At 60.5% G+C, this 57,671-nt stretch carries 52 protein-coding genes and 1 pseudogene (1 of these 53 only partly in view); 34 read left to right on the top strand and 19 right to left on the bottom strand.

Annotated elements, in window-relative coordinates:
- The first annotated feature begins 12 nt into the window (after positions 1-12).
- The 3 genes from iolD (at position 13) to iolB (ending at position 3,719) form a co-directional block, all read left to right on the top strand.
- On the top strand, positions 13-1,863 hold the full coding sequence (iolD, locus tag NXC24_RS06115; RefSeq protein WP_104822494.1) for a 3D-(3,5/4)-trihydroxycyclohexane-1,2-dione acylhydrolase (decyclizing): 1,851 nt from the start codon (positions 13-15) through the stop codon (positions 1,861-1,863).
- A 67-nt stretch (positions 1,864-1,930) separates the two neighbouring features.
- A complete protein-coding gene (iolE, locus tag NXC24_RS06110) occupies positions 1,931-2,848 on the top strand; it encodes a myo-inosose-2 dehydratase (protein ID WP_104822493.1) in 918 nt (305 codons plus the stop codon).
- A gap of 73 nt (positions 2,849-2,921) precedes the next feature.
- On the top strand, positions 2,922-3,719 hold the full coding sequence (gene iolB / locus NXC24_RS06105) for a 5-deoxy-glucuronate isomerase (protein ID WP_104822492.1): 798 nt from the start codon (positions 2,922-2,924) through the stop codon (positions 3,717-3,719).
- Positions 3,720-3,760: 41 nt separating this feature from the next.
- On the opposite strand, the gene NXC24_RS06100 is transcribed toward iolB, so the two are convergent.
- From NXC24_RS06100 to NXC24_RS06090, 3 genes are all read right to left on the bottom strand, one after another.
- On the bottom strand, positions 3,761-5,128 hold the full coding sequence (locus NXC24_RS06100) for an MATE family efflux transporter (RefSeq protein WP_104822491.1): 1,368 nt from the start codon (positions 5,126-5,128) through the stop codon (positions 3,761-3,763).
- Positions 5,129-5,196: 68 nt separating this feature from the next.
- Entirely contained in the window at positions 5,197-5,634 is a 438-nt protein-coding gene (locus tag NXC24_RS06095; RefSeq protein ID WP_104822490.1) for a glyoxalase superfamily protein, read from the bottom strand.
- Positions 5,635-5,874: 240 nt separating this feature from the next.
- Complete coding sequence (locus tag NXC24_RS06090) at positions 5,875-6,321, bottom strand: host attachment family protein (RefSeq protein ID WP_104822489.1); 447 nt, start codon at positions 6,319-6,321, stop codon at positions 5,875-5,877.
- Between the two features lie 228 nt (positions 6,322-6,549).
- Between NXC24_RS06090 and NXC24_RS06085 the strand changes: the two genes are divergently transcribed.
- Together NXC24_RS06085 and NXC24_RS06080 are read left to right on the top strand one after the other, a co-directional pair.
- Entirely contained in the window at positions 6,550-6,948 is a 399-nt protein-coding gene (locus NXC24_RS06085) for a pilus assembly protein PilZ (RefSeq protein ID WP_104822488.1), read from the top strand.
- 91 nt (positions 6,949-7,039) lie between these two features.
- On the top strand, positions 7,040-8,152 hold the full coding sequence (locus tag NXC24_RS06080; RefSeq protein WP_104822487.1) for a pyridoxal phosphate-dependent aminotransferase: 1,113 nt from the start codon (positions 7,040-7,042) through the stop codon (positions 8,150-8,152).
- A 133-nt stretch (positions 8,153-8,285) separates the two neighbouring features.
- Here NXC24_RS06080 and NXC24_RS06075 read toward each other — a convergent pair whose 3' ends face one another.
- Complete coding sequence (locus tag NXC24_RS06075; protein WP_104822486.1) at positions 8,286-8,549, bottom strand: sel1 repeat family protein; 264 nt, start codon at positions 8,547-8,549, stop codon at positions 8,286-8,288.
- 459 nt (positions 8,550-9,008) lie between these two features.
- On the opposite strand from NXC24_RS06075, the gene NXC24_RS06070 reads away from it, so the two are divergent.
- The 4 genes from NXC24_RS06070 to NXC24_RS06060 all read left to right on the top strand — a co-directional run bounded on the left by NXC24_RS06070 (position 9,009) and on the right by NXC24_RS06060 (position 11,699).
- Complete coding sequence (locus tag NXC24_RS06070) at positions 9,009-9,347, top strand: DUF2147 domain-containing protein (protein ID WP_104822485.1); 339 nt, start codon at positions 9,009-9,011, stop codon at positions 9,345-9,347.
- 182 nt (positions 9,348-9,529) lie between these two features.
- Positions 9,530-9,706, top strand: a complete 177-nt coding sequence (locus NXC24_RS35435; RefSeq protein ID WP_181316024.1) for a hypothetical protein — start codon at positions 9,530-9,532, stop codon at positions 9,704-9,706.
- A gap of 118 nt (positions 9,707-9,824) precedes the next feature.
- Complete coding sequence (locus tag NXC24_RS06065) at positions 9,825-11,330, top strand: AMP nucleosidase (protein WP_104822484.1); 1,506 nt, start codon at positions 9,825-9,827, stop codon at positions 11,328-11,330.
- Positions 11,331-11,381: 51 nt separating this feature from the next.
- Entirely contained in the window at positions 11,382-11,699 is a 318-nt protein-coding gene (locus NXC24_RS06060; RefSeq protein WP_245463970.1) for a hypothetical protein, read from the top strand.
- A 15-nt stretch (positions 11,700-11,714) separates the two neighbouring features.
- On the opposite strand, the gene NXC24_RS06055 is transcribed toward NXC24_RS06060, so the two are convergent.
- On the bottom strand, positions 11,715-12,422 hold the full coding sequence (locus NXC24_RS06055) for a YafY family protein (RefSeq protein ID WP_104822482.1): 708 nt from the start codon (positions 12,420-12,422) through the stop codon (positions 11,715-11,717).
- A 74-nt stretch (positions 12,423-12,496) separates the two neighbouring features.
- Between NXC24_RS06055 and NXC24_RS06050 the strand changes: the two genes are divergently transcribed.
- Positions 12,497-12,895, top strand: coding sequence for a VOC family protein (locus NXC24_RS06050; RefSeq protein ID WP_104822481.1), 399 nt, complete (start codon positions 12,497-12,499; stop codon positions 12,893-12,895).
- A gap of 78 nt (positions 12,896-12,973) precedes the next feature.
- Here the strand turns inward: NXC24_RS06050 and NXC24_RS06045 are convergent, their stop codons facing one another.
- Complete coding sequence (locus NXC24_RS06045; RefSeq protein WP_104825036.1) at positions 12,974-13,204, bottom strand: hypothetical protein; 231 nt, start codon at positions 13,202-13,204, stop codon at positions 12,974-12,976.
- 155 nt (positions 13,205-13,359) lie between these two features.
- Here NXC24_RS06045 and NXC24_RS06040 point away from each other — a divergent pair, with 155 nt between their 5' ends.
- The 4 genes from NXC24_RS06040 to NXC24_RS06025 are packed head-to-tail and all read left to right on the top strand — an operon-like array spanning position 13,360 to position 15,747.
- Positions 13,360-13,719: a YciI family protein gene (locus tag NXC24_RS06040; protein ID WP_104822480.1), complete on the top strand. Its 360-nt coding sequence runs from the start codon at positions 13,360-13,362 to the stop codon at positions 13,717-13,719.
- A gap of 10 nt (positions 13,720-13,729) precedes the next feature.
- The gene (locus NXC24_RS06035; protein ID WP_104822479.1) at positions 13,730-14,092 is read left to right on the top strand and encodes a YciI family protein; all 363 of its coding nucleotides are present in this window, start codon (positions 13,730-13,732) and stop codon (positions 14,090-14,092) included.
- Positions 14,093-14,115: 23 nt separating this feature from the next.
- On the top strand, positions 14,116-14,478 hold the full coding sequence (locus NXC24_RS06030) for a YciI family protein (protein WP_104825035.1): 363 nt from the start codon (positions 14,116-14,118) through the stop codon (positions 14,476-14,478).
- Positions 14,479-14,505: 27 nt separating this feature from the next.
- Positions 14,506-15,747: an RNA polymerase sigma factor gene (locus NXC24_RS06025; RefSeq protein WP_104825034.1), complete on the top strand. Its 1,242-nt coding sequence runs from the start codon at positions 14,506-14,508 to the stop codon at positions 15,745-15,747.
- A 2-nt stretch (positions 15,748-15,749) separates the two neighbouring features.
- On the opposite strand, the gene NXC24_RS06020 is transcribed toward NXC24_RS06025, so the two are convergent.
- On the bottom strand, positions 15,750-16,712 hold the full coding sequence (locus tag NXC24_RS06020) for a lysylphosphatidylglycerol synthase domain-containing protein (RefSeq protein WP_104822478.1): 963 nt from the start codon (positions 16,710-16,712) through the stop codon (positions 15,750-15,752).
- Between the two features lie 94 nt (positions 16,713-16,806).
- On the opposite strand from NXC24_RS06020, the gene NXC24_RS06015 reads away from it, so the two are divergent.
- The 3 genes from NXC24_RS06015 (at position 16,807) to NXC24_RS06005 (ending at position 20,000) form a co-directional block, all read left to right on the top strand.
- Entirely contained in the window at positions 16,807-17,826 is a 1,020-nt protein-coding gene (locus NXC24_RS06015) for a glycosyltransferase family 2 protein (RefSeq protein WP_104822477.1), read from the top strand.
- The gene (locus NXC24_RS06010) at positions 17,819-19,315 is read left to right on the top strand and encodes a glycosyltransferase family 39 protein (RefSeq protein ID WP_104822476.1); all 1,497 of its coding nucleotides are present in this window, start codon (positions 17,819-17,821) and stop codon (positions 19,313-19,315) included. Before NXC24_RS06015 ends, NXC24_RS06010 begins: the two co-directional genes overlap by 8 nt.
- A gap of 64 nt (positions 19,316-19,379) precedes the next feature.
- Positions 19,380-20,000, top strand: a complete 621-nt coding sequence (locus tag NXC24_RS06005; protein ID WP_104822475.1) for an NUDIX hydrolase — start codon at positions 19,380-19,382, stop codon at positions 19,998-20,000.
- A 101-nt stretch (positions 20,001-20,101) separates the two neighbouring features.
- Here NXC24_RS06005 and NXC24_RS06000 read toward each other — a convergent pair whose 3' ends face one another.
- The gene (locus tag NXC24_RS06000) at positions 20,102-21,469 is read right to left on the bottom strand and encodes an aspartate aminotransferase family protein (protein WP_104822474.1); all 1,368 of its coding nucleotides are present in this window, start codon (positions 21,467-21,469) and stop codon (positions 20,102-20,104) included.
- 82 nt (positions 21,470-21,551) lie between these two features.
- On the opposite strand from NXC24_RS06000, the gene NXC24_RS05995 reads away from it, so the two are divergent.
- A complete protein-coding gene (locus NXC24_RS05995) occupies positions 21,552-22,892 on the top strand; it encodes a glutamine synthetase family protein (RefSeq protein WP_104822473.1) in 1,341 nt (446 codons plus the stop codon).
- Positions 22,893-22,898: 6 nt separating this feature from the next.
- Here NXC24_RS05995 and NXC24_RS05990 read toward each other — a convergent pair whose 3' ends face one another.
- A complete protein-coding gene (locus NXC24_RS05990; protein ID WP_104822472.1) occupies positions 22,899-23,846 on the bottom strand; it encodes a diacylglycerol kinase family protein in 948 nt (315 codons plus the stop codon).
- Between the two features lie 364 nt (positions 23,847-24,210).
- Here NXC24_RS05990 and NXC24_RS05985 point away from each other — a divergent pair, with 364 nt between their 5' ends.
- The 3 genes from NXC24_RS05985 to mgtE all read left to right on the top strand — a co-directional run bounded on the left by NXC24_RS05985 (position 24,211) and on the right by mgtE (position 27,190).
- On the top strand, positions 24,211-25,419 hold the full coding sequence (locus NXC24_RS05985) for an MFS transporter (protein ID WP_245463969.1): 1,209 nt from the start codon (positions 24,211-24,213) through the stop codon (positions 25,417-25,419).
- Between the two features lie 10 nt (positions 25,420-25,429).
- Positions 25,430-25,618 (top strand): hypothetical protein, encoded by a 189-nt coding sequence (locus NXC24_RS35035; protein ID WP_158704428.1) that lies wholly within the window; start codon positions 25,430-25,432, stop codon positions 25,616-25,618.
- 198 nt (positions 25,619-25,816) lie between these two features.
- Positions 25,817-27,190 carry a magnesium transporter gene (gene mgtE, locus NXC24_RS05980; protein WP_104822470.1) on the top strand — a complete coding sequence of 458 codons (1,374 nt, stop codon included), beginning with the start codon at positions 25,817-25,819 and terminating at the stop codon, positions 27,188-27,190.
- A 50-nt stretch (positions 27,191-27,240) separates the two neighbouring features.
- Here the strand turns inward: mgtE and NXC24_RS05975 are convergent, their stop codons facing one another.
- Positions 27,241-27,714: an Lrp/AsnC family transcriptional regulator gene (locus tag NXC24_RS05975; protein ID WP_104822469.1), complete on the bottom strand. Its 474-nt coding sequence runs from the start codon at positions 27,712-27,714 to the stop codon at positions 27,241-27,243.
- Between the two features lie 145 nt (positions 27,715-27,859).
- Between NXC24_RS05975 and NXC24_RS05970 the strand changes: the two genes are divergently transcribed.
- From NXC24_RS05970 to NXC24_RS05960, 3 genes are all read left to right on the top strand, one after another.
- On the top strand, positions 27,860-28,762 hold the full coding sequence (locus NXC24_RS05970; RefSeq protein ID WP_104822468.1) for a DMT family transporter: 903 nt from the start codon (positions 27,860-27,862) through the stop codon (positions 28,760-28,762).
- Positions 28,763-28,864: 102 nt separating this feature from the next.
- Positions 28,865-29,062: a type II toxin-antitoxin system VapB family antitoxin gene (locus NXC24_RS05965; RefSeq protein WP_104822467.1), complete on the top strand. Its 198-nt coding sequence runs from the start codon at positions 28,865-28,867 to the stop codon at positions 29,060-29,062.
- Positions 29,059-29,424 (top strand): PIN domain-containing protein, encoded by a 366-nt coding sequence (locus tag NXC24_RS05960; protein WP_104822466.1) that lies wholly within the window; start codon positions 29,059-29,061, stop codon positions 29,422-29,424. Before NXC24_RS05965 ends, NXC24_RS05960 begins: the two co-directional genes overlap by 4 nt.
- A gap of 15 nt (positions 29,425-29,439) precedes the next feature.
- Here the strand turns inward: NXC24_RS05960 and NXC24_RS05955 are convergent, their stop codons facing one another.
- Together NXC24_RS05955 and NXC24_RS05950 are read right to left on the bottom strand one after the other, a co-directional pair.
- Entirely contained in the window at positions 29,440-29,973 is a 534-nt protein-coding gene (locus NXC24_RS05955; protein ID WP_311319438.1) for a GNAT family N-acetyltransferase, read from the bottom strand.
- Entirely contained in the window at positions 29,973-31,637 is a 1,665-nt protein-coding gene (locus NXC24_RS05950; RefSeq protein WP_104822465.1) for an electron transfer flavoprotein-ubiquinone oxidoreductase, read from the bottom strand. Before NXC24_RS05950 ends, NXC24_RS05955 begins: the two co-directional genes overlap by 1 nt.
- Positions 31,638-31,922: 285 nt before the next feature.
- On the opposite strand from NXC24_RS05950, the pseudogene NXC24_RS05945 reads away from it, so the two are divergent.
- The 6 genes and pseudogenes from NXC24_RS05945 to NXC24_RS05920 all read left to right on the top strand — a co-directional run bounded on the left by NXC24_RS05945 (position 31,923) and on the right by NXC24_RS05920 (position 40,314).
- A pseudogene (locus NXC24_RS05945) lies at positions 31,923-32,712 on the top strand (SDR family oxidoreductase).
- Between the two features lie 431 nt (positions 32,713-33,143).
- Positions 33,144-34,388, top strand: a complete 1,245-nt coding sequence (locus NXC24_RS05940; protein ID WP_104822464.1) for an efflux RND transporter periplasmic adaptor subunit — start codon at positions 33,144-33,146, stop codon at positions 34,386-34,388.
- Positions 34,385-37,504, top strand: a complete 3,120-nt coding sequence (locus tag NXC24_RS05935; RefSeq protein WP_104822463.1) for an efflux RND transporter permease subunit — start codon at positions 34,385-34,387, stop codon at positions 37,502-37,504. Before NXC24_RS05940 ends, NXC24_RS05935 begins: the two co-directional genes overlap by 4 nt.
- Positions 37,505-37,744: 240 nt before the next feature.
- A complete protein-coding gene (locus NXC24_RS05930) occupies positions 37,745-39,034 on the top strand; it encodes an Hsp70 family protein (RefSeq protein ID WP_104822462.1) in 1,290 nt (429 codons plus the stop codon).
- 55 nt (positions 39,035-39,089) lie between these two features.
- Positions 39,090-39,980: a uracil-DNA glycosylase gene (locus NXC24_RS05925; protein WP_104822461.1), complete on the top strand. Its 891-nt coding sequence runs from the start codon at positions 39,090-39,092 to the stop codon at positions 39,978-39,980.
- 142 nt (positions 39,981-40,122) lie between these two features.
- Positions 40,123-40,314, top strand: coding sequence for a hypothetical protein (locus tag NXC24_RS05920; protein WP_104822460.1), 192 nt, complete (start codon positions 40,123-40,125; stop codon positions 40,312-40,314).
- Positions 40,315-40,710: 396 nt separating this feature from the next.
- Here NXC24_RS05920 and NXC24_RS05915 read toward each other — a convergent pair whose 3' ends face one another.
- A complete protein-coding gene (locus NXC24_RS05915) occupies positions 40,711-41,586 on the bottom strand; it encodes a hypothetical protein (protein WP_104822459.1) in 876 nt (291 codons plus the stop codon).
- 339 nt (positions 41,587-41,925) lie between these two features.
- On the opposite strand from NXC24_RS05915, the gene NXC24_RS05910 reads away from it, so the two are divergent.
- The 4 genes from NXC24_RS05910 (at position 41,926) to NXC24_RS05895 (ending at position 49,832) form a co-directional block, all read left to right on the top strand.
- On the top strand, positions 41,926-43,164 hold the full coding sequence (locus tag NXC24_RS05910; RefSeq protein ID WP_104825032.1) for an MFS transporter: 1,239 nt from the start codon (positions 41,926-41,928) through the stop codon (positions 43,162-43,164).
- A gap of 191 nt (positions 43,165-43,355) precedes the next feature.
- Entirely contained in the window at positions 43,356-44,465 is a 1,110-nt protein-coding gene (locus NXC24_RS36170; protein WP_104825031.1) for a methyl-accepting chemotaxis protein, read from the top strand.
- A gap of 173 nt (positions 44,466-44,638) precedes the next feature.
- Positions 44,639-47,287 (top strand): aminopeptidase N, encoded by a 2,649-nt coding sequence (gene pepN, locus NXC24_RS05900; RefSeq protein ID WP_104822458.1) that lies wholly within the window; start codon positions 44,639-44,641, stop codon positions 47,285-47,287.
- A gap of 229 nt (positions 47,288-47,516) precedes the next feature.
- The gene (locus NXC24_RS05895; protein WP_104822457.1) at positions 47,517-49,832 is read left to right on the top strand and encodes a PAS domain-containing sensor histidine kinase; all 2,316 of its coding nucleotides are present in this window, start codon (positions 47,517-47,519) and stop codon (positions 49,830-49,832) included.
- Between the two features lie 104 nt (positions 49,833-49,936).
- Here the strand turns inward: NXC24_RS05895 and NXC24_RS05890 are convergent, their stop codons facing one another.
- From NXC24_RS05890 to NXC24_RS05865, 6 genes are all read right to left on the bottom strand, one after another.
- Positions 49,937-52,897 (bottom strand): bifunctional [glutamine synthetase] adenylyltransferase/[glutamine synthetase]-adenylyl-L-tyrosine phosphorylase, encoded by a 2,961-nt coding sequence (locus NXC24_RS05890; RefSeq protein WP_104822456.1) that lies wholly within the window; start codon positions 52,895-52,897, stop codon positions 49,937-49,939.
- Between the two features lie 138 nt (positions 52,898-53,035).
- A complete protein-coding gene (locus NXC24_RS05885; RefSeq protein WP_104822455.1) occupies positions 53,036-54,451 on the bottom strand; it encodes an ATP-binding protein in 1,416 nt (471 codons plus the stop codon).
- Entirely contained in the window at positions 54,448-55,206 is a 759-nt protein-coding gene (locus NXC24_RS05880) for a response regulator transcription factor (protein ID WP_104822454.1), read from the bottom strand. The genes NXC24_RS05885 and NXC24_RS05880 overlap by 4 nt, the downstream gene beginning before the upstream one ends.
- 139 nt (positions 55,207-55,345) lie before the next feature.
- Positions 55,346-56,899, bottom strand: a complete 1,554-nt coding sequence (locus NXC24_RS05875; protein WP_104822453.1) for a Do family serine endopeptidase — start codon at positions 56,897-56,899, stop codon at positions 55,346-55,348.
- 174 nt (positions 56,900-57,073) lie between these two features.
- Complete coding sequence (locus NXC24_RS05870; RefSeq protein WP_104822452.1) at positions 57,074-57,520, bottom strand: cytochrome c-type biogenesis protein; 447 nt, start codon at positions 57,518-57,520, stop codon at positions 57,074-57,076.
- Positions 57,521-57,573: 53 nt separating this feature from the next.
- Positions 57,574-57,671, bottom strand: the final stretch of a protein-coding gene (locus NXC24_RS05865; protein WP_104822451.1) for a heme lyase CcmF/NrfE family subunit. The gene runs 1,891 nt beyond the window's last position; the window shows 98 of its 1,989 coding nt (coding positions 1,892-1,989); the start codon falls outside the window, past its right edge; the stop codon is at positions 57,574-57,576.

Genomic DNA, 57,671 nt, shown 5'->3' with positions numbered 1-57,671 from the left:
GGGAGGCGCCCCATGGGCAAGACGATCCGATTGACGATGGCACAGGCTGTCGCGCATTTCCTCAAAAAGCAGATGACGGTAATCGACGGCCAGAAGCAGCCGATCTTCGGCGGCGTCTGGGCGATCTTCGGCCATGGCAACGTCGCCGGCATGGGGGAAGCGCTCTACCAGGTGCGCGACGAGTTGCCGACTTTCCGTGCCCATAACGAACAGGGCATGGCGCACGCCGCCATCGCCTATGCGAAGGCCGGTTTCCGCCAGCGCTTCATGGCTTGCACGACATCGATCGGTCCCGGCGCGCTGAACATGGTGACCGCCGCGGGCGTCGCGCATGTCAACCGCATCCCCGTGCTATTCCTCCCCGGCGATGTCTTCGCCAACCGCGCCCCCGATCCGGTGCTGCAGCAGATCGAAGATTTTGGCGATGGCACGGTGTCAGCCAACGATGCCTTCCGTCCGGTTTCGCGCTATTTCGACCGCATCACCCGGCCCGAGCAGATCATCACGGCGCTGAAGCGCGCCATGCAGGTGCTGACCGACCCGCTCGATTGCGGTCCGGTGACATTGTCGCTTTGCCAGGACGTGCAAGCTGAAGCCTTCGACTATCCGGAGAGCTTCTTCGAGGAACACGTTTGGACGCAGCGCCGTCCGCAGCCGGATGCGGACGAACTCGCAAACGCCATCGCGCTGATACGCAAATCCGAAAAGCCCGTGATCGTCGCCGGCGGCGGCGTGCTCTATTCACAGGCAACGAAGGAGCTTGCCGCTTTCGCGGAAGCGCACGGCATTCCGGTCGTCGTGACGCAGGCGGGTAAATCGGCGATCGATGAGACCCACCCGTTGGCGCTTGGCTCGGTCGGCGTTACCGGCACATCGGCCGCCAACGCGATTGCCGAGGAAACCGATCTGGTGATCGCGGTGGGCACCCGCTGCCAGGATTTCACCACCGGTTCTTGGGCGCTCTTCAAGAACGAAAAGCTGACGATGATCGGCCTCAACATCGCGGCCTATGATGCGTCCAAGCACAATGGTCACCCCTTGGTGACGGATGCGCGCGAAGGACTAAAGGCCCTGTCCGCCGGCCTTTCCGGCTGGAAAGCTCCGGCAGTGCTTGTCGAGAAGGCTACACAGGAAAAGAAGATCTGGATCGAGGCTGCCGCCAAGGCCATGGCGACGACGAATAGCGCCCTGCCCTCCGACGCCCAAGTAATCGGCGCCGTCACCCGCACGATCGGCGACGAGAAGAGCATCCTCTTGTGCGCGGCTGGCGGTCTGCCCGGCGAATTGCACAAGCTCTGGCCGGCAACCGCGCCCGGCAGCTACCATATGGAATACGGCTTCTCCTGCATGGGTTATGAGATCGCCGGTGGCCTTGGCGCGAAGATGGCGCGGCCGGACAAGGAAGTCATCGTCATGGTCGGCGACGGCTCCTACATGATGCTGAATTCGGAGCTGGCGACCTCGGTCATGCTCGGCCTGAAACTCACGATCGTCCTTCTCGACAACAGGGGCTACGGCTGCATCAACCGGCTGCAGATGGCGACGGGTGGCGCCAACTTCAACAATCTGCTCAAGGACTCGCGCCACGAGATCATGCCGGAGATCGATTTCCGGGCGCATGCCGAGAGCATGGGGGCCGTTGCGGTCAAGGTCGCTTCCATCGCCGAGCTGGAACAGGCGCTCGAAGCATCGAAAAAGAACGACCGCACCTCGGTCATCGTCATCGACACCGACCCGCTGATCACCACAGACGAAGGCGGCCACTGGTGGGATGTCGCCGTTCCTGAGGTCAGCCCGCGCGCCGAGGTCAACAAGGCCCGCGCCGCCTACGAGCAAGCTCGCGCCTCCCAGCGTATCGGCTGATCGATTTCCGTCCTATTTCTGGAGGAGCGTTTCAGCTCCTCCAGCATTATTTTCAAGGAGACCATTGATGAAGGCCAAACTCGGCATGTCGCCCATCGCCTGGTGGAACGACGATCTTCCTGAGCTCAGCGACGACGTATCCCTTGAGGAATGCCTGCGGCAATCGCGCAGTGCGGGCTTCACCGGCATGGAACAGGGCCGGCGCTTCCCCAGCAATCCGGATGAAATGCTGCCCATCCTGCGCGCCGCCGATGTGACGCTCTGCGGCGGCTGGTTCTCCGGCACGCTTGTCAATGAGGAGCTGGCCGCTAACAAGGACCGCATCGCGCCGATGATCGCGCTGTTCAAGGCCGTCAATGCGCCCTGCATCGTCTATGGCGAAGTCGGCCGTTCCATACAGGGCGACCGCTCCAAGCCGCTCGCCACCAAGCCGCGCCTTTCCGATGACGAGATGAAGGCCTATGCCCGCCGCGTCACCGAATTCGGCGAATGGTGCGCCGAGCAGGGCATGCCGCTCTCCTACCATCATCACATGGCCGCAGTCGTCGAAACCGAACCGGAACTCGACGCCTTCATGCGCAATTCCGGCGAAGGCATTCCGCTTCTGCTCGATGCCGGTCACCTAGCCTTTGCCGGCGGCGACGTTCTGCGCGCCATCGACAACCACCACGCCCGCATCAACCACGTTCACGTCAAGGATATCCGCAAGCCCGTTGTGGATGGTCTGGATCGCAGCCGCCAATCCTTCCTCGACGCAGTGGCGCTCGGTGCGTTCACGGTGCCGGGCGACGGCTCGCTTGATTTCGGCGCCATCGTCCAGCGTCTGGCCGATTACGGCTATGAAGGCTGGTTCGTCGTAGAGGCCGAGCAGGACCCGCGCAAGGCACCGCCGCAGAAGATGGCCGAGATCGGTCATGCCGAGCTGATGCGCGTCATGACAGCAGCGGGCTATACGGTGGAAACCGAAGGCTTTCCCAAGGGGTAAAGACGAGCGCCCCTCCTCGCCCGCTATCCAGGGGTTGGCGAGGAGGCTCCCAAGCAATAGAGGACGAACACCCATGCCAAATCTCAAGGTCAAACCTGATGGCTCCCATGGTCGTGTCAGCCATGTCACGCCCGAAAGCGCCGGCTGGACGTATGTCGGCTTCGACCTTTACCGGCTGAAACCCGGCGAGACCGCCTCCGCCGAGACGGGCAATCGCGAGGTCTGCCTGGTCTGGGTCAGCGGCAAGGCGAGCGCCAAGGCTGGCGCGAAGGATTTCGGCTCGCTTGGCGGACGCATGAGCCCCTTCGAAGGCGCGCCGCATGCGCTTTATATTCCGGCCGGCTCCAACTGGTCCGTCGTCGCCGAGACCGACCTCGAACTGGCCGTCTGCTCCGCTCCTGGCGGCGGCTCGTATGAAGCCCGCGCCATTCCGCCCGGCACGCATCCGGCGGTAACGCGCGGTAAGGGCACCAATGTCCGCTATGTCAACAACATCATGCCGGAGGATGACGGCGCGGCGCATTCGCTGCTCGTGGTCGAAGTCATCACGCCGGGCGGTCACACCTCCTCCTATCCGCCGCACAAGCATGATCAGGACAATCTGCCGAACGAAAGCTTCCTCGAGGAGACCTATTATCACCGTCTGAACCCGCCGCAGGGGTTCGGCTTCCAGCGGGTTTATACCGACGATCGTTCACTGGACGAGGTCATGGCACTGGAGGACGGCGATGTGACGCTTGTGCCGAAGGGATATCACCCGTGCGCGGCCTGCCATGGCTACGACCTTTATTATCTCAACGTCATGGCCGGCCCGAAACGCGTCTGGAAGTTCCACAATGCGCCGGAACATGAGTGGCTCCTCAAGGCCTGAATGCCGCTAAAGGCCGCGCCTCAAGGACGCGGCCTTTTTGCTCATACCGGCAGCAGACCGTATCGCCAGCCGCGGTCCCTGACGTTGCGCGACAGTACCAACCACGTAAGCAGAAGCATTCCCGTTTCGGCGAAGACCGGCACCATCCAGATTCCGGTTTCGCCGAAGGCGAAAGGCAGCAGGAATGTCAGGGGCAGCGTAAAGAGATAGGGTCGCGCCAGGCCGAAGATCGCCGCTCGCTTCGCGTCGCCGATCGACTGGAAATAGGACGACAGCACGATCATCTGCCCGAAGAGGAAATAGGCGCCGACCGTCCAGGGCAAAATCCGTCCCACCTCCGCAACGATGACGGCATCGCCGACAAAGACGCCACCAAGCCTGCCCGCCAGCATTTCGACGGCCAACTCCACCACGCCGCAATAAATCAGCGCCGACACCATCGCGATCTGCAGGCTCCGGCCGACGCGGGCGGGAAGTGCAGCGCCGTGATTATGGCCGGATATCGTTTGCAGGGCGATGCTGAGACCGAGGAGCGGCAGATAGGCGAAGGTCATCACGCGGGTGATGATTCCGTATGCCCCGACCGTCGCGACATAGTCTCCCTGGTGCCAGATCGCCAGATTGAAGAGGATTGCTGCTGAACTCAGGGATATGCCGATAAAACCGAGGCTCATCGGCGCGCCGAAGGCTATGATCCCGCGCCATTCGGCAACCGGAAACGATATCGAGGGCCTGAGTGCGCCTGGCTGCCGCCAGCGGTAGAGCAGGATGATCACCAGGCAAATGAATTGCGCCGCGATCGAACCGGCCGCCGAGCCGGTGACGCCCCAATGCAGTATCGCCATCAGCAGCCAGTTGGCGAGGATATTGAGCAGGGTCGAGGCAAGCGTCACCAGCGTCATGAAGCCAATCTTGCCTTCGCAACGCAGAGCGTCGACATGCACCGACAACAGGAAGCTCACCGGAGCAAAGCCGATCATGATGCCCATGAACGCGCCGGCATTGGCGGCGATAGCGGCATTATCAGCCGCAGCCATCACGATGATCTGCCGCCCGATCGTCCAATAGAGCGCATTGACAAGGATCACCACAGCCAAGGCCAGGCCATGGGCGGCGCTGAAAGCCTGCCTCGCCCCAGGGCGATCTCCTGCCCCCAGGCGGCGCGCCAGGATGCTCGCCATGCCGTTGGAGACCAGCGATTGTAGCGCGATCAGCAGCATCAGTGCCGGAAAAATGAGGCTGACCGCCGAAAGGGCATCGGCACCCACATAGGCACCGAGGAAATAAGCATCGACGACGGCAAACAGGCCGTTGACGGTCGTGATCATGATGATCGGCGCAGCCGTGCGGGCAAAGACGCCCGGCAGCCAGCCGCTCAGGAACATGTTGCGTTCGGAATGATTCGTCATAGAAAAAATCCAGGCAGCATCGCGCGTCGACAAATGCCGGCCGCGATCGAATGATGAAGAGGTGAATACTAGATGTCCAAAACCAGATGCGGCACGCCGTCGGAGGTCTTGCGCGGCGAAATGCCGTTGACGTCGATCTGGGCGTTGATGCGCTGGCGGAAGGCCGAGAAGCTCTCGAAGGTCACGACATCCACCGGAGCGTCGAAATGGATGGTGATCCTGTAAAGCCCGCCGGACTGCTCCGAGAGCGTTAGGACCTTGCCGGTGAAGGGCTGGTTCAGGTAGCGGCCGCGAACTGCGGTCCCGACGGCAACCGGTGCGCTCGGCGGCGTATTCGGTTTTGCGGCAAGCGCCGAAAGCGTGTTCCAGTCACGCAGCCCGTATTGCTTGGCGACCAATTCAAGGGCCGCGCTATGGGCCACGTCGCCACCGCGCTCGGCCATGGCTTGGCGTAAACGTTTGGCCTGCGCTTTCAATTCATCGATGGACGGATAGATCGTCGTCACGGAGTCAGCCTCTTAAAAGGCATGCATTTACGACTGCAGATCGGAGCTCGCATTACCGCCAGTCAGCATGCGCCAGATGGCTGTGACCAAATTCGCGAGGCTTCACCATGGATTTTCATCCGCGAGCGGCCGGTGCCTCGAACCGGATTTTCCGTATGATCGAAGCTAATGCCGCTGTCAAGATGAGGCTATGCAGGCGCATTCACCGAAACAGGGCGATATTTCGCCCCTTCCAACGTCTCAGGCGACAAGATGACGCTCGATCTGATCGACGGGAAAATTCGTCAGGTCCTTGCCGACTTCTGCCACGATAACCGCCTGCGAATGCGCCCCGAGATGGGGCCTCAGGACGCCGAGTGCGCGCGGGGGCGCCACGAGGATGAGGCGGTTGATACCTTTCTGCTGCACGAGCGCATCGACCTTTGCCGCGACATTTTTCAAAAATTCCGCCGCCGCCTGCTCGTGCCATTCCGTTTCTTCCACGGCGCTGCCTGCAAACCCATCGGCCTGGTGCGTGCGCCCCGGTTTGTCCGCGCCGAGTTCCCGATCCGGTTCATGCGGCTGCTCCATGGTTTCGCAGGTTTTCAAATCTGGATGGGGGCCGCCATTCGAACTCTTCAGGATCAGCGCCTTGGCACCGTCGCAAACGACAACCCACGTTCCTCGGGAAATTTTGATATCGACCATCGTTCCTGTCCTTGCGCTTTGTGATACGGCCAAAAAACCGTCGATAAAAAAAGAACGTCTCGTAACGCGAAGGGTTCAAAAACTGCCTGTGGAGGATGCGATATCGCCCAACCGGCTAAAAAACCGCCGATTCGTTAAAATTCGATTGGCCCTGTTGACGCTTACGCAAAATCTCCATGCAAGGTTCATGCTATAAACCGAGATGAATTCGGTAGCCTCCAACGGGGAATGACAATGCTTCGCGCAACGCATCTGGCGAAAGTCAAATCCGAAGTCTACGAGCACAGGTGGGAGCGGTTCTTCGTTCAACGCCCGGCGCGTATCATTGCCGTGCGCCCATGCCTGACAGGCATTTCGGTGCGCAGCGCCGAGATCATCGACATCTCGCAGGGCGGCGCCAGTTTCATCGTCGGCACGACCGTAGGCCTGCCAAGACATTATTATCTGAACATCCTTGGCCTTGCCTATCGCATCGGTTGCGCCGAAATCAGCCGGATAGACAATCGGGTCAACGTTCGCTTCATCAACCTGATCGAACCGGAAACATTGAGACGCGTCGTGCGCGCCGATTTCATGATCGGCAACACGGAGGCACTCGCTGCCCGAGGCCAACGCCAGCGGCAATAGCCGTCGGCACCAGGCTTTTCCGCCCTTGCAACGGCTCGCCAAGCGCCTATTGTGCTGCGCCTTGCAACAGAATTCGGGAAGATAAGCCAGAATGTCCGCCTTTTCGCGCTTCACCCCGCTGATCAGCGCCCTCCCCTCCACCGTGCCCTTCGTTGGCCCGGAAGCATTGGAACGTCAGCGCGGCCTGACCGTCCAGGCGCGTATCGGCGCCAATGAAAACGGCTTCGGCCCTGCCCCTTCCGTCATCGAGACCATGCGCGAGCAGGCAGGCGATATCTGGAAATACAACGATCCGGAAAATTTCGCCCTGAAGGCAGCGCTCGCCGCCCATCTCGGCGTTACGTCCGCGAATATTGCCGTCGGCGAAGGCATCGACAGCCTGCTCGGTCTCATCGTACGCATGGTGGTCGAGCCGGGAGCACCCGTCGTCACGTCGCTCGGTGGCTATCCGACCTTCAATTTCCATGTCGCCGGTTTCGGCGGCCGGCTGGTAACGGTGCCCTATGTCAACGATCGCGAGGATCTCGATGGGCTGCTGGAGGCGGTGAAGCGCGAAAACGCGCCGCTCGTCTATTTCGCCAACCCCGACAATCCGATGGGAAGCTGGTGGGACGCCGACAAGATCGTCGACTTTGCCCGCGCCTTGCCGGAAAGCTGCCTGTTCATCCTCGACGAGGCCTATAGCGAAACCGGCCCCGCCGGCTCCTTGCCCGATATTTCCGCGCTGATCGATCTGCCGAATGTGCTGCGCACCCGCACCTTCTCCAAGGCTTATGGCCTTGCGGGCGCGCGTGTCGGCTATGCCATTGGCGTGCCGGAGACAGTGTTGGCTTTCGACAAGATCCGCAATCACTTCGGCATGAACCGGCTGGCGACCGCAGCCGCGCTCGCGGCGCTGAAGGATCAGGCCTATCTCGCCGAAGTCGTCGGCAAAATCCACGCCGCGCGGGAACATATCGGCGTGATCGCCCGCAACAACGGGCTTTCGCCGCTTGCCTCCGCCACCAATTTCGTTGCTGTCGATTGCGGCCGCGATGGTGCCTATGCGCGCGCCATCGTCGATGGGCTGATCCAACATGGCGTCTTCATCCGCATGCCCGGCGTGGCGCCCCTCAATCGCTGCATTCGCATCAGCGTCGGCCCGAAGCACGATCTCGACCTTCTGGCCGAAGCACTGCCGAAGGTGTTGAAGGCGATCGGCTGACACCGAAAATATCAAAAAACCGCGCCGGCCTTGTTTCCTGCCGGTCGCGGTTTTCCTGATTGTGGCAGCGCGCCTCTCCGCCCGCTGCCGGTCCCCTCTTTCGAGGCTATTGTCGTATTCTTTGTGGCGCGCTTCAGTGCGTGGTCATCCACTCGCGGGCGGCGCGGAGCGCTGCGGCGAGCTGCATCTTGGTCAACGTTGCTGCGACGTCGGCGCGGAGCTCGGCGGCGCGGTCGCTGCCCTTGATGGCGGCGATGTTCAACCATTTATGGGCGGCAACGAGGTCTGCCTGGCAGCCCCTGCCGGTCGCATAGATTATGCCCAGCTCGCAAAGGGCCTCAGCGCTGTTGCCACCCATCATGGCCATTTCGGATGTCGGTATTTCGAAGCGTGCCATCGGTTCAATCCCTGTTTCAGTTTATTCGTTATCGACCCTGTTTTTCCTTCCAGACCTTGCCGTCTATCGCGGCTTGATGATCCTTCCGGTCGGCGGGTTTGCCCCGCTCGTTTGATGACTTCACTATCGCAGACGGCTTTCAAAAAACGGCTAAAATGCATGCTTAATTCGATGCAAACAAAGTACAAATGCTTGGTAAACTTGGGATTTTGTTAAACATCGCTTCCCTTGCAAATTAAGGATTGTTGGGCGAGCTTTACACCTCGTTAAGATTTGGATCTAAACCCTTCGTTCACCACGAAAACAGCCGCTGAAACAAGGTGCGTTATTTTTTCGATGTGACAGGGCGGCTGATCTGCGGCGAAAATCGCGCCGGAAAGTGTATTTGCCTTTGCGTTCGTATTGGATAACGTCACCACGTCCGGGCTGGGGCCGAAGGACATTCGGGGAGGAAAGATTATGATCCGTGCCACCATTCTCACCACCGCGCTGCTCTTCAGCGCAGGCGTGGCCTTGGCCGACGAGCCGATCGTCGGCAACTGGAAGACCAAGGAGGGTGATACCGCCGCCATCACACCCTGCGCCGACAGCTACTGCGTAACGCTGAAGACCGGCAAATATGCCGGCCGCCAGATCGGCAAGATGCAGGGCAAGGACGGAACCTACACGGGCGAACTTACAGATCCCGAGGACAACAAGACCTATAGCGGCTCCGGCACTGTCAGCGGTAAAACCGTGAAGATGCAGGGCTGCGTGCTCAAGATCTTCTGCAAGTCGCAAACCTGGACGAGGCTTTAGAGAATACTTCGCCCGAGCGAAGGCGGGGCCGATCAATACGTGCTTCGCTCAGGAAAGACCTTTGGTCCAAGGTTATGCACCTGCTAATATTTCTGAACACTGGATGAACCAGTGTCTCAGCACCTGTTCAGCCTGACCATGGCAAAACAGTGTCCAGGATAGGGCACGGGTAGGCCAGGACAATGAACACGATCATCATGGCGCGGCGTTTCGGCATCATCATGCTGTTTGCCGCCATCTTTGCGATTACATTTTCGGTGGCGGTGGAGCATACCGGCCGCAGCGGTGCGCAATCGCATTTCGGCGCAAGCTTCACTTGCCTGCAGACAGGCAGCCCCTATTGCACGACGGTACAATAGAGCAAGTCACCGATTTCGAGAATCGGACGCCGAAGCGGCATTAAAAATAGCTGCGAAAATCGGAGATCGCGCGTTGCAACGTCGTTTGCTTGTTAAAAACGACTCTCTATAATAGCGCATGAGCAACCGAATCTCTCCTTTTTCACCCCTCGATATTTCTTCACCCAGCCCGTTTCAGCCGCAGAGCTTCGACGATCCAGCCAAGGCCGTCGATGCTCTGACTGAGCTTTACGAGCGCAACACCGCGTTCCTGATCGACAGCTTCACCAAGCTGGCCAAGGGTGCGCCGATCACGGCGCGCTACCGCGCCTTCTATCCACAGGTCAGCATCGAGACGACAAGCTTCGGCCATGTCGACTCGCGTCTTTCCTATGGCCACGTCACCGCACCCGGCGTCTACACGACCACCATCACCCGTCCGCAGCTATTCCGCCATTATCTGAAAGAACAACTGGCCCTGTTGATGCGCAGCCATAATGTGCCGGTCGTGGTGTCGGAATCGACGACGCCGATCCCGCTGCATTTCGCCTTCGGCGAAGGCGCGCACGTCGAAGCTTCGGCCGCCGCTTTCGACGATATTCCGCTGCGCGATATCTTCGATACGCCGGACCTGAACACCACCGACGACGAGATCGCCAATGGCGAATATATTCCGCCACCCGGCGAACCCTCACCCCTTGCGCCGTTTACTGCGCAACGCATCGACTATTCGCTCGCCCGCCTCGCCCACTACACCGCGACCAGCGCGACCCATTTCCAGAACTTCGTGCTCTTTACGAACTATCAGTTCTATATCGACGAATTCTGCCACTGGGCGCGCGATCTGATGGCCAAGGGCGGCGGCGACGGCTACACCGCCTTCGTCGAGCCGGGCAATATCATCACGCTGGCTGGCGCCAGCCAACCGGAGGGCACCACGACCGCGCCACGGTTGCCGCAGATGCCGGCCTACCATCTGAAAAAGAAGGGCCATGCCGGCATCACCATGATCAATATCGGCGTCGGCCCGTCCAACGCCAAGACGATCACCGACCATGTCGCGGTGCTCCGTCCGCATGCTTGGCTGATGCTCGGCCACTGCGCCGGCCTGCGCAACAGCCAGCGGCTCGGCGACTATGTGTTGGCGCATGCCTATATGCGCGAGGATCACGTTCTCGACGACGACCTGCCGGTGTGGGTGCCGATCCCGGCGCTTGCCGAAGTGCAGGTGGCGCTGGAAGCAGCCGTGGCAGAAATCACCGGCTACGAAGGCTTCGAGCTGAAGCGCATCATGCGCACGGGCACGGTCGGCACGATCGACAATCGCAACTGGGAACTGCGCGATCAGGCAGGGCCGGTGAAACGCCTGTCGCAGGCCCGCGCCGTGGCGCTGGACATGGAATCGGCAACGATCGCCGCCAACGGTTTCCGTTTCCGCGTTCCCTACGGCACGCTGCTCTGCGTCTCCGACAAGCCGCTGCACGGTGAGCTGAAACTGCCGGGTATGGCGACCGCCTTCTACCGCACGCAGGTGAACCAGCATCTGCAGATCGGCATCCGCGCCATCCAGAAGCTGGCGGCGATGCCACCGGAAGCGCTGCATTCACGCAAGCTGCGCAGCTTCTTCGAAACGGCGTTTCAGTGACCCATCGACAAGGCGGCAATCGCAGTTGACAGAGGAAATGTAGTGCCGTGGATGAGCTTTGATGGTGGTTCGACGGTCGGCCGTCAGGGTTCAGAAGGTGGCGTTATTGTTTTGGACGAAGAACATAGCGCCGGCGCGCGCATCACACTTGAGAGGTGTGATCGCGTGCCATTTGCCATTACCTGCGGCCTCTACGGCAATATGGTCCACACCGTTTTTATCGGCAGTGAGCAAGAAGGGCTGGACACCTTCCATGTGATCAAGACGAATCTTGAAGAACTAATCGCGATCTGGCCGGAAAACGATGCGCCGGCCGATCAAGTGTCCAGATTTTATGTTGCCATCTCGGATTTTGTGCAGCGCTTTTAACGCAGCTCTTACTTCCTAAGTGCGGTTCTGGAGTAGCTTGAATTGTTCCGCTCTCCATTGTTGCCACTTGCGGCGAAGTTCGCCGGCGCGCAGGCCAATGATTTCATCGCACAGAATTGCCGTGGTGATCCTGTCGCAGCGGAAGTGCCTGAAATCCTGGCGTAATTCGCACCAGGCCACCAGCATACGATGGCTCTCCGCGTAGCCGAGGATAACCGGCCACACAATACGGTCCGTTATCTCGCCGTTCTCTGCCCGATAGCACAACGCCAATTTACGCCTCTGACGGATCGCTTCCCGGATGTCGGCAATGTCAATGATTTCCGTTGGTGGGCGCGAGCCTGGCTTCACACCCATGCTTGGCTCGGCGATAAACGGCCGCAAGTTTTCAGGAACGGCGGCCGCAATTTTGACGATGACATCGCGGGCGGCGTTGGCGATGAGAGTGTCGGAATGGCCAGCGACCCATTGCGCACCCAGTATCACAGCCTCGATCTCATCTGGCGTAAGCATAAGCGGCGGCATGTCGTAGGCGGAATCGAGCAAATAGCCGAAGCCGGCTTCACCTGAAATCGGCACCCTCTGACCAATTAGATCGCCAATGTCGCGGTAAACGGTACGTTTCGAGACCTCAAGTTCTTCCGCAATGTTAGCGGCAGTCACCGGCCGGGTATTCCGACGCAGAATTTGAATGATCTGAAACAGGCGATCTGCTCGACGCATGTGCTGACTCCTGCTGCCATAATGGTGGCAACAGGGCTGTGCGACAAGCTCCATCATGTCAAAAGGAGCCCACAATGAAATTTGCATCGACACGCATCATCACCGCGGACATCAAGCAACTGGTCGCTTTCTACGAGATGATCGCCAACGTGAAAGCGCAGTGGCTAGCGCCGGTCTTTGCCGAAATAGTCTTGCCCGGCGCTGTACTAGCGATTGGTTCATCGGAAACGGTTGCGCTCTGGAAGGAAGGCAGCGCTGAACCTTGCGCCAATCGCAGTCTCATCCTGGAGTTTCAGGTCGACGATATCGACGCCGAATATGCTCGTCTCAAAGACAAAGTGCCCCTCGTGCATGAACTCAAGACAATGCCCTGGGGCAACACAACGTTTCAGTTTCGGGACCCTGATGGAAATGCCGTTTCGCTTTATATGCCGAGTACCGACGAAGCAAAGAAGCGATTTGCCACCAGATAAAGTGACAGCCGCGATCGCAAAAAGTCGGAGTTTTGCGGCACATATCCCGCACTTCAGTTAGGGCGGGCATCTCGCCCTTTATTCTTTCGCCGCCGGCATCAGCCTTATTTGATCGACGGTCGCGACCTGCGGCCGGTCGATCGTCGGCGTTGCCATCCAATTGAGGCAGAGGATCAGAACCGCAAAGGCTGCAAAGCCGGCCATGGTGCGGAGAACAACCTTGCCGAGATCGGGCGTCTCCATCAGATCCTTCTCCGACAACGTCTTTCTGGTCCAGTAATTCACCAACGCCGTTTCCAAGGTGTGCATGTCCGTCTCTCCTTTGGTGATGACGGAACTTGTCGAGTGGCCTCGGGCGTTTTCGACAGCGAAGAAATTTTTTGTCATGCTGCCAGCCGGGATGTCGATTTGCTTGCGGACCACTCGTCTATGGCTGTCAGCAAATGGAAAGAGGAGACGCTGCAATGAAATATCTTTGCCAGGTCTGGTTCGACGGCACGAAGCTCGATGCCATGACGCAGGAGGAAAAGCACGGGCTCGATTCGGATTCGCTCGGCTATGACCGCGATCTGATGGCGAGCGGCCACATGATCCACGCCGAGGCGCTGCAATCGCCAAGTTCGGCGGTGACAGTACGGGTCCGCAACGGCGAGACATCCGTCACGGATGGCCCCTTCATCGAGACCAAGGAATATCTCGGCGGCTTCATCCTGATCGATGCCAAGGACCTGAACGACGCGATCCGCGTCGCCGCAGGCATTCCGCTTGCAAAGCTCGGCAGCATCGAAGTGCGGCCGATCTATTCCTTCGGTCCTGAGGCTTGAGGAGGCGACGATGAAATTTCTCTGCCAGGTTTGGTTCGAAACTGCCGAGATCATGTCCCTCACCGAGGAAGAAGGCCGGCGGCTGACGCAGGAATCCATCGACAACGACAACAGGCTGCGCGACAGCGGCCATATTGTCGTGGCAAACGCATTGCGCGCGCCTGAGACCGCGAGAACGGTGCGGGTGCGTAAGGGCGAGAGCACCGTCACCGACGGCCCCTTTACCGAAATGAAGGAGCATCTTGGCGGCTTCGTATTGATCGAGGCGAAGGATATGGAGGAGGCAACCCGCATCGCCGCCACCTTCCCCGTCGCCAAGTATGGCATGATCGAGGTCCGCGCGGCCTATGACATCAGGTTTCCGAATGAATAGGCATAAGGTGGGAGGACATGGATATGCGGTTTCTATGCTTGATCTACACGTCCGCCGACGTGGACGGCACCTTGACCTACAGCGAGGTCGACAGCCTGATCGCCGAGCACTTTGCCTATGACGAGAGCCTGCGGAAGAAGGGCACGCTGATCCTCTCGGATGCTCTGGCTACGCCCGACAAGGCCATCGTCATCCGCCCACGCGGATCGGCACTTTCTACAACGGATGGCCCTTTCGTCGAGACGAAGGAGCATCTGGCCGGCTTCTATCTCGTCGAGGCTGCCAATATGGCCGACGCAACAGAGATTGCCCGACGCATCCCCTCCGGCCGCCACGGCGCCATCGAAATCCGCCCGATCCGGATACTCACCCTTCCCGGCACCTGACAGGAGAGCAAGAGACCGCCCGTGTCGCTGAACGAAACCATCGACGAGATCTACCGCAGCCAATCGCGCCGCGTGTTTGCGACGCTGATCCGTCTGCTCGGCGATTTCGACCGGGCGGAAGAGGCCCTTCACGATGCCTTTGCGGCAGCGGCACAACAATGGACGGAAGAGACGTTGCCGGCCAATCCCTATGCCTGGCTGGTTTCGACCGGCCGCTTTCGAGCGATCGACCACATCCGGCGGCGAGCGCGCTTCGATGCCTCACAGGCCGACATCGTCGACAGCCTGTATCCGGAGGGCGAAATGCTCGAGATAGCCGAAAGCGAAGAGATCGAAGACGATATGCTCAGGCTGATTTTCACCTGTTGCCATCCGCTCATCCCGGCGGAAGCGCAGATGGCGATGGCGCTGCGCGAGGTCTGCGGTCTGACGACGGAAGAGATCGCCCATGCTTTCCTCATTTCCGCGCCGACGATTGCCCAGCGTATCGTTCGCGCCAAGAACCGCATTCGCACAGCCCGAATTCCCTATGAAGTTCCGGCAAAGACGGAGCTGCCGGAGCGGTTGGCGCAGGTGTTGCATGTCATCTATCTCGTCTTCAACGAAGGCTATTCCGCCTCGTCTGGCACAACAATCATCCGCGCCGACCTTGCCGCCGAAGCCATCCGTCTCGGTCGCCTGCTCCTAAAGCTCCTGCCAGATCCGGAGGTTGCCGGATTGCTGGCGATGATGCTCCTGCAGGATTCGCGGCGGCTCGCACGGGCGAGCGCTTCCGGCGATCTCATCCTGCTGGCGGATCAGGATCGCAGGCTCTGGGACCACAGGAGAATCCGAGAGGGACTGGCCTTTGCGGCCGAGGCGATGGCGGGCGAAAGCGTCGGCAGCTATGCGCTGCAGGCTGCAATTGCCGCCGAGCATGCACGCGCGGCAACCACGGAGCGGACGGACTGGCGGCGGATCGTGGCGCTTTACGATCTGCTGCTGGTGGCGCATCCGTCGCCCGTGATCGAACTCAATCGGGCAGTCGCGGTTTCAATGTGCGATGGGCCGGCGGCCGCGCTTGATATCGTCAATGGCCTGCTGAGCGAAGACCGGTTGGCCCGATATCATCTGGCCCATGCGGCGAAGGCCGATTTTCTGCGCCAACTCAACCGCAAAGACGAAGCGCGACGGTCCTACGAGATGGCGCTTTCGTTTTGCCATCAGGCGCCCGAACAGGCGTTCCTGCGCAAGCGGCTGGCGGAGCTTGGCGACAGAACCGAACGATAGGCCTATCCGTGGCGCTTCCTTGAGATCAGCAAGGCGAGTGCCGTCCCGGTCAGAGCCGAAACGACGATCAGGAGATGCGCGCTGATGCTTGCCTGGGCCAGATTGTCGAGCGCGGCCTTTTGTCCGGGAGCTCCGAAAGCGATCGCGCCGGCGGTGATACCGGCCGGATAGGTGCCGACACCGCCGGGCGCATGCACCGGCAGCACAGAGGAAAGCTCGCCCCCTACGGCACCACCGAAACTCGCCGACAGCGGTGTGACATTCATCAGGCGGAGCGCCCAGGCGAGCACCACGACCTTCACCAGCCAATTGACGACCGTTGTCAGCCAGGCGCGGGCAAAGGCAGTGCCATTAGCCGGCAGGCCGCGTTCCAGTTCATGCACCAGTCCCTGCGCCTTCTTCGGCAATGCCTTGCCGGCGAATTTGATCAGCGGGCGGCGCAGGACAAAAACGGCGACCGGTACAAGCAGGAAAGCAAGCCATAGAACCCAGGCGAGAGCATGATAGGGCGAAGCGAGCACCAGGCCGACACCTGCTGCGGCAAGCAACGCATGCAGGTCGAGCAGCCGCATGACGAGCAGCGCCGAGGTGCCGCGCGCCAGCGGAATGCCGAATTCGGAGCGCATCAGCACTGGAAAGCTGGTTTCGCCGGTGCGGAAGGGCATCATGATGTTGAGGAGATTATGGACCTGCGTCACACGGAAGAGTGCGGTAAAATGACCGCCGGTCTCCTTCGGGAAATAATCGTAGATGCGCCAGGTGCGAAGGAAGTAGGTGCTGGTCAGGAGCGCCATTGCCAGAAGAATGGGCAGGGCACCCACATTGCCCCATTGCGCCAGGATCGAACTCCAGCCCCAGAACCACTCGATAAAGGCGGCATAGGCGAGGACGACGGCCAATGTCAGCAGCGTCATGCGGTTGCGAATAAACCAGTTCTGTCGGCTGGCAACCATCGGAGTCTTCATGTAGTTAAGGCACCAAATGCGAGCGGAGGCTGACGCCGGACATGTCGCTCGTTCCGTCCGGCCGGTTCTGCCGGTCTTTTAGGAGAAAGAAGAGTTGCAGACAACGGCAGAGTCGATCCGCCCCCTGACCGACACGGTAAGTGCCATTGAGCTTTCGCTGGTCGTGCCCGTCTTTAACGAGGAAGAAAGCGTCGGACCGCTGATCGAGCGGATCTGTTCCGCCATGGCGGGCTTCACCAAGCCCTGGGAACTGATCCTGATCGACGACGGCAGCACCGATGCAACGCTTGCCAGTGCACGCCGCTCGATCGGACGCGAGGGACTGACGCTGCGCATCGTCGAGCTTCAGCGCAATTTCGGCCAGACTGCCGCAATGCAGGCCGGCATCGACACCGCCACCGGCCGGCTGATCGCCACCATGGACGGCGACCTGCAGAACGATCCGAAGGATATCCCCGCGATGGTCGAGGAATTGGAGCGGCGGCAGCTCGACCTGCTCGTCGGCTGGCGCAAGAACCGCCAGGACGGGCTTTTGCTGCGCAAGATTCCCTCCTGGTGCGCCAACTACCTCATTGGCCGCATCACCGGCGTTAAATTGCACGACTATGGCTGCAGCCTGAAAATCTACCGCGCCTCGATCATCAAGCAAGTGAAGCTGATGGGTGAGATGCACCGCTTCATCCCGGCCTGGGTCGCGGGTGTCGTGCCGAGCTCGCGTATCGGCGAAATGGTCGTTACCCATCATGCGCGCCAGCACGGCACATCGAAATACGGGATTTCGCGCACCTTCCGCGTTATCCTCGACCTGCTGTCCGTGATGTTCTTCATGCGCTACAAGGCGCGGCCGGGGCATTTCTTCGGCTCTCTCGGCCTTGGCCTCGGGGCACTCGCTGGCCTGATCCTGCTGTGGCTCTTCATCGCCAAGTTCATCTTCGGCGACGATATCGGCAACAGGCCGCTGTTGCTGGTCGGCGTCGTGCTCCTGCTGTCGTCGGTGCAGATGATCACCACGGGCATCCTGGCCGAGATGATCGCGCGCATCTATTATCGCGACGACCTGTCGCCGAACTACATCGTTCGCAAGATATTCGATCGGGATAGTCAGGATGCATAGGCTTCTGGTCCGCCGACCGGATACCATCATCCTTCTGCTTGCCGGTTACTTCGCTCTGGAATTTCTGGTGCGGCTCGCCATGCCGCATGGCATGCGCTACGACGAGTCTCAGCAGGCGCTGTTCTCACAATGGCTGACACTCGGCTACGATTCCCAGCCGCCGCTCTATAATTGGGTGCAGGCGCTGGTGGTGTCCGTCTTCGGACTGTCGCTGGCGGCGATTTCCATCGTCAAGAACATCGTGCTGTTTCTGGTCTTCTTCAGCTACTACAAGCTGGCGAAGCTGGTGTTGTCCGATAAGGTTTTCGCGGCGATCGCCACGCTGTCATTGCTGACGATCCCGCAGCTCTTCTGGGAGGCGCAGCGCGACCTGACGCATACGGTCGCCCAGCTCCTGACCATCAATCTCTTCCTCTATGGTGCAATCCGCACGCTGAAGGCGCCGAGCCTGGGCTCCTATGTGTTCACCGGCATCGCGCTCGGTCTCGGCATGCTGTCGAAATATAATTTCGCCCTGCTTGCCGCCGCCGCAGTCATTGCCGTCCTGATGCATCCGCAGGGGCGCGCGCGCCTCTTCGATAAGCGATTTCTGCTGACCCTGCTGATCTCCCTATTGATCTTCCTGCCGCACGGGCTCTGGCTGATCCACAATCTCGACCTTGCCTCGGGACGGACCCTGGGGATCATGGAGCAGGATGCGCCGGAAAGCGCCTTTGCCAAGCTGGTGAAGGGGCCGCTGGAATTCGTGAAATTGGTCGTCGTCATCTGCGCGCCGACGCTCGTCATCTATTCATTGGTCTTCGGCAAGAGCCTCTTCAAGAATCTGGGGCGGTCGAACGAATGGACCCTCTTTTTCGAGATCCTGTTTGCTGCCATCGCCGTGCTGGTGCTGATCCTGATCGTCGGCATCGGCATGACGGCGCTGCGGGACCGCTGGCTGCTGCCCTTCCTGTTCCTGCTGCCGATCTATCTGTGCCTGAAAATGGAAGTGGCTGGCATCAAGGCGTCGGATTTCGGCAAGCGCTTCTTCTATATACCGCTGGCGATGATGCTGATCATCCCGGCGCTGCTGTTGATCCGCGTGATTTTCCCGACGTGGTTCGGCTCCTATGACCACTACAACACGCCCTACCCCGCCTTTGTGAGCCAGGCCGTGGCGACGGAACGCAAAAAGCCGGGATTGGTGCTGACGGACAACTGGCTGCCCGCCGGCAATCTGCATTTGCAACTGCCTGATGTGCCGGCCATGTCGCTGTTCTTCGGAAATCTGAAGACGGACTATCAATGGAGCGCCGACAAGCCGATCCTCGTCGTTTGGCGGCCGGGAAAGAACGATGCCGGCGTGCCGGCACCCTTGGCAAACTGGCTGCACGATACGCTTGGCGCCCAATATGCGACGCCGGACATCAAGCTCGCGGACGTGCAGTACATCCACGGCAAACCCGGCGACCTGGCGTCTTTCGCCTATTCCTGGATCTATCCGAAATAAGGGCCGATCACCCGATCTGCGGGGATCACCGCCCATCTTTTGATTTTCAATGCGGGAGCCGCTTATGGACCAGACCGATACGCGCACGAGCATCTTGCCCGATCCCGATGATCTTCCGCCGTGGCAAGTCAAAAGCTCCACCCATCTGCTTCACGACCGATGGCTGAAAGTCAGAGCCGACGCCTGTGTCACCGCGGAGGGCGTGGAGATTGCGCCCTATTACGTCTTGGAATATCCCGATTGGGTCGAGGTGGTGGCGCTCGATGCGGAGGATAATATCTACCTGCTCCAACAGTATCGGCATGCTCTAGGCGTCGTATCATTGGAAGTGCCGGGAGGTGCAATGGATGCCAGCGATGCCAACCCGATCGAGGCGGCTGCGCGCGAATTGCGGGAAGAAACCGGCCTCTCTGCTTCCGAATGGGAGTATGTCGGCGCCCTTGCACCCAATCCGGCCACACACTCGAACCTTTCCCATATCGTGCTCGCCCGCAATGTCGAAATCGCCACGAAACCCGCGGACGATCCGACGGAACGCACGCGGCTTATCCGCATTCCGATCCGGCAAGCCATCGGACTGGCCCTGGAGGGCAAAATGATCCAGAGCATTCACGTCGCGGGGCTGACGTTAGCCTTGCACAAGGCGGGCAAATGGGATCCGCCGTCCCCAGCGGATAAGAGCTGACTAGAGCGGTTCAGCATTTCACGGAATCGCTTTCCCGCTCTATCTCTTTGTTTTTACGCATTCCGGACGGAAAAGCGCTGCGCACTTTTCCTGGAATTGCTCTACGGCTTCATTTCCGCCCACACCGCGTCGAGCGCCAGCCGCGTGATACGCACCATTGCATCCACTTCCTCATGGCTGATGATCAGCGGCGGCGAGGCCAGCATTCGGTCGGCTGTCGCGCGCAGCACAAGGCCGTTGGTCAAAGCATGATTGCGCACGGCAGAGCCGACCGCATCCGGCTTCTCGAAGCGACGGCGCGTGGATTTGTCGGCGGCAAGTTGCAGCGCGCCCATCAGCCCGATGCTGACAGCTTCGCCGACCATATCGTGATCCGCCAGGCTGCCCCACGCCTTGGCGAAATAGGGCCCGATGTCGTCGCGAACGCGCTCGACCAACCCCTCGTCCTCGATGATCCTTAGATTTTCCAGCGCAGCGGCGGCGCAGACCGGATGGCCGGAATAGGTGAAGCCGTGGTTGAACTCGCCCACCTGGTTGATCAGGACATCGGCGATGGGATCGCTGACCAGCACGCCGCCGATCGGCAGGTAGCCGGAAGACAGGCCCTTGGCGATCGGCGCGAGATCGGGCTCGACGCCGAAATGCTGATAACCGAACCATGAACCAAGCCTTCCGAAGCCGCAGATTACCTCGTCGCAGACGAGCAGGATATTCCTCGCCTTGCAGATGCGGGCGATCTCCGGCCAATAGGTCGAGGGTGGAATGATGACGCCGCCTGCCCCTTGGACCGGCTCGGCGATGAAGGCGGCGACATTGTCCTCGCCCAGCTCATCGATCTTTTCTTCCAGCTCGCGAGCGGCCTTGAGGCCGAACACCTCTGGAGAGAGATCGCCGCCCTCGGCATACCAATAGGGCTGGCCGATATGGACGACGCCGGGGATCGGCAGGTCGCCCTGTTCATGCATGTATTTCATGCCGCCCATGCTGGCGCCGGCAACGGTGGAACCGTGATAGCCATTGCGGCGGGCGATAACGGTCTTCTTTGTCGGCTTGCCCATCGCGCTCCAATAGACGCGCGCCATGCGGAACCAGGTGTCATTGGCTTCGGAGCCGGAATTGGTGAAGAAGACATGATTGAAATGCGGCCCGGCATGGGCGCAGACCTTCTCGGACAGAAGCGTAGCCGGCGTGGTCGTGGTGCCGAAGAAGGTGTTGTAATAGGGCAGCTCGTTCATCTGGCGGATGGCGGCATCGGCGATTTCCGTTCGTCCATAGCCGATATTGACGCACCAGAGGCCGGCAAAGCCGTCGAGATATTTCTTGCCGTTGCTGTCGAAGATATAGACGCCCTCGCCGCGCTGGATGATCCGGGCGCCGTCGGCATTCAACTTCTTCATATCCGCGAAGGGATGGAGATGATGAGCGGCATCGACGGCGGCGAGATTGGAACGGCTGGAAGTGTCGGACATCGTTTGCAGAATCCCTGTCGGATTGAAAGGCTGACCTCGATCGTTTACGACCATGCCGTGAGCATTGGGGATTTACAAGAGCATGGCGACCGACAACGCAACCGAAGGTAACGCGCGCATCGAGGTGCTGATCTCGGACATGAACGGCCGGCTGCGCGGCAAGCAGATCCCGATGGCGGCCGAAAAGAAGGTCTGGTCCGGTGCGGTACGCCTGCCAACCTCGACACAATCCCTGGACATCTGGGGCGACGACAATGACGACCTCACCGGGCTGTCGCTGACGATCGGCGATCCCGATGGCACCTGCGTCGCCGATACGCGCACTCTTGCAGATATGCCCTGGGCGCCGCCGGGATCGAAGCAGGTGCTGGCCACGATGCATGAACTCGACGGCAGCCCGAGCTTTCAGGACCCGCGCGCCATTCTTACCGCCGTTGTCGACCGCTATAAGGCACTCGGCCTGACGCCGGTCGTTGCGACCGAACTGGAATTCTATCTTCTCGCCGGCGACTGGCGCGAGCGCGGCGTCCCCTCGCCGCCGCCGGCACTGTTGTATCGTGGCGAGCCGAACGGCTATCAGCTTTACGATATGGATGCCGTCGATCTGCTCGGCGATTATCTCGAAACTCTGCGCGCCTATGCGAAAGCGCAGGGCCTGCCGGCAGACGCGACGACGGCGGAATTCGGCCCCGGCCAGTTCGAGGTCAATCTGCTGCATCGCCCCGACGCACTCGCCGCCGCCGATGATTGCGTCGCCTTGAAACGACTGGCTGAGCAGGCGGCGCGCAAACATGGCCTCAAATCGACCTGCATGGCGAAACCCCATACCGATCACGCGGGCTCGGGGCTGCATGTGCACGCCAGCATCGTCGACGAAGACGGCCGCAATATTCTCGACGCGGCCGGCGGCGAGCCATTGCGGCTAAAATCGATCTGCGCCGGTCTGCTGCAGACCCTGCAGGATGCGCAACTAGTCTTTGCGCCCTATGCCAATTCCTATCGCCGCTTCCAGCCGGGCTCGTTCGCGCCCGTGGACCTCACCTGGGGCTACGGTCATCGTGGAACTGCGGTCCGCATCCCCGAAAAGGACGGGCCGGGTGCCCGCGTCGAGCACCGCGTCGCCGGCGCCGATGCCAATCCATATCTCATGCTGGCGGCAATCCTCGGGGGCATGTTGCTTGGATTGCAGAACGAACTCGACCCCGGCGAAGAGACAACGCCAAGCCATGTGCCGGCCAATGCCCCGCGCCTGACGCATGATTTTCTGACCGCCGTCGAGCGCTTTCGCGCATCCCCCTTCATCGCCGATATTTTCGGGGAGCGATACCAGAAGCTCTACGGCGATACAAAGCACAAGGAAGCGGTCCGCTACCTGCGCACCGTATCCGATTTCGACTACCGAACGTATCTGCCGCGCCTTTGACGGATTTCAGACGACCGCACGGCTGATCGAGTCTTCGTCGGCAACCCGCGCGGCCGTGCCCTGCTTGACCATCACCTTCAGCTCGCCGGCATGAAGTTTGAGCGCGATGTCGCGTTCCAGCGGCCGCAGCTCGCCATCCAAGACGCAATTCGCCCGGTTGCGCAGCTTCGGGAAATGCAGGTGCACTTCGCGCGCATGCATGACCATGACGTCGGCGTTCTCGCGAAACCTGCCCCGCAGCATATCGATGGCGAGCCGTGCAACGCCGAGCGGCCGCAATGGCCGCGCCGTATAAAAGCCCAGTTCGCCGCCGCGCAGGTCGTCGGCATACAGCAGCGTGTTTGGGCCAAAAGGATTGTTGGACACGGAAATCGCCGACACGTGCCGGCGCTCGCGAACGCCCTCGGCTTCGAAATCGACATCGAATTCCGGCGGGTTGAAGACGACACCCAAGGCAGCGCGAATGCTGGCCGTCATCTTGCCGAAACGCGAACGATAGGTATAGGCGTTGCGATAACGCACCATGCGCGCATGCATTCCGGCGGAAAACTGGTGAATGAAGGGTCGGCTGTTGGCGCTGCCGATATCCACTTGATCGACCTCGCCTGTCGCCAGCACGTCCAATACCTGCCAGATATCGAGTGGCAGTCGGAGCGAGCGCGCAAAGAGGTTCATGGTACCGGCGGGAATGACGCCGAGAGCGACGCCGTTTTTCCAAGCGACGGCGGCGGCCGCGGAAATTGTGCCGTCGCCGCCGCCGGCGACGATGCCGTCGATATCGTCGCGACGCGCCGCGCGCTCCATGGCCGCAACAACTTCGCTGCCCGACACGACCAGGCCTTCGAAATCGTGGCCGGCATCCCGGAAAACCTGCTCCGCCTTCATTTCGTAGGCATCCATGTCCGTCGTCTTGAACGTACCGCCGTCGCGATTGAAAAAGCCGATCAGTTTCATCGAGGCTCCCGGTTTTCTCGTTGAATCTGTCTCAAGAAAAATCTGCTCCCTGCACCTGTTAGTCCAGAAATGGTTTCGGCCAAGGCGATTTCAAGCATTTTCAGGCCCGGCTACCGCAGTCAATGCGGATTACAGATCGCGCGATAACCGCATCAGAACTTATGCGCAGGGCGATATGCTGCGCTGCAAAAAATGCACGCGACAGCGGTATCGCGCTGATTCATAGTATTAATTGAGGCATGTTCGTGTCTTTCCCGTCTTTTCATTCCGCATCGTGTGTCCGAGGCCGAACCCCGGTTTTCCCTGCCCGTTGCCCGCTTCGCGGCACTTTCTGCATCGCCGCCAAGGAGTTTTCGTGAGCGATATCGCCGTCGACCTCATCGATTCCCCATCCAGCCTCGAAGCCCCGTCGCGCACGGCGATCGCCCTTGTGACGCTGGCGCTTGCGGTCGGAAGCTTCGGCATCGGCACGGGCGAATTCGTCATCATGGGCCTGCTGCCCGAGGTCGCCGATACATTCGGCGTCACGACTCCGGAAGCAGGCCACGTCATCAGCGCCTATGCGCTCGGCGTCGTTGTCGGCGCGCCGATCATCGCCGTCCTTGCCGCCAAGATGGCGCGGCGCACGCTGCTTCTGCTGATGATGGCGATCTTTGCTGCCGGCAACATTTCCAGCGCCCTGGCGCCGACCTTCGAAAGCTTCGCGGCTCTGCGTTTCATCACCGGCCTGCCGCATGGCGCCTATTTCGGCGTTGCGGCGCTTGTGGCCGCCTCGATGGTACCGGTTCATCGCCGCGTACGTGCCGTCGGTCAGGTCATGCTCGGGCTCACCATCGCCACCCTGATCGGCACGCCGATCGCCACCTTCCTCGGCCAGCTTCTGAACTGGCGGGCAGCCTTCATGATGGTCGGCGGCGTCGGCCTCGTGACCATGCTGCTTATTGCCCTGTTCCTGCCCAAGGACAAGGTCGCGGAGGGCGCGAGCATCGCCCGCGAGCTAGGCGCCCTTCGCCGCATCCAGGTGTGGCTGACGCTCGGTATCGCCGCAGTCGGTTTCGGCGGCATGTTCTCGATCTTCAGCTATGTCGCGACGACGACGACGCAGGTTGCCGGCTTGGGAACGGGCATGGTGCCGATCGTGCTGGCGCTTTTCGGCATCGGCATGAATGTCGGCAATGTCGTCGGCTCGCGCTTGGGCGACCTGTCGCTAAAGGGCACGATCGGCGGCATGATGGTCTTCAACGTCGTCATCATGACGCTGTTTTCGCTGACGGCTACCAATCCGGTGATGCTCTGCCTCTGCGTCTTCCTCATCGGCTGCGGTTTTGCCGCCTGCCCAGCGGTGCAGACACGTCTTATGGATGTCGCGGCCGATGCGCAGACGCTGGCCGCCGCCTCCAACCATTCAGCCTTCAACATCGCCAATGCGCTCGGCGCCTGGCTTGGCGGCCTGGTGATCTCCTGGGGCTTCACCGCAGCGTCGACAGGCTATGTCGGCGCGGTGCTTTCTGTCTTCGGTCTGATCGTTTTCGGAATATCAGTCGCTTTGGAGCGCAACGGCCGTAACGCCTAAGACAGGCGACATGGAAAGCAAGGGTCGTTCTGGCCGGCTTCTGAACCCACTCATTCCCATCGATCGGCCGGGTGCACACCACCCGGCCGTCTACTTTTTTGACATTTTTGCAATAGCGATTGCTGCAACGCACAAGCCTTTAGCCGCCAAACGAAAAATTGCATGCGACATTATGGCATTAGCCGTCGGCGCCCCTTGACTTTTCGGCTCTTCGGAGCGACTTCTCCCGTGTGGGGAACCCGTGTTTTCCATACCGATTAACCGGAGCCATCTTACGATGCCTAGCGACAGTAGTAGTCGATTGCCTTTGCCGTCAGTGGCATTCGTGCTGTAACCGACTCCTGTCGGCTCGCCACGATCTGCCACGACGGCGGATCGACCGGAAAGGCGAGCTATAATGAATATCAACAGCTTCCCCATGCGGGCTGGCAATGCCGCTCGTGCATTTATTAATAATAATCGCGCCCTTACCATTGCAGAACGCGTTGAGTCGCTGAACGCGCTCGAGGCCAGCGAAGCCGCACGCATTCTGGTCAAGATGCCGGAGGAGCGGGCCGTTCGCATTCTCGATCGGCCGGAACTGCGCAACGCCGCTGCCATTCTCGAGGTCATGACCAATGCGGATGCCGCACGGCTGCTGCACGGCATGTCCAATGACCGCGTGGCCGACATTCTTCTCGAACTGGACGGCGACGCGCGCGCCCGGCTGTTTGCCACTCTTGACGAGCCGGTTCGTGTCGCAATCCAGGGCTTGATGGGTTATCCGCCGCGCACAGCCGGCGGCATCATGACGACGGAATTCGTTAGCGTGTTCGCCACCTGGACGGTTGCGCAGACGCTCGACCACGTGCGCCAGGTCGAGCGCTCCCGCGAAACGGTCTATGCGATCTATGTGCTCGACGACGACACCCACGTGCTGCTGCATGTCGTGACGCTGCGCCGTCTCATCACCGGCCAGCCCGATGCCTGCATTCTGACCGTGGCACAGAAGGGTACGCCGGTCACCGCGCCTGCGCTGATGAAGCAGGAGGATGTCGCCCGGCTGATCCGCCGACACGACCTGCTCGCTCTGCCGGTCGTCGACGAAAACGGCCTGATGCTCGGCATTGTGACGGTCGACGATGTCATCGATACGATGATCGCCGATACGACCGAAGCCGCACAGAAATTCGGCGGTATGGAAGCCCTCGGTCAGCCCTATATGAAGATCAGCTTCGCGGGCATGATCCGCAAGCGTGCCGGCTGGCTGGCCGCCCTCTTCCTCGGCGAAATGCTGACGGCCAGCGCCATGCAGCATTTCGAAGGCGAGTTGGAGAAGGCTGTCGTGCTGACGCTGTTCATCCCGCTGATCATGAGCTCGGGCGGCAATTCCGGCTCGCAGGCGACCTCGCTGATCATCCGGGCATTGGCGCTCGGCGAACTCAAGCTGTCCGATTGGTGGCGTGTCGCCTTACGCGAACTGCCGACCGGCATCGTGCTTGGCTCCATTCTGGGCCTCGTCGGCTTCGCCCGCATCGTGCTTTGGCAGACCATCGGTCTTTTCGACTATGGCCCGCACTGGCAGTTGGTCGGCGTTACCGTGTTCGCCGCCTTGATCGGCATCGTCATGTTCGGTTCGCTGGCCGGCTCCATGTTGCCCTTCGCGCTACAGAAGCTGCGCCTCGACCCGGCCAGTGCATCGGCGCCATTCGTCGCAACGCTGGTCGACGTCACCGGGCTGGTGATCTATTTCTCGGTCGCACTGCTGATCCTCAGTGGCACGATGCTTTGAGGACAATAAAATCTTGACTACGAAAGGGCCGGCGACGGCCCTTTTCATTTTCAATCCGGCTGCGGCAGCTTGAGGGCGCCGTTGGTCTTGATGCTGCGGATCGCGAAATTCGAGCGCAGGTCGGAGACGCCGGGGAGCGTCAGAAGCTTTTCCGACATCACCTTCTCATAGGCGGCCAGATCCGCGACGACAACTTCCGCCAGAAAATCCGCTGCTCCCGAAATCAAGTGGCAGGAGACGATTTCGGGAATAGCGAGCAGCGCTGCCTGCTGCGCCTCCGAATTTTCCTTGGAGTGATGCCCAACCTTGAGCTCGACGAAAACCGTCAGCCCGAGGCCAGCCTCCTTGCGGTCGATATCGGCGCGATAGCCGCGCAGCAGCCCCGATTTTTCCAGATTGCGAATGCGCCTCAAACAGGGTGATGGCGAGAGATTCACGCGCTCGGCAATCTCGACATTGGTGGCGCGCGCATCCTCCTGCAGGCAGTTGAGGATGGCAATATCAAATTTATCCAGTTTTGGCATTTTTGCGAAGCTTTATATTCCAGATTGGCAGATTATTGCTCATAGCATGTTCTACGAGCCATAACTAGCAAGGACGTGCCTCGGCTTTCGGCGCTATCTTTTCTTCAACCGGATGATGATCCGGACGGTTCGAAAGGATACGTCGATGACTGCTTTGACACTCTCCTCCCGCAAAACGATGCCTGCCACAATCGGTTATGCAGGCGCCATCGTTACGGTCTTGATCTGGGCCAACTGGATTCTTGCCACCCGCCACACCGCGGAAACGCAGATGGGCACGATCGACCTCGGCCTGATCCGCTATGGTATTCCGGCATTGGTGCTTTCTCCCGTCTGGCTGCGGACCGGGCTGCTGCCCAAGGGCGTGTCGCTGAAGCTATTGGCACTGATGGTCTGCGGCGCCGGCGCGCTCTTCTTCCAGTTGACGACCTTCGCAATCCACTCCACGCCCGCCGCTTCGGCCGGTATTCTGCTTGGCGGCTCCATGCCGCTGGCGGCTGCGCTTATTGGCGTGTTGCTGTTTCGCGAGCGGCCCGACATCACCCGCTGGCTCGGCCTCGGCGGTATTGTCGCCGGCGTCGTCATCCTCCTGGCGCGCAGTCTTTCCGGCGTGGAGATGTCCTGGATCAGCTTCACACTTCTGCCGCTCGGCGCTTTGCTCTGGGCCGGCTACACCCACGCGTTCCGCCGCTCCGGCCTGAACGCCATCCAGGCAAGCGCCATCATCGCCATCTGGTCGTTCCTTATTCATGTCGGCCTGGCTCTGATCTTCGGCAGCTCGCTCGCCTCTATCCCGCTGCCGGAAATCGGCCTGCAGGTCGTCAGCCAGGGCCTGCTTTCCGGCCTCGCCGCCACGCTCGCCTACGGTCTCGCCGTCCAGGCTCTTGGCGGCACACAAGCTGCAGCCTTCACCGCCATCACGCCCGTTCTCGCCACCTTCGGCGGCGGGCTGCTGCTTGGCGAACCGATCGGTGCTGCTGAAATTGCAGCGGCGGTTGTCACGGGTATGGGCGTCGCGCTTTCGACGGGAGTTTTGTCGAGGAAGTGAATACGGCGATCAGGACGATGAATTGAAGGCTGCCCTCGGGCAGCCTTCCGCGTTGATAGCGGCATCATCTGATGCTAATTTTGATGACAAAGGAGCATGTTAATGCGGACCACAGTAACCATTGATGACAAATTGCTCGCGGATGCGCGCGAAGTCACGGAATTGGCTGAGACCTCAGCGATCGTGCGCGAGGCGTTGAAAGCGCTTATCGAGCGAGAAGCTGCCAGAACGCTTATACGCCTTGGCGGCACGGAACCAGATATTGCGGCCCCTCCTCGTCGTCGGTTTGGTGTCGAATGATCTTGGTCGATACGTCGATTTGGATCGATCATTTTCATTCGCTGGACGCTAAACTTCAGTCTTTATTGGAGCAGAAACAGGTTCTCATCCATCCCTTCGTGATCGGTGAGATCAGCCTCGGAAACCTGAGGCAATATGATCTTGTTATGAGAAGTCTGAGCCGGTTGTATCAGATTTCAAAGGCGCCAGATGATGACGTTCTTTATTTTATCCGGAGCAATAGATTACAAGGTATGGGCATTGGCTATGTCGATGCTCACCTGGCGGCGGCGGCAATATTGACACCTGGCACCTATCTCTGGACGCGCGACAAGCGGCTACAGCGCGTTGCCGAAAATCTCAGGATTGCCGCGTTGTTGTAGCCGGAAAAGCCCTGCTCAGAACCACAGCGCCATGGCGACCCGCCTTTCGGGATCGCCGCCATGGTCGATCTCGAATTTTAGAATCTCAAAAAGCCCCGCCGGCATCTCAGGCTCATCCAGCACTCGAAATCCAAGCGAGGTGTAAAACGGCGCGTTGAACGGCACATAACGATCTGTCGTCAGTGTGACACCTGATGCGCCCCGCATCCGCGCCGCCTCGATCATGCCCAGCATCAGGCGCCGCCCGACGCCCTTTCGCTGCCAACGCTGCATGACGTCGATCTCCATGACATAGACTGTGTCATAAAGCTCGGCCCCGGCGGCGAAGGCGAAGGGTTGGTCCAGATGGTCCACCGCCACGAACAGCAGCTTCGCATCGAGCGACGTCTCCAGCTTCTGGCGCGGCACGGTCCTGCCATCATCCTCCCTGCCGAGCGCACGCCCGAGGGTTGCGAAGGCATCGATCTCGATTTCCGCCATACACTCCAGGTCAGCAGAGCGGGCGAGGCGGATTGCGTATGCGTCTCGCCCGATCTCTCCCATGGTCATCACATATTCGGATAGACTGGCCCCTCGCCGCCCTGCGGCGGCACCCAGTTGATGTTCTGGTTGGGGTCCTTGATGTCGCAGGTCTTGCAGTGCACGCAGTTCTGGGCGTTGATGACGAAGATGTCCTTGCCGTCCTTTTCCACCCATTCATAGACGCCGGCCGGACAGTAGCGCGTCGACGGGCCGGCATAGATGTCGTGCTCCGAGCGCTTCTGCAGGTCCATGTCCTTGACCTTGAGATGCACCGGCTGGTCTTCCTCATGATTGGTGTTCGACAGGAACACCGACGAGAGACGATCGAAGGTCAGAACGCCATCCGGCTTTGGATAGGCGATCGGCTTGTGCTGGGCGGCCGGCTCCAGTGACTGCGCATCGGTCTTGCCGTGTTTCAGCGTGCCGAAGAAGGAAAAGCCGAACAGCGTGTTCGTCCACATGTCGAGACCGCCAAGCGCCACGCCTATCGCCGTGCCGAACTTCGACCACAGCGGCTTGACGTTGCGGACCTTCTTCAGGTCGCGGCCGATATCCGTCTGGCGCCATTCGTTCTCGATCTCGATCACCTCGTCATTGGCGCGGCCGGCGGCAATTGCTGCGGCGATCTTGTCGGCCGCCAGCATGCCCGACAGCACCGCATTGTGGCTGCCCTTGATGCGCGGCACGTTGACGAAACCGGCCGAACAGCCGATCAGCGCCCCGCCGGGGAAGGAAAGCTTCGGCACCGACTGGTAACCGCCTTCGGTGATGGCGCGCGCCCCATAGGAGAGGCGTTTGCCGCCCTCGAAGGTGGAGCGGATCGCCGGGTGCGTCTTGAAGCGCTGGAATTCCTCGAAGGGATAGAGATAGGGGTTCTTGTAATTGAGGTGCACGACGAAGCCGACGGCGACGAGATTGTCTTCGAGGTGATAGAGGAACGAGCCGCCGCCGGTCTTCATGCCCAAAGGCCAGCCGAAGGAGTGCTGCACCAGGCCCTGTTTGTGGTGCTCGGGCTTGACCTGCCAGAGTTCCTTGAGGCCGATGCCGAACTTCGGTACGTCACGTCCCTCATCGAGCTTGAACCTGGCAATGAGCTGCTTGGCAAGCGAACCGCGCACGCCTTCGCCGATCAGCACGTATTTGCCGAGCAGCGCCATGCCGCGGGTATAGTTCGGGCCGGGCTCGCCGTTCTTTTCGATACCCATGTCGCCAGTGGCAACACCGATGACGGCACCTTCGTCATTGTAAAGCACTTCGGTGGCGGCAAAGCCGGGATAGATCTCGACACCGAGGGCCTCCGCCTTTTCGGCGAGCCAGCGACAGACGTTGCCGAGCGAGACGATATAATTGCCGTGATTGTTCATCAGCGGCGGCATCAGCGCGTTCGGCAGGCGGACGGAGCCGGCCGGTCCGAGCACCAGGAAATGATCGTCCGTCACCTTGGTCTTGAAAGGATGGCCGTCTTCTTGGCGCCAGCCGGGCAGCAGGCGGTCGATGCCGATGGGATCGACAACGGCACCCGACAGGATATGGGCGCCGACTTCCGCGCCCTTCTCGAGCACGACGACGGTCAGATCGGGATTGACCTGCTTCAGACGGATCGCCGCCGCAAGACCAGCCGGCCCCGCTCCGACGATCACCACGTCGAATTCCATGCTTTCCCGTTCTGGCAGCTCGCTAGCGTCGGTCATTCACTCTGTCTCCCATTGGCCAGGCTCCGATTGGTGGCGCGCGGCCTTGTCCCTTTTTGGACGTCTTCCCGTTTCGGCTATCTCTTGTCAAAACGGGAGAGGATTGTCGAGCCGGGAAGCGACAGCCGATCCTCCAATTCGCACAACCGGCCCGGAAATTATATTCCCCTTACGTCAACGTCAATATCTAGCTGCTTTCGCTTGCCGTTTATCGGCTTTCAAAAAGCGTTCCCGGCATTCTATAAAACCCATGGAAATATTCGGTCAGCGTAAAGGATGAACAAGATGGATCTCGGCATCAAAGGAAAGCGGGCACTGGTTCTGGCTTCGTCCAAGGGGCTTGGCCACGGCATTGCCATGGCGCTGGCACGCGAGGGGGCGAATGTCCTGCTTTGCGGCCGTAGCGGCGAGAGGCTGGAGAGCAATTGCAAGGCCATCAACGCCGAAGGGAAAGGTCGGGCCGATTGGATCTGGGCCGATCTCAACGACGAGATGTTCGTCGAGACCGTCAGCAAGGCCGTGACCGACAAGCTCGGCGGCCTCGACATCCTCGTCAACAATACCGGCGGGCCAACCCCGGGAACGTCGGAAGATATGACCGCCGACCGGCTGGAAACCTATTTCCTATCGATGGTGGCGCGGGTCATCACACTGACCAATGCGCTGCTTCCCGGCATGAAGGCACAAGGTTGGGGACGCATCCTGACCGTTGCCTCCTCCGGCATCATCGAACCGATCCCTAATCTGGCACTTTCCAATACGCTGCGTCCCGCGCTTGCCGGTTGGAGCAAGACATTGGCGGGCAGAGGTAGCGGCGCATGGCATTACCGTGAATATGCTGTTGCCGGGCAGCATCGCCACCGACCGGCTGGCCGACCTTGACAGCGCAGCGGCCAAACGTACCGGCAAAAACCTGGAGGACATCCAAGCCGAGCGGCAACAACGCATTCCCGCCGGCCGCTACGGCTCGATCGAAGAATTCGCGGCGACGGCCGCCTTTCTTTGCAGCGAACCTGCAAGCTATGTCACGGGTTCGATGATCCGCTGCGACGGCGGCGCGGCGCGCTCGCTCTGAGGACAAAAGCGGCGAACGAGGGACTTCGCCTTTGGAGGCGCGGTCCGCCCGAACACAATTACGTGAGAAACAGATAGGCTAATATTGGGCTTCAACCCTCCCGTTTCCGGGTGGGTAAGGGCAAAAGATCAGCATTGCCGCGCTTTTATTACAGAACGGCAATCAAAAAATAGTCATTTCGGCCATTTATTGCACTGCAAACGAAAGCATACCGGCAAAGCTTTCCAACTGTTAATTTTTCACCCTGTCGAACAGGTGGTAGGTTACTGCGAACTAGCGTTCATCAATACACGTTATAGGGACAGAATACCGAACGTTAGCGGTAACGGCGATGTGATGGGTGATGGCAGAACGCGTCTTTTGTGCGTTGCAACAAACCCGCCTCGAGGTCACCGCATTTTCCTGCAACTCGCCTCGACCGGTTTTTAAATATGAAGAAATTTTGGCTCTCTCTCGGCCTTCTCGTTGTCGCAGCTCTTGCAGTCTGGAGCTACCGTGACCGTATCCCCTTTATGTCCGCTTTGGTCGACAAAGCATCCGCCAAGACCGAGGATAGCAGCAAGGCAGCGGATGCCGGCGGCCACGGCAAGCGTCAGATCGCGCCCCAGGTGGTCAAGACCGTGGCAGTCACGAAAACGACGCTCCCCAACGACGTAACCGCCACCGGCTGGGCTGATGCGCAGGACACGACGACGATTGCCGCGCAGGAATCCGGTATCATCACCTCGATTGAAGCTCAGGATGGCGCCATGATCAAGGCCGGCGACCTGATCGCAAAGCTCGATCCGCGCACGGCCCAGGCCTCCGTCGATAAGGACCAGGCAAACCTTATCAAGGACCAGGCGACGCTCACGGAAACCGAAGCGGCCCTGACGCGGGCCAAGACCCTTCTCAACGGAGCCGGCACGCAGCAGACGGTAGACCAGGCCGTCGCGGCGCGCGACACGGCCGCCGCAACGGTCAATGGCGACAAGGCACAGCTCGCATCCGATCAGGTGCTGCTCGAACACACCGAAATCCGCGCGCCCTATGATGGCCGTCTCGGCGATGTCACCCTCAGCGTCGGTGCTTATGTGAGCCCCGGCACGGCCATCGTATCGATCGCCCAATACGATCCGATCTACGTCAAGTTCCACCTGCAGGAGAGCCATTTGCGCGAACTGGAGGAAGCGATGAAGGCCGGGACCGTTCCCGTCAGCACCGTGCCCCGGTCGGCTGAGGGCAAGTCGCGCCAAGGCGCCATGAGCTTCTATGACAACCAGGTCGATGCCGCATCCGGCACGATCCTCGCCAAGGCGAAGTTCAACAATGCCAACGGCGCCATCTGGCCCGGCCAGTCGGTCAACATCGTCGTACACTTCAACGACAACCAGCCTGTTCTCGTCACGCCGACGGTTGCGATCAGCCCCGGCCCCGATGGCTTCTTTGCCTTTGTCGTCAAGGACAACAAGGTGCACATGACGCCGGTCACCGTCGCGCGCCAGAACGGCGGGTACACTGCGATCGCCAAGGGCCTTTCGGAGGGCGACCATGTCGTGACCGAGGGACAGGTGCAGTTGAACGATGGCCAGAGCGTGAACGAGCAATTCAGCGATGCCACGCCGCAGAAAGTCGCCTCGGCTGACGATCAGTCGGGTCAGAAAACCGAAACGATTTCTGTCGGAGCGCAGCAATGATCCCCAGCTTCTGCATCAGCCGGCCGGTCGCGACGACGCTTCTGGCCTTGGGGGTGGTCATGGCAGGCTGGGCGGGCTATCGCCTCGTGCCCGTTGCCGCCTTGCCGCAGGTCGACTTTCCGACCATCAACGTCACTGCGCAGCTAACAGGTGCTTCGCCGCAGACCATGGCGACTTCGGTTTCGACGCCGCTGATCAAGCAGTTCGAGACCATCCCGGGCATCAGCGAAATCTCCTCGACGAACTCGCTCGGCAACACCAGCATCGTGCTGCAATTCGACCTGAACCGCGATATCGACGCGGCTGCGGCTGACGTTCAGGCGGCAATCTCGCACGCGACTCGGCAATTGCCCGATAACCTGACCGTGCCGCCGAGCTATCGCAAGACCAACCCGGCCGATGCGCCGGTCATGCTGCTGGCGGTGCAGAGCGATACGATGCCGCGCAGCAAGCTTGATGAAATCGCCGAAGACATCATCTCGCCGTCGCTGTCCACTCTTCCCGGCGTGGCGGAAGTGACGGTGTTCGGCGCCCAAACCTATGCCGTGCGCGTCGAAGTCGATCCCGCCAAGCTGCAGGACCGCAGCATCGGCATCGATACTGTCAACAATGCGCTGGTCAACGCCAACAGCCAGGTTCCGGTGGGCACTCTGCAGAACAATTCGCAGAGCATGACCATCAACTCCGATACGCAGCGCACCAATGCTGCGGAGTTCCGTTCGCTTGTCATCGCCAACCCGAACGGCGCGCCGATCCATCTCAGCGATGTCGCGGACGTTCAGGACAGCGTGGAAAATACCAATGCCGGCTCCTGGTATGACGGCAAGCGGGCGATCATTCTTGCCATCCAGCGCCAGCCGGATGCCAATACGGTCGATGTGGTCGACGCCATCAACGCCAAACTGCCGCAACTACACGCGGAAATCCCGGCCTCGGTGAAGACGACCGTTATGAACGATTCGGCTCAGCCGATCCGCGACGCGATTTCAGACGTCAAATTCACGCTGATGCTGACGATCGGCCTCGTCGTGCTGGTCATCTATCTCTTCACCGGTCACGTTACGGCAACGATCATACCCGGCCTCGCCGTGCCGCTGTCGCTGATCGCGACCTTCGGCATGATGTATATTCTCGGATACAGCATCGATAATATCTCGCTGCTCGGATTGACACTCGCGGTCGGTCTCGTGGTGGACGACGCCATCGTCATGCTCGAGAACATATTGCGACATGTCGAAGAGGGCATGCCGGTGCTGCAGGCGGCGCTCAAGGGCTCGGCGGAAGTCAGCTACACGATCATATCGATGTCGATTTCGCTAATCGCCGTGTTCATTCCGATCCTGCTGATGGGCGGCGTCGTCGGCCGTATCTTCAACGAGTTCGGCATGGTCGTCGCCATCGCCATCGTGTCTTCCGCGATCGTATCGCTCACCGTCACCCCCATGCTCAGCTCGCGCCTGTCGGCGGGCCATGGAGAGCCCCCCTATCCGGTGCGTCTCTTCAACGCCGGCTTCGACTGGACCCAGCGCGGCTACGACAAAGGCGTCGCCTGGTGTCTTCGCCACCGCGGCACGGTGCTCCTGAGCTTCCTCGGCTCGGTTGCCCTCTCGGCATACCTCTTCATGGTCCTGCCGGCGAGCTTCTTCCCGACGGAAGATATCGGCCGCCTGACGATCTCGACGCAGGCCCGCCAGGATATTTCCTATCCGGCGATGCAGGACCTGCAGAACCAGGCTGCAGCACTCGTAAAACAGAATCCGGCCGTCGCTCACGTCATGTCGATCGTCGGCGGCAATGCGCGTCAGCCGCTTAATAACGGCACGATGTATGTCGAGCTGAAGGCAAAGGATCAGCGGGAGCCGCTGGACAATACCCTACGGGAGCTGCGCGCCAGCATCAGCAAGATTGCCGGCCTGAAGGCCTATATCACGCCCCAGCAAAGCCTCCGCTTCGGTGGCCGTCAGACCGCCAGCCAGTATCAGCTCGTCGTCCAGGCGCTCAGCGCCGACCAGACCAATCTCTGGGCCAATAAGATCGAGGATGCGATGCGCCGCGACCCGCGCTTCACGGACGTCGCCTCGGACGAGCAGAACAATGCATTGCAGGCCAATATCGTCGTCGATACCGAAAAGGCAGCGCAATACGGGATCAACAACAATCAGTTGCGCACGTCGCTGGAAGAAGGCTTCGGCGGTTATACCGCGGCACAGATCCAGTCGACCGGCGACAGCTATGACGTGATTGTCGAGTTCGATACCAGCAAGCCCTGGGACGACCAGAAGCTACAGGAAATCCAGATTGCTTCCGCAAGCGGAGCCCTGGTGCCCCTATCGAACTTCGCCCATGTCCAGCGCACGACCGGCCCCGTCACCATCAACCAGACCGGCCAGCTCGTTTCGACCACTGTTTCCTTCAACCTGCCAGCCGGCGAAGCACTCGGCGACGCAACGGCGCAGATCGAGCAGATCAAGAAGGATCTCAACATGCCGGCGGACGTCTTCACGTCCTACGGCGGTACCGCCCAGATCTTCCAGCAGTCGCAGGGCAGCACGCCTTACCTGATCCTTGCCGCCGTGCTGACGATCTATGTGGTTCTCGGCGTTCTCTACGAGAGCTTCATCCATCCGCTGACCATTCTTTCCGGCCTGCCGGCCGCCGCTCTCGGCGCCCTGCTTGCCCTGAAAGTTTTCGGCTTCGACCTGTCGATCATCGCGCTCATCGGCTTGCTGATGCTGATCGGTATCGTCAAGAAAAACGCGATCATGATGATCGACGTGGCGCTGGAAACGCTTCGATCGACCCCCGGCATATCGCCGGCGGAAGCGATCCATGAAGCCTGCGTGCGCCGTTTCCGTCCGATCATGATGACGACCTTCTGCGCCCTGCTCGGCGCGCTGCCGATCGCCGTCGGTGGCGGCGCCAGCTCGGAACTGCGCCAACCGCTCGGTATTGCCGTCGTCGGCGGCCTTGTCGTCTCGCAGATCCTGACGCTGTTCATCACGCCGGTCATCTTCCTCGAAATGAACCGTCTGAACGACTTCGTCGGTCGTCTTGGCAAGCGCAAGGAAAAGCATCAGCACGAAGAAGAAACGCCGACCGCAATCGCGGCCGAATGATACCAGACGGGCGCCTCGCGGCGCCCGTTTTACTTTGGCGTGATCCAAAACCCGAGACCGCGCAGCGAAAACTGCGAAGCGATTTTCGGATAAGGTCATTGCGAAACAAATGCTCTCTCACGTCTTGCGCTTACAATTCAGCCATGCCATGACGCGCCCTCTTTACGACAAGGGCGCGTCTCGCGTTCCATAAGGGGCGTTGCCCCATTCCGAAAAATTTCAGCAGAAGGGAGTGCGGGCATGGCTCGAGCGCTTGGTTTCGACTTCGGCACAACGAACACGGTTTTGGCGCTCGCCGATGGCCCGGCGACACAATCGGTCGCCTTCACCAGTGTCGCCGGCACCGCCGACAGCATGCGCACGGCCCTGTCCTTCATGAAGGATCCGGGACTGGGTGCTGCGGCGCTGAAGGTCGAGGCTGGGCATGCTGCCATCCGGCAGTTCATCGACAATCCCGGCGATTGCCGCTTTCTGCAATCCATCAAAACCTTTGCGGCCAGTGCGCTTTTCCAGGGCACGCTGGTCTTTGCCAAGCGCCACACCTTCGAGGATCTGATGGAGATCTTCGTGCGCCGGCTGCGCGCCTATGCCGGCGATGCTTGGCCGACGGATGTCGGCCGCATCGTCACAGGACGGCCGGTGCATTTTGCTGGCGCCAACCCGGATGCATCCCTCGCCACTGCCCGATATAACGCGGCACTGGCGCGCTTCGGCTTTCCTGAAATCCATTACGTCTACGAACCTGTGGCCGCGGCTTTCTATTTCGCCCAGCATCTGAAAACGGATGCGACCGTGCTGGTGGCCGATTTCGGCGGCGGCACCACCGACTATTCGCTGATCCGCTTCGAGACCCATGGCGGAAAGCTGACGGCGACCCCGATCGGCCATTCCGGCGTCGGCATTGCCGGCGATCACTTCGACTTCCGGATGATCGACAACATCGTTTCGCCGGCGATCGGCAAAGGCAGCCTCTTCAAAAGCTTCGACAAGCTGCTGGAAGTGCCCACTTCCTATTACGCCAATTTCGGCCGCTGGAACCAGCTATCGATCTTCAAGACCTCGCGCGAATATGCCGATCTGAAGACGCTGGTGCGCAGCAGCCTGGAGCCGGAAAAGCTCGAGACCTTTATCGAGCTCGTCGAACACGATGAGGGCTATCCGCTCTATCAGGCCGTGTCGGCGACGAAGATGGCGCTTTCGGCGGAAGAGGAAGCGGAATTCAACTTCCCGCCGCTCGGCAAGGCCGGCCGCAGGACCGTGCGCCGCAGCGATTTCGAAAGCTGGATCGCCGACGATCTCTCCCGCATCGAAGGCGCGCTGGATGACGTGCTGGCGACCACCAACACATTGCCGGGGAGCATCGACAAGGTGTTCCTCACCGGCGGCACCTCTTTCGTGCCGGCGGTGCGCCGCATCTTTACCGAACGCTTCGGTCAGGAACGGATCGAAACCGGCGGCGAGCTGCTGTCGATCGCCCACGGCCTTGCCTTGATCGGCGAGCGCGATGACATCAGCCAGTGGACGGCGTGAGGGTAGAGAACACCCTCCCCTTTCGTTCTTCCGCCGCTTTGGTTAGAGTTCGTCCATGATCTCCGCCAACGACCTCACTCCGGCTGAACTTGCCGCCCTTCTGCATTTTCATGCGGATGCCGGCGTCGAATGGCTGCTCGAAGAGGAGGCCGTTGATCGCTTTGCCGAATTCGCGGCGATGAAGGCCGCTCGCCAAGGCACCCGGCCAGCAGCCCAGCCGCGTGCCGAGACACCACCGCCTGCGACACGACCCGCGGCGCAGCCGGAACGTCGCCAGGCCGCGCAGCCTGTCGCTGCACCGATGTCGCCGCGAAGCGCACCCGCCATCCCCGACGAGCAGGCCGTCGAACAGGCCCGGTTCGCCGCCGAAAGCGCCCGGTCATTGAACGAACTCAAGACCGCGCTGGAAGCGTTCAATAGCTGCAATCTGAAAAACAGCGCACGCTCGACCATCTTCGCCAGCGGCAGTGCCGAAGGCCGGGTCATGGTGATCGGCCCGATGCCCAGCGCCGACGACGACCGCGAAGGCCTGCCCTTTGCCGGACGAACCGGACAATTGCTTGACAAGATGCTGGGCGCCATCGGTCTGCAGCGCGACGGCATCCTGCTCACCAATGTCATTCCGTGGCGGCCGCCAGGCAACCGTGCGCCGTCGGCGCCGGAAGTCGAGATATGCCGCCCCTTCATCGAGCGGCAGATCGCGCTCGCGGAGCCGAAAGCCCTGCTGCTGCTCGGCAATTTCACCGCTCGTCACTTCTTCGAAAGCAACGAAACTATTCACGGCCTGCGCGGACAATGGCGGGAAGTGACGATAGCCGGCCGGACGATACCGGCAATCGCCAGCCTCCACCCCCAGGAACTGTTGACTGCGCCGATCAATAAGCGCTTGGCTTGGAACGATCTTTTGACCTTCAAAAGTCGGATCGACGCCGGAGATTCGGACTAATTTTTCACCAATATTAACGGAAGATGAAACTTGTTATGCATTCTTTGCATGGCAGTCTTCCAGTCGTGTGCATTGCGGAATCAATGCTGCATTGCAATATATCCGGTGTGTCTTGGGAGGAAATTTGAAAGGAACCAAGGCCATGACTGCTCGTTTCCGTCCTATCCATAGCGGATTTGATACCCTGCGCCGCGTCATCGTACCCGTGCGCGCCACCAGTGGCCATCGCAGCCTCGGCATTGCCGCCAATGAGCAGATGACTGCTCGCGGCACCGGTATCTCCGCTCGGGTTGCTCGTCCGACCGCTATATTCGCCGATTTCCGCGAGTGCTAACCAATGAAAAGCTGAGGCAAATCAAGGCTTCGCCTTGTCATTTGCAGATGCTTGATATTCCAAAGCGAGTATGAAGTTCCGCGAAATTCGCGACAGCATCGTGTATGATTTTGTTTCAGGGGTGACATCGTGTCTTTAGGTTTGCGTTCTTTTTTCACTCTTCTCGATTCCGTGGGACATATCGGCTCCGCGGTGCGCGCAGCAGAGGAATTCGAGCGCTCCCGCAGCCTGCGCAAGGCCGATCAGCGCGAGCTGAGCCCCGCACGTACAGTGGCTGCAAGCATCCCCCTATAGGTTTGGAAAGAGCGAGGTCGATGATCCCGCTCTTTTTTCGGATTTTCATAATAGATTTTCATGAAGAGCAGCGCCGGGCCTAGCCCGGCGTTTTTTTGCGGTTCATTGTTCCGAAACCGCCTGCGCCGCCATCCATTGCGCCCACGCAAAAGCTTCATCCACGGCAGCCAGTTTCACTGCCTGCCAGCGGCAATATTCGTCCAGGAAGTCGCGAGACATCCAAAGGCGCGTCTTTTTCGGTTCGTCATACCAGCCCAGACTGCCGCCATCGGCAGCCTTGCGCAAAAGGCGCTGCAAATGGGTGCGCGACATCATGAACTGCGCAGCGATTGCCCGCGTATCGATGCGGCCGAGATTGACGCGTCCGTCTACTTCCGTACCCAGGTCCACCCGAGAGACGAGATGGTCCATCACCAGCCCCCCTGCTTCCGTCCAGAGAAACAAGCCGACACGCTCCGGCGGCTCGCGCCAGGCGGTCGTCTCCAGACAGCGGCGCGCCATGCGCGGCTGCGCCACGTCGACCAGTACCGGATGGGCGGCAAGCGTCGCGGCGCGGTTCCCATTGTCGAGTAGGTCAAGCGCGGCGAGATTGGCGAGATACCAGCTGATCATTGCGGTGTGGCTGACCTCGGCCGGCGCATAGCGGCGGGGACGCCGGACAACGCCAGGGGCGGGCATGAGGAAGCGATAGGTCAGCAGTTCCTCGATATAGCTCAGCACGGTGTTGCGGCTTGCGACGCGGTATTGCGTGATGACATCGCGAAGCTTGACGACGGTCAGACCAGAGCCGGGTATGGCCGGATCATATTCGAGATGAAGAGCATAGGCCGTCTGGGTCAAAAGCCAGCGCTGATGCGAGGCCAACAGGCGTGCGATCCGCGGGCCGCTGTCGTAGCGATCCCGCAAAGCCTGGGCCAGGAAACGCAGGGAGGGGACGAATTCGGGATGGCAAGCAAGTTGCTCGACGGAAAAGCTCAATCGGGCCTCCTTATGGCGCCCTTCTAAAATACAAAACGGAAGGAATAGTTCTCATATTTTTTGATTAAACCTGCCGTCACAGATCGAAGCCCCAGATATCCGATAGCATGCTATAGTTATCTGAAAACACTGATATCGCAAGAAGTTAAACAAATAATTTAAGTTTAAAACCATTCTTTCGCCATCATCTTTTTCAATGACCATTCAAGACGAGGGGCCACAGATCAACCACCCGCGTCATGTGCCGTCGCGATTGATCGCGCATCATTGCTGGGATAGAGCAAGATGCGTTTTTGCGATGCGCATCTGCTTCAACCAATCGACCGGAATCCCGCTCCAATGCTGGCCAGCCTCGTCTCGATCGCCAGTCTGATGTTGTCAACGCTGTTGATGATGTTCGGCTATGGCTTGATGAACTTCGTCGTGCCGATCCGCTCCGTGGCGGAAGGCTGGTCGACCTTCACCATTTCGGTGATCGCCACCGGCTACACTTTCGGCTTCACCATATCCTGCATCATCACACCGCGTTTCGTGCAGCGGGTCGGACATGTGCGCGTATTCGGCGCCTTGATCTCGCTGCTCAGTATCGGCATTCTGCTGTGCGCATTGATGGTCGATTGGCGCGCCTGGCTGGCCTTCCGCTGCATCAGCGGCTTCGGCATCGCCGGCGCCTATCTCATCATCGAAAGCTGGTTGAACGAGCGGGTCACCAACGATAACCGCGCGACCATCTTCTCGGTCTATATGATCACCTGCCTGGTCGGCTCGATCGGTGGACAATATCTGGTACCGCTCGGCGATCCCAGCAATACCTCCCTCTTCATCCTGTGCGGCGTTATTTTCGCGCTGGCGATGCTGCCGACGGCGTTATCGACCGCGAAATCGCCGACGCCGATCCATCAGGCCAAGTTCGACCTGCCGAAACTTTACCGGCTGTCGCCGATCGCCTTCGTCGGCTCGCTGCTGTCGGGCGCCCTCTCCGGCACCTGGAGCAGCCTTGGCGGCGTCTATACCCAGAATGTCGGCATGAACACGGCCGAGGGTGCGACGTTGCTCGCCTGCGTGCTCGCCGGCGGTGCCGTGTCGCAAATGCCGATCGGCCGCATATCAGACCAGATGGACCGCCGCTACGTAATGATCGTCTGCGGTGTTATCGGCATCCTTGCCTGCGTCACCATGACGTTGTTCAACGCGCATGGGCAATTGACGCTCTATGTCGCCGGCTTCTTCATCGGCACCGTGCTCTATCCGATCTACGCACTCAATGTCGCTCATGCCAACGACCGTGCGGCGCCGGATGAATATGTCACCATTTCCAGCGGTATCATGCTGCTCTACGGACTGGGCACGGTCTCCGGACCGCTGGTCGGCGGCGCGATGATGCAACTCGCCGGCCCATCCGGCCTTCTCTGGTTCCTGGCCCTCGCCTTTGCGCTCTATGCCGGCTATGCGGGGTGGCGCATCGCCATGCGCAAGCCGAACGAAGGACGCATCGAAAAGACGGACTTCCAGTCTATACCCCTGCCCGTCCGGGGCGGCGAACCGACGGGGCGCCGGATGCAGTCTACAGCCGACTGACCGCGTTGAAGCCGCCCGTCGGGACCTTTTTTGGGCTAAAAACGGTATAGTTTCCGAACTGACGGCCGCATTAACCTTTTAAAAACCATAAGCACTTCAATTTAATTTCACCGCAGTCAATAATGCCTGCGGCGCGGCATGTATTTTCAAACGCCTACTTCAGCCTTTACTATTTCCGAGGTTTTCATTCGATGACAGCAGCCCAATCGATGGAGCGGCGCCCTGAGCAGCGTGCGGTAACACCGCGCTCGATGCGGGTCGTCACCGAAGGCATCGGCAAGGATCTGGAGCGCTTCAGCACCGACAACACCAATGTCGTCAAGCAGATCAAGCTTCTTGCGATCAACGCGCTTATCGAGGCGGCCCGCGCCGGCGAAACCGGCAAGGGCTTCGCGGTGGTCGCCAACGAGGTTCAGCGCCTGGCGCAGATCGCAACCGACATCGCGAGTAAATTTGAAGATAACGTTCTCGGCCGTATCGGTGTCACCCGCGGCATGGCCGAAGCGCTGGTCGGGGAGATGGAAGGCGTTCGGTTGACCGATCTTGCCCAGACGCTGGTGCAGCTCATCGTCCGCAATCTCTTCGAGCGCACCGCCGACGTCCGCTGGTGGGCGACCGACACTGCGCTGTGGGAGGCGCTTCAGGACCCGCAGCCGCAACGCCTGGCCTTCGCCGCCGAACGTCTGGGCGTCATCAACCGCTTCTATACGGTCTATCTCGATCTGGTCGTGACCGACATGAAGGGACAGGTCATCGCCTCGGCCAATCCCGCCTACCAGCGCAAGCTCGCGGGCGCCAATCTCGCCGCGGATCCCTGGTTCAGGGCAGCCGTCGCCTGCCAATCGGGTGACGACTATATCGTCGACGAAGTCAAACCCAGCGAGTTGCACGACCGGCGCAATGTGCTCGTCTACGCTACCGGCATTCGGGAAGGCGGACGAACAGATGGCCGACAGATCGGCACGCTGGGCGTCTATTTCGACTGGCAGAACCAGGGACAGGCGATTGTCGACAAGGAGGCCAACCTACCGCCACAGGTCGCCGAAAAGACCGTGGTGATGCTGCTCGACGGCAAGAAACGCGTCATCGCCTGCAGCGATCCGAAATTGATGTTCTCGCATTTCGCGCTCGCCAATCCCGAGGGCATGACGCGGGGCAGCTATTACGACAATAATGGCGCCATCGTCGCTTACGCAAAGACCCTCGGCTATGAAGACTATGATGGACTTGGATGGTATGGTGTCGTCGTGCAGCAAACGGAAGCCGACGATGCGATCAAGGCGGCCTTCAATCTGAAATGAGATGTGGCCTTCCTGATCAAATACTTCCCTCGCCATCACAAATCGTAGTGGCGCGGTGATATGACTTTAACTTTGGTTCAGATTTCGATGTAATGATGCGCGCGGATTTGCCTCCGAAGCGCTGCTTCGGATCAACGCCGCCCGCCGCAGTATGAGCCTGATCAGGATAGACCATGCGAACAGACACCGGCCAGATCGTCCATCTGGCAGATTACCGTCCCACCGACTTCGTTCTGGAACGCGTGGACCTCACCTTCGATCTACACCCGACCGAAACCAAGGTCGAAGCGCGGCTGATCTTTCATCGCCGCGAGGGCACCGACACCAAGGCGCCGCTAGTGCTCGACGGCGACGAGCTCACCCTTTCGGGACTGCTGCTCGACCAGATCGAAGTTCCGGCCGGGCAATTCGAGGCGACGGCGGAAAGCCTGACTGTCCGCGACCTGCCGGAAAGCGTGCCTTTCGAGCTGACGATCACGACGGTCATCAACCCCGAAGCCAACACGCAGTTGATGGGACTTTACCGCACAGGCGGCATCTATTGCACCCAATGCGAGGCCGAGGGCTTCCGCCGCATCACCTATTTCCCGGATCGCCCCGACGTACTTGCTCCCTATACGGTCAACATCATCGCGGATAAAGCGGCCAATCCGCTGCTGTTGTCGAACGGCAATTTTCTCGGCGGGGCCGGTTATGGCGAAGGCAAGCATTTCGCCGCCTGGTTTGATCCGCATCCGAAGCCCAGCTATCTCTTCGCACTTGTCGCCGGCGATCTCGGCGTGGTCGAGGATACGTTCGTCACGATGTCCGGCCGTGAAGTGGCGCTGAAGATCTATGTCGAGCATGGCAAAGAGCCACGCGCGGCCTATGCCATGGATGCGCTGAAGCGCTCGATGAAATGGGATGAGGAGCGGTTCGGTCGCGAATACGATCTCGACATTTTCATGATCGTCGCCGTCTCCGATTTCAACATGGGGGCGATGGAGAACAAGGGCCTCAACGTCTTCAACGACAAATACGTGCTGGCCGATCCGGAAATCGCCACCGATGCCGACTATGCCAATATCGAGGCGATCATCGCGCATGAATATTTCCACAATTGGACCGGCAATCGCATCACCTGCCGCGACTGGTTCCAGCTCTGCCTCAAGGAAGGCCTGACGGTCTATCGCGATCACGAATATTCCGCCGATCAGCGCTCGCGGCCGGTCAAGCGCATCGCCGAAGTCCGTCATCTGAAATCGGAGCAGTTTCCGGAGGACAGCGGCCCGCTTGCCCATCCGGTTCGCCCGACCAAATATCGTGAGATCAACAACTTCTACACGACGACAGTCTACGAGAAGGGCAGCGAAGTCACCCGCATGATCGCCACCCTCCTCGGCCGCGATCTGTTCAAGAAGGGAATGGACCTCTATTTCGACCGTCACGACGGCCAGGCGGTGACGATCGAGGATTTCATCAAATGTTTCGAAGATGCGAGCGGCCGCGACCTGACGCAGTTCTCGCTCTGGTACCATCAGGCCGGCACGCCGCTGGTAACCGCCTCCGGCACCTACGACGCCGGCGCCAAGACCTTCGCACTGTCGCTTGAACAGATGGTGCCGGCCACTCCCGGCCAGCCGAACAAGGAACCCATGCATATCCCGCTGCGCACGGCGCTTTTCGCCGCGGATGGGACGTTGTTGACGCCGACATCGGTGACCGGAGCGGAACTGACCGACGACGTCCTGCACCTGACTACGCGGGCGCAGACGGCAGTCTTCCACGGCATTCCCTCGCGGCCGGTGCTGTCGTTGAACCGCAGCTTCTCGACACCGATCAATCTGCAATTCAGCCAGAGCGCCAAGGACTTGGCGCTGATCGCTCATTATGAAACCGACCATTTCGCACGCTGGCAGGCGCTGATCGACCTTGGCCTGCCGAACCTGCTGCAGGCCGCCCGCGATACACGCCAAGGCATCCCTGTCACTTGCGACGCCGCATTCATCGATGCGCTTCTGGCGGCGGCAAGCGACGAGAGCCTGGAGCCAGCCTTCCGCGCTCAGGCGCTGGCTTTGCCGAGCGAAGCCGACATTGCCCGCGAACTTGGCGGCAATAACGATCCGGACGCAATCCATACCGGCCGTCAGGCGATCCTCGCGCTGGTCGCCGAAGCCGGAAAAGAAATCTTCGCTTCACTCTATGACAACATGCAGACACCGGGACCCTTCAGCCCGGATGCCGCAAGCGCCGGACGCAGAGCATTGCGGAATGCCGCGCTCACCTATCTGTCGCAGTCGGACAATGCGCCGGCTCGCGCCAAAGCGGCCTTTGATGCGGCGAACAACATGACCGATCTCAGTGCCGCCCTGACGATCCTCGCCCACCGGTTTCCGGAGACGGCGGAGGCCAAGGCGGCGCTCGAGACCTTCCATGATCGCTTCACCGGAAACGCGCTGGTCATCGACAAATGGTTCGCCATCCAGGCGGCTATTCCGGGCGCGGCGACCTTGGAGCGCATCCAGGGCCTGATGGAAACGCCGCTTTTCAAGCGCACCAATCCCAACCGCATGCGCGCTCTCGTCGGCACCTTCGCCTTTGCCAATCCGACCGGCTTCGGTCGTGCGGATGGAGCCGGCTATCGCTTCCTCGCAGAGCAAATCCTCGATATCGACCAGCGCAACCCTCAGTTGGCGGCACGCATTCTGACCTCCATGCGTTCCTGGCGCTTGCTGGAACCCGTTCGTGCCGATCACGCCCGCTCCGCTCTGATGCAAATCGAACGCGCCGCCAACCTTTCGACGGATGTTCGCGATATTGTGGATCGCATCCTCAAGGAGTGAATTTCACTTGCTTGTCCGAGATCAAAGCGGGTGATTTGAGCCCGCTTTTTTCAGCCGGAACGAGTCCCGCGCGCCGTCGCCTTACCATTGCGAGTGCAAAAAGCCTCGAAATCGCATATGGTTAAGAAAGTTTTACCCTCCCCTCTGGACAAGGCGAATCACGAGTGATTCATTAAGGCAGATTCGGGCGAGCGGCGCAGCGAATCACACGAGGGACAAGGCTAGAGCGATGGTGGACGTGCGGCGGGCAACCGCGGCCGATGGGCGGCTGCGTGTTAATTTCGACGGTCTGAAATCCTGGCATAGCGGTGTTACCGATCGAGCGGGCGTACGGGCGGAAACGGTTTCGCGCCGTTTTCCGAAGGCCGAACATATCCTGAAACGGGTAATTCCCGTCCTCATCGTCTCCTTTCTGATGGTGGTCGCCGCGTCGCATTTCTTCGGCATGATGATGGAGCATGGGCGGATGACCGCGGCTGCGCGCCGGGCGACATCGCTTTCCATCGCCGCCGCTTCGGCGGCCTTTTCCAACGATGCCAGCCTGTTCCAGATCGGCGACCGAAGCGGCGCGGAAAAGAAACTTGCGACTTACCTTCCGCAGGACCGGCTCGACACCGGCGCATTCGTCCTTCTCGTGCAGGCGAGCGGCCGTGTCTTCGGGTCGTCTGCCGCCGGCTCCGCCTATATCGGCTTGACCATCTCCGATTTCTTCCCCGAAGTGTCAGCCATCCGAAGTTTCGGCGACCATGCCGGCGTGATCGAGACGATGATCGACGGAGCGCCCTTCTACGCGGCGATTTCCTTGATCGGAGACAAGGGCGATTTCGTCCTGTCGGCCGCCTCGATGGAGCAGATCGACAAGCTCTGGCGCGATGAGCTGACGCTGAATGTCACGCTTTTTGCCGGCATTTCCTCGATCCTGCTCGTCATCCTCTATGCCTATTACACCCAGGTGAAACGGGCACGCGATGCCGACGAGATCTTCCTCGAGTCCAATCTGCGCGTCGAGACCGCGCTGTCACGCGGGCGCTGCGGTCTCTGGGATTTTGATTTCGCCAGCCGCGAATTCTTCTGGTCGCGATCGATGTACGACATGCTCGGCCTGCCGGCCGCCGACCGGCCGCTCTCCTTCACCGACGCGGCCCGGATGATGCACCCCGATGATAACAGCCTGCATGTGCTGGCCCGATCGGTCACCCGCGGCACTGCCGGCCAGGTGGATCAGATCCTGCGCATTCGTCATGCCAAAGGACATTATGTCTGGATGCGTGCCCGCGCCCAGGTCATCCGCACCAATTCCGGTCATGTCCACATGATCGGCATCGCCATGGACGTCACCGAACAACATCGGCTGGCGCAGCGCTATGCCGAGGCCGACCAACGTCTGGCCGATGCGATCGAATGCACTTCGGAAGCTTTCGTGCTTTGGGACAAGAACGACCGCCTAGTCATGTGCAACGCCCATTTCCAGCAAGCTTACGGTCTTCCGGACAATGTGCTGGTGCCGGGCACCGAACGCGCCGTGGTCAACGCAGCCGCGGCCCGCCCGGTCATCGAGCGGCGCATTGTCGATCCCGGCCGCTCCAGCCACTCGCAAACGACGGAAGTGCAGCTTGCCGACGAGCGCTGGCTGCAGATCAACGAACGCCGCACCCGCGACGGCGGCCTCGTTTCCGTCGGCACCGACATCACCCAGTTGAAGCGCAACCAGGAGCGCCTGCGCGATTCCGAACGCCGGTTGATGGCGACGATCAACGATCTTTCCGCCTCGCGACAGATCCTCGAGCGGCAAAAGGCGGAGCTTTCGACCGCCAACACCAATTACCTCGCAGAAAAGGAACGCGCCGAAGCCGCCAATAAGGCCAAATCGGAATTCCTCGCGAACATGTCGCACGAACTGCGCACGCCGCTCAACGCCATTCTCGGCTTCTCCGAAATCCTGCAGGATCAGATGTTCGGTCCGCTGGGCTCGGCGAAATACAATGAATATGCCAAGGATATCCACGACAGCGGCAAGCATCTGCTGAACGTCATCAACGACATTCTCGACATGTCGAAGATCGAGGCGGGGCACCTCAAGCTCTCCTGCGAGCGGATCGATCTTGCGCCGTTGATCGAGGAGTGCCTGCGCTTCACCTCCATTCCGGCTGCCTACAAAAACATCCTTGTCGAACAGCGTATCTCCTCCGGCATCAAGCTGACGGCAGATCGCCGCGCCATGAAGCAAATCCTGCTCAATCTTCTTTCCAATGCCGTCAAGTTCACCAATGACGGCGGCCGCATCGCGGTGCGCACGCGCAAGGTCGGGGACGCGGTGATGTTAACGATCGCCGACACCGGCATCGGCATCCCGAAGTCGGCGCTGAGCAAGATCGGTCAGCCGTTCGAGCAAGTGCAGAACCAATATGCCAAGAGCAAGGGAGGCTCGGGCCTTGGCCTCGCCATTTCCCGGTCGCTGACGACACTGCATCACGGCCGCATGCGCATCCGCTCACGCGAAGGCATCGGCACCTTGATTGCCATTCGCATTCCCGATCACGGCTGAGCTAAAGCGCATCGCGATCTCTGGGATTCACTCCTTGCGCTTTAAGCGTTGATTTTGCGCATGTCGTTAGCGCAAAACCGCTGCGCGCTTTTGCGCGACATGCTTTAGGCTCTCACTACCGACTGGAAGACTTTCCGCACCGCTTTCGAAAGTCGCTTCAGTTCCGCTTCCAGCGTCTTGATGTCGGGGCAATCGCCAGCGCGGCAAACCAGCTCGATCAGGCCGGAAGGCGCCTTGTCCGGATCGAACGGTCCATCGACACAAAGCCGGATCAACTGCGACAATTCAGTATAAAGATGCAACGCCTCCAGGCAGAGGTCGAGATCGTTGCGGTCCATCAGGCTGCCGCCCAGCAGCTTTAGCGCCTCGCCGGTGCTGAGGCCATTGGCGTCGATCCCGACGCCCCGGGCGGGTGCGATCAGCCGCAGATATTGCGCGATGAATTCGATATCGATCAGGCCGCCGGGTATGAGCTTCAGGTGCCAGATGCTCACGGGCGGCTTTTCCTGTTCGATCAGCCCCCGCATCTCGGCGACATCCTTGGCGATCTTGGGAACATCGCGCCTTGCCGAAAGCACCTCGCCGATGATCCGCTCCGCATTCAGCACGAGATCCGCGTCGCCGCAGATCAGGCGCGCACGGGAGAGCGCCATATGCTCCCAGGTCCAGGCCTCTCCGCGCTGATATTTCTCGAAGGAATTGATGCGCGTCGCGACCGGGCCCTTGTTGCCGGACGGACGCAGGCGCATGTCGACTTCATAGAGCACGCCCTCCGCCGTCGGCGCGGAGAGCGCAGCCATCAGCCGTTGGGTGATGCGGGTGAAATAGCGCGTCGCATCGAGCGGCTTCGGCCCGGTGGATTCGCCGGCTTCATCGTCATAGTCGTAAAGCAGGATGATATCGATGTCTGAACCCGCGGTGAGCTCGAAACTGCCGAGCTTGCCCATGCCGACGATGGCAACGCGACCGCCTGGATAATCGCCATGGGCCGCCTGGATTTCCTTCATCACCGCGTTCAATGCCGCTTCCACGATCAGATCGGCAAGATAGGTGAAGGCACGGGCGGCCATGGTGCCAGCGATCGCGCCTGTCAGGAGACGGATGCCAATCAGGAAGCGCTGCTCCGAGGCGAAGATGCGCAGCCGGTCCAGCACCTCCTCGTAGTGTACCGCAGGCGCCAGAAAGCTTTTGATCCGCTCGGCCAGATAGTCGCGCGTCGGCAGCTCCGCCATCAGGCCGGGGTCCAACATGCCATCGAAGACATGCGGCTTGGCGGCGATGATTTCGGCAAGCCGCGGCGCCGACGACATGATATTGACGATGAGCGAAAGCAGCGCCGGATTTGTGCTGAGCAGCGAGAAAAGCTGGATGCCTGCCGGCAGGCCGGAGATGAAACTGTCGAAACGCAGCAGCGCCTCATCTGCCCGCTTGCTCTCACCGAACACGCGCAGCAATTCCGGCGTCAATTCAGTCAATCGCTCGCGCGCCTCGACCGATTGCGTGGCGCGATAGCGGCCATAGTGCCATGTCCGGATGACATGGGAGATATCGGAGGAGCGCTCGAAGCCGAGGCGGCGCAACGTCTTCAGCGTATCGGGATCGTCGCCCTGACCGGTGAACACGAGGTTGCCGGTTTCGGTCGAAAGCTTGGTCTCCTGCTCGAATAGACGGGCATAGCGCCGCTCCACCGTCTTTAGCGTGGCAACCAGCGCCTCGGAAAAGCCGGACAGATCGGAAAAGCCCATCATGAAGGCGATACGCTTCAACTCGACATCCGTTTCGGGAAGCAGATGCGTCTGCTCGTCGCGCACCATCTGGATGCGATGCTCGACATCGCGCAGAAACCAATAGGCTTCCGTCAGTTCGTCGCGCGTTTCCGCATCTATCCATTTCGCCCTGGTCAGTTCCCCCAATGTTTCCTCGGTGGCGCGGCAGCGCAGTGCCGGCATGCGGCCGCCGGCGATCAACTGCTGCGTCTGCACGAAGAACTCGATCTCGCGGATGCCGCCGCGGCCAAGCTTGACATTGTGACCCTTGACGGCAATCGCCCCATGACCCTTGTGCGCATGGATCTGCCGCTTGATGGAGTGGATGTCCGATATCGCCGCGTAATCGAGATATTTGCGGAAGACGAAGGGCACGAGGTCGTGGATGAAGGCCTGGCCGGCGGCAATGTCGCCGCCGACGGCACGCGCCTTGATGAAGGCGGCGCGCTCCCAGTTCTGTCCCCTGCCCTCGTAGTAGATCATCGCCGCATCGACGGGAATGGCAAGCGGCGTAGACCCCGGATCGGGACGCAGGCGGAGATCGGTGCGAAAGACGTAGCCGTCGGCAGTGCGCTCCTGCAGGATACGCACCAGGCGGCGCATCAGCCGCGGGAAAATGTCGATCGCATCGTCGGGATTGGCAACGACACCCGCCATTTCGTCGAAGAAAATAACGAGGTCTATATCGGAGGAATAATTCAGCTCTTCGGCGCCGAGCTTGCCCATGCCGAGCACGATGAGGCCGGAGCCACGGCTCGGCGTGGAAGGATCGCGAACCGCGATCTTGCCGACCTCGTGCGACGATAAGAGCAAATGATCGATCGCTGCCGAAATCGAGGCCTCGGCAAGGGCGCTCAGCCAGCGCGTCGTCGTTCTTCCGTCGAAAATGCGGGCGAGATCGGCGAGCGCGATCAGGAATGAGGCGCGGCGTTTGGCGATGCGCAGGCGGCTCATGACCTCGGATTCCGAAGGCGACGGTGCGCCATCTTGCGCCGGCAGCCAGGCGCGGCGAGCCTCGGCTACCAGGACCTCGATCTGCGGCGACAACGGCTTGCTGATGGCTGCGACGAGGAGCGCCGGGTCGAGATTGGCCATTTCGCGGAGATGGGGCGAGAGCGTCAACGCGGCGAAGATGAAGTCGCGCAACGGGCTGTCACTCCCGAGAAGAGCGGCGATGGCAGGTTCCGATGTGGCGATATCTTTGAGGTCGGCGAGCGTCGCTTTCAGCTCCGTCTGGTTGAGCGGGCGAAGCCGCCCGGGCGGAACATCCTGCAGAAAATCGCTTTCCGTCATCGTCATGCAGCTCTCCTCCTACTGCGCCGCGCGTCCGAGCGGACGTGCTAGGCACGCAGTAACATCTTGAATCCTGCGTGATCTCCAGGATCGGAAGCCGATATGGAGACCCTGTATGAAGCAATCCGGTAGGGCAGGATTAATCTATTGTTCCTGCGTGGGGAAGATCATGGTTACCGTCAGACCGCGCGCGTTTGCACTGGCCGGGTCGGTATCGGAAAGTTCGAGCCGTCCACCATGCAGCTCCATCACCGCTTCCACCAGAGCAAGACCAAGGCCGGTGCCAGGCTTGGAGCGGCTCTCGTCCAGACGGAAGAAGCGTTTGACCACATCCGCCCGCTGATGGGCAGGAATGCCCGGACCATGATCCGCGACGGCGAGGTTTACGGCACCCGGCGTACGCGAGAGTTTCAACACGACCGTCTGTTTGCCCGGACAGCCCGAGGCATATTTGACGGCGTTGTCGATCAGATTGAAAATCGCCTGGCCGATCAGCTCGCGATTGCCCTGCACCTCGACATCGGGCTCGATCTCGGTCGTCAGCGCCAGACCCGCTTCTTCGGCTACCGGCTCATAAAGCTCGGCCGTGTCCGCAACGATGGAGGAAAGGTCGATGCCGGTCATCTCGGCGGCCACGGAACCGGCCTCGACGCGAGAGATCATCAGCAGCGCATTGAAGGTGCGGATCAATTGGTCGGACTCGCCGATAATGCCCTCAAGCGCGACACGGCGCCCTTCGCTGTCGGCATTGTCGAGCGCGCCCGCGGCCTTGTTGCGCAGCCGTGTCAGCGGCGTCTTCAAATCATGGGCGATGTTGTCGGAGACCTGCCGCAAGCCTTCGTTCAGTTTCTCGATGCGCTCCAGCATGGCGTTCAGCGATGCCGACATGCGGTCGAATTCATCGCCGGAGCCGCCGACCGGCAGCCGCTGTGAGAGATCGCCGGCCATGATCTTGCGGCTGGCATCGGTCATGCGGTCGATGCGCTTCAGCGCGTTGCGGCCGATACCGAACCAGATGACCAGCGCGCCGAGGCCCATGATCGCCAGCGCCAGCATCAAGGCTTGCCGCACCAGCACCCGGAACCGCTCCGGTTCACCAAGGTCGCGACCGATCAGAATGCGCAGGCCGTTGTCGAGAAGGAAGATATTGGCGATCGCCAGGTGCCGTCGTTCAGGGTCGGTGCCGGTGTCGGTATAGCGCTCATAGATGAAGGGCAATTCCGTCCAGCCGGCTTCGCCGAGGACGCCTGGCTGCACCGAGGCGACATTGCCGGCCAGGATATCGCCGGAGGGGCTGGCGATGACATAGAGATTGGCGCCCGGCTGGCGCGCGCGACGCTCCATCGTGCGCAGCAACAGGTTCAGCCCGCCGACATCGTAGGCGCGCTTGACCTGATTGACCTCCTGCTGCACGGCATCGCGGATTTGCCCGGTCAGCAACCGCTCCGACATGGCCGTTACGTAGAAGACGAGCGTGGCGGCGCAGAGCGCAAAAAGAAGGATGTAAAGGGCGGACAGGCGGACTGCGGTAGACTTGAAGAGAACGCGAAAGCGGCTCATCCCTCGTCCTTGATCATGTAGCCGGCGCCGCGGATCGTCTTCAGCAGCGGCTGGCTGAAGTCCTTTTCGATCTTCGAACGCAGGCGCGAGACGTGTACGTCGATCACGTTCGTCTGGGGATCGAAATGGTAATCCCAGACGTTTTCGAGAAGCATGGTGCGCGTCACCACCTGGCCGGCATTTTTCATCAGATATTCAAGCAGGCGGAATTCGCGCGGCTGGAGAAGGATCTCCTTGCCGCCGCGGCGAACTTCATGCGACAGCCGGTCGAGCTCCAGATCGCCGACACGGTAAAGAACATCCTGTTCCGGCGTGCCCTTGCGGCGGCCGAGTACTTCGACGCGGGCGAGCAATTCGCTGAAGGCGTATGGCTTCGGCAGGTAGTCGTCGCCGCCGGCACGAAGGCCGGTTACGCGGTCGTCGACCTGGCCGAGAGCGGAGAGAATGAGAACAGGTGTATGCACGCCTTTGCGACGCAGCTCGCTGATGACGGAAAGACCGTCGCGGCGGGGCAGCATGCGATCGATGATGGCGACATCGTAAGCGTTCTCCGTGCCCATGAACAGGCCGCTCTCACCGTCGCTCGCATGGTCGGCGACAATGCCGGCCTCGCGAAACGCCTTGGTGAGATAGGCGGCAGCCTCGAGATCGTCTTCGATAATCAAAATCTTCATGTGGGCAACATTACCCGCCGGCGATGCCTCAGCACAACCGGAATCGGAAAAGTTCACAGTATGTTGGCCAGCGGTTGTCATCTTCTACCTGCCCTGAAAGCCGTTCGTCGATAAGCCATGGTCCTGCACGATCGCGCATGTTGGAAACCATGCCCTGGAAACAAAGGAGCCGCGCAAGCCGTGGCCTGCGCGGCTCCCAATGCATTCAATTGGCCGAAAATCAGCCCGCAGTGATCGGCAGAGCGACGAAGCGGCTGCCGTCGTTGGACTGGATCTGGAACAGCGCGCGGGTGCGGCCGTCCTTCTTCGCCTGATCGATGACCTTGGCAATGTCTCCGGCATTGGAGACCTGCTGGTTGTTGACCGAGGTGATCTTCTCGCCTTCCTTCACGCCCTTGTCGGCGGCGTCGGAGTCCGGATCGACGCCGGTGATCGCGACACCCTTACCGTCATCGGACGGACCGACGGTGAGGCCGAGATCGGCAAGCGCCTTTTCCGAGGACGGCTGCTGCGGCTGGGGCTGCTGCGAATTGTCGTCGTTCGAAGCCTGGTTCTGGTCGGCCGGCAGCGTGCCGAGTTCGACGGTGACCGACTGAGCCTTGCCGTTACGCCATAGCGAAACATCGACCTTGGAGCCCGGCTGCATCGCGCCGATACGGCGGGCGAGATCGCGCGGGTCCTTGACCGGGTCGCCGTTAACGGCCGTCACGACGTCGCCGTTCTTGATGCCTGCCTTCTGGCCCGGAGAGCCATCCTGCGGGGATACGACGAGCGCGCCGTTCGGCTCGGACAGGCCGAGGGATTCGGCGATATCCTTGGTTACCGGCTGGATCTGCACGCCAAGCCAGCCACGCGATACGGTACCGCTCTTGATCAAATCGGTGACAACGTTCTTTGCGGTATCGGCGGGGATTGCGAAGGCGATGCCGACACTGCCGCCCGACGGCGAGAAGATGGCGGTGTTGATACCGACGACCTGGCCGTTGAGGTTGAAGGTCGGGCCGCCCGAGTTGCCGCGGTTTACGGCTGCGTCGACCTGGATGAAGTCATCATAGGGACCGGAGCCGATATCGCGGCCGCGGGCCGAGACGATGCCGGCTGTGACCGTGCCGCCAAGACCGAAGGGGTTGCCGACGGCAACGACCCAATCGCCGACGCGAACCTTGTTGTCATCGGCCCAGTTGACATAGGTAAACTTCTTGCCCTTGCCATCGACCTTCAGCACCGCGAGGTCGGTGCGCGGGTCCTTGCCGATCAGCTTGGCGTCGAGTTCGGTGCCGTCATTGAGGACGACGACGAAAGCCGCGCCATCGGAAACAACGTGGTTGTTGGTGACGAGATATCCGTCTTCGGAAATGAAGAAGCCGGAGCCCTGGGCAACCGGGCGCAGGCGGCCCTTATTGTCCGGCTGGCCTTTCTGCTGGCCCTGTTGCTGGTTATGCCCCTGCTGCTGTTCGAACTGCTTGAAGAACTTCTTCAGCGGATGATCATCCGGCAGTTCGTCGAAGCCACGGCCGAGGCCGAAGGAATCGTCTTCATCAGCGACCGGATTGACGCGGGATTCGACGCGAACGGACACGACTGCCGGAGATACGGCGTCGACGACATTGGCGAAGCTCGGGACCTGCGGGGCCTGGACATTGACGGCATCGGCATAGGAGCGGCTGATTTCAGCGGGAACGCCAGTGGCGAGAGCAGCGACAGCGAGGCCGGCGACGACGGAAGCTTTCATAGCCGTGCTACGGGACAAAGCGTCCTTGATATTCCTGAACATATGCGAGTTACCTTTTCTTCTCTCGTCCGATTTCTCTTTGCCGATGGAACCGGCGGTGATGGGTCATGGGCAAGATATAGGCCTTCCGACCTTACAGCGAACTGTCCGACCAATGAAAAATTCGTAATGTAGCGAAATGTTTTCGATGCGGTAAAGACAACTTGTCGTGCAATGTCACTTGCCGAGAATGTCGTTCAGACGCGCTTCTTCTTCTGCCGTTAGCTGGGTGCCCGTCGGCTTACCTACGCGGCGCCAGGCATAGATGACAAGAGCGAGGCCACCGAGAACGAACAGAGCGGCCGGCGCACCCCAGAGCAACAACGTCTTTTCGCTGAGGCGCGGCTTCAGCAGCACGAACTCACCATAGCGGGAAACGACATAGTCCAGCACCTGCTTGTCGCTATCGCCGGCGACGAGGCGCTTGCGCACCAGGAGGCGCAGGTCACGGGCAAGATCGGCATTGGAATCGTCGATCGACTGGTTCTGGCAGACCATGCAGCGCAATTCGGCCGAAATCGTCCGCGCCCGGGCCTCAAGGGCCGGATCGGGAAGAACTTCGTCGGGATTGACTGCGAAGGCGGCGGTGGGAGCAAGAAGTAGAACAATAAGGAGCAGACGCATAAGCGCTTTTACCTTCTCCCCCACGGGGAGAAGCGGAATTAGCCGCACGCGCCTCATTCCGCCGGCTCCATCGCCGGACGGACCGGCTTTGCCTTGCGGCTCGGCGCGCCGACGCGCAGGCGGCGGTCGCTTAGGGAAACGAAGCCGCCGA

The organism is Rhizobium sp. NXC24 (assembly GCF_002944315.1).
GTDB lineage: Bacteria > Pseudomonadota > Alphaproteobacteria > Rhizobiales > Rhizobiaceae > Rhizobium.
This window is presented reverse-complemented; position numbering and strand designations above follow the sequence as displayed.

Coding starts and splice junctions, on each gene's coding strand:
- NXC24_RS05990 (WP_104822472.1), bottom strand. CDS start 23,846: ATGAAACTGATCGGCTTTTTCAATCGCGACGGCGGTACGTTCAAGACG.
- NXC24_RS06020 (WP_104822478.1), bottom strand. CDS start 16,712: ATGAAGACTCCGATGGTTGCCAGCCGACAGAACTGGTTTATTCGCAAC.
- NXC24_RS05875 (WP_104822453.1), bottom strand. CDS start 56,899: ATGTTCAGGAATATCAAGGACGCTTTGTCCCGTAGCACGGCTATGAAA.
- NXC24_RS05925 (WP_104822461.1), top strand. CDS start 39,090: ATGATCTCCGCCAACGACCTCACTCCGGCTGAACTTGCCGCCCTTCTG.
- pepN (WP_104822458.1), top strand. CDS start 44,639: ATGCGAACAGACACCGGCCAGATCGTCCATCTGGCAGATTACCGTCCC.
- iolB (WP_104822492.1), top strand. CDS start 2,922: ATGCCAAATCTCAAGGTCAAACCTGATGGCTCCCATGGTCGTGTCAGC.
- NXC24_RS05975 (WP_104822469.1), bottom strand. CDS start 27,714: ATGCCAAAACTGGATAAATTTGATATTGCCATCCTCAACTGCCTGCAG.
- NXC24_RS05950 (WP_104822465.1), bottom strand. CDS start 31,637: ATGACCGACGCTAGCGAGCTGCCAGAACGGGAAAGCATGGAATTCGAC.
- NXC24_RS05935 (WP_104822463.1), top strand. CDS start 34,385: ATGATCCCCAGCTTCTGCATCAGCCGGCCGGTCGCGACGACGCTTCTG.
- NXC24_RS06085 (WP_104822488.1), top strand. CDS start 6,550: ATGACAATGCTTCGCGCAACGCATCTGGCGAAAGTCAAATCCGAAGTC.
- NXC24_RS05880 (WP_104822454.1), bottom strand. CDS start 55,206: ATGACAACCGCTGGCCAACATACTGTGAACTTTTCCGATTCCGGTTGT.
- iolE (WP_104822493.1), top strand. CDS start 1,931: ATGAAGGCCAAACTCGGCATGTCGCCCATCGCCTGGTGGAACGACGAT.
- NXC24_RS05910 (WP_104825032.1), top strand. CDS start 41,926: ATGCTGGCCAGCCTCGTCTCGATCGCCAGTCTGATGTTGTCAACGCTG.
- NXC24_RS06065 (WP_104822484.1), top strand. CDS start 9,825: ATGAGCAACCGAATCTCTCCTTTTTCACCCCTCGATATTTCTTCACCC.
- NXC24_RS05955 (WP_311319438.1), bottom strand. CDS start 29,973: ATGACCATGGGAGAGATCGGGCGAGACGCATACGCAATCCGCCTCGCC.
- NXC24_RS05895 (WP_104822457.1), top strand. CDS start 47,517: ATGGTGGACGTGCGGCGGGCAACCGCGGCCGATGGGCGGCTGCGTGTT.
- NXC24_RS05870 (WP_104822452.1), bottom strand. CDS start 57,520: ATGCGTCTGCTCCTTATTGTTCTACTTCTTGCTCCCACCGCCGCCTTC.
- NXC24_RS05960 (WP_104822466.1), top strand. CDS start 29,059: ATGATCTTGGTCGATACGTCGATTTGGATCGATCATTTTCATTCGCTG.
- NXC24_RS06040 (WP_104822480.1), top strand. CDS start 13,360: ATGAAATATCTTTGCCAGGTCTGGTTCGACGGCACGAAGCTCGATGCC.
- NXC24_RS05890 (WP_104822456.1), bottom strand. CDS start 52,897: ATGACGATGACGGAAAGCGATTTTCTGCAGGATGTTCCGCCCGGGCGG.
- NXC24_RS06035 (WP_104822479.1), top strand. CDS start 13,730: ATGAAATTTCTCTGCCAGGTTTGGTTCGAAACTGCCGAGATCATGTCC.
- NXC24_RS06010 (WP_104822476.1), top strand. CDS start 17,819: ATGCATAGGCTTCTGGTCCGCCGACCGGATACCATCATCCTTCTGCTT.
- NXC24_RS36170 (WP_104825031.1), top strand. CDS start 43,356: ATGACAGCAGCCCAATCGATGGAGCGGCGCCCTGAGCAGCGTGCGGTA.
- NXC24_RS05930 (WP_104822462.1), top strand. CDS start 37,745: ATGGCTCGAGCGCTTGGTTTCGACTTCGGCACAACGAACACGGTTTTG.
- NXC24_RS35435 (WP_181316024.1), top strand. CDS start 9,530: ATGAACACGATCATCATGGCGCGGCGTTTCGGCATCATCATGCTGTTT.
- NXC24_RS06050 (WP_104822481.1), top strand. CDS start 12,497: ATGAAATTTGCATCGACACGCATCATCACCGCGGACATCAAGCAACTG.
- NXC24_RS06005 (WP_104822475.1), top strand. CDS start 19,380: ATGGACCAGACCGATACGCGCACGAGCATCTTGCCCGATCCCGATGAT.
- NXC24_RS06100 (WP_104822491.1), bottom strand. CDS start 5,128: ATGACGAATCATTCCGAACGCAACATGTTCCTGAGCGGCTGGCTGCCG.
- iolD (WP_104822494.1), top strand. CDS start 13: ATGGGCAAGACGATCCGATTGACGATGGCACAGGCTGTCGCGCATTTC.
- NXC24_RS05970 (WP_104822468.1), top strand. CDS start 27,860: ATGACTGCTTTGACACTCTCCTCCCGCAAAACGATGCCTGCCACAATC.
- NXC24_RS06000 (WP_104822474.1), bottom strand. CDS start 21,469: ATGTCCGACACTTCCAGCCGTTCCAATCTCGCCGCCGTCGATGCCGCT.
- mgtE (WP_104822470.1), top strand. CDS start 25,817: ATGAATATCAACAGCTTCCCCATGCGGGCTGGCAATGCCGCTCGTGCA.
- NXC24_RS06070 (WP_104822485.1), top strand. CDS start 9,009: ATGATCCGTGCCACCATTCTCACCACCGCGCTGCTCTTCAGCGCAGGC.
- NXC24_RS06055 (WP_104822482.1), bottom strand. CDS start 12,422: ATGCGTCGAGCAGATCGCCTGTTTCAGATCATTCAAATTCTGCGTCGG.
- NXC24_RS06080 (WP_104822487.1), top strand. CDS start 7,040: ATGTCCGCCTTTTCGCGCTTCACCCCGCTGATCAGCGCCCTCCCCTCC.
- NXC24_RS06045 (WP_104825036.1), bottom strand. CDS start 13,204: ATGCACACCTTGGAAACGGCGTTGGTGAATTACTGGACCAGAAAGACG.
- NXC24_RS06090 (WP_104822489.1), bottom strand. CDS start 6,321: ATGGTCGATATCAAAATTTCCCGAGGAACGTGGGTTGTCGTTTGCGAC.
- NXC24_RS05995 (WP_104822473.1), top strand. CDS start 21,552: ATGGCGACCGACAACGCAACCGAAGGTAACGCGCGCATCGAGGTGCTG.
- NXC24_RS05940 (WP_104822464.1), top strand. CDS start 33,144: ATGAAGAAATTTTGGCTCTCTCTCGGCCTTCTCGTTGTCGCAGCTCTT.
- NXC24_RS05885 (WP_104822455.1), bottom strand. CDS start 54,451: ATGAGCCGCTTTCGCGTTCTCTTCAAGTCTACCGCAGTCCGCCTGTCC.
- NXC24_RS06030 (WP_104825035.1), top strand. CDS start 14,116: ATGCGGTTTCTATGCTTGATCTACACGTCCGCCGACGTGGACGGCACC.
- NXC24_RS06075 (WP_104822486.1), bottom strand. CDS start 8,549: ATGGCACGCTTCGAAATACCGACATCCGAAATGGCCATGATGGGTGGC.
- NXC24_RS35035 (WP_158704428.1), top strand. CDS start 25,430: ATGGAAAGCAAGGGTCGTTCTGGCCGGCTTCTGAACCCACTCATTCCC.
- NXC24_RS06060 (WP_245463970.1), top strand. CDS start 11,382: ATGAGCTTTGATGGTGGTTCGACGGTCGGCCGTCAGGGTTCAGAAGGT.
- NXC24_RS05965 (WP_104822467.1), top strand. CDS start 28,865: ATGCGGACCACAGTAACCATTGATGACAAATTGCTCGCGGATGCGCGC.
- NXC24_RS05920 (WP_104822460.1), top strand. CDS start 40,123: ATGACTGCTCGTTTCCGTCCTATCCATAGCGGATTTGATACCCTGCGC.